The sequence below is a fragment of the Paenibacillus sp. 1001270B_150601_E10 genome, from assembly GCF_015558675.1.
Taxonomy (GTDB): domain Bacteria; phylum Bacillota; class Bacilli; order Paenibacillales; family Paenibacillaceae; genus Paenibacillus_B.
In genome coordinates this window covers 1-57,671 of sequence record NZ_JADMOL010000006.1, presented here as the reverse complement: position 1 = coordinate 57,671, position 57,671 = coordinate 1, and the positions used below count along the sequence as shown (strand labels likewise).

The window sequence follows — 57,671 nt, the reverse complement described above, 5'->3', positions numbered from 1 at the left end:
AAATGTACTTTCGCACCCTTAATTCCTGTAACTTGAAGCTCATTTAAGAACGATTGACTAGGTTGATAAACAGGATCAAGATAGGAGGCCACTGCCTGTGAGCTATCCCGATGTTTTGGTGCTTTATATGAAAATTGTCTATTAATCGTGCTAGATGTTGAACCAGATGTAGCACCATTAGAGCCATAAGTAAAAACAGGGACAATTGCAGTTGTGTCACCTGAAACTTCATTAGTTACAAAAGATAAAACTTGAGTATTGTCATTCTTTGATTTTACCTTAACATACATATAATCAATAGATTGATATTGATTTGTTTGATAGGTGACTTTAACGTTGCTAACCGTTGTAGTAGCATTGAAATTGGCATCACTAATAAAAGACTTTAATGCGTCATAAAATGATATTGCAATACTTACTCCATTAGATACGGTTGATGCCCCTGCTTTACATACAGTAAATATTAATTTTTCGACTGCTACTCCAAAAGAGCTACTTGTTTGTACAACGGCAGTGGATGTTCCTTTTAATGATGAGGGTTGACTGTTAGATTGTGCAGTTAGATGTTGCACTTCATATGTAACGCCATTCTTAACCATATCCGCTCGAAAACTAGTCCAAACAATATTTTTCTTTTCAGGAGGATTAACGTAAGGAGAAATTGAGTTCAATTCATTGACATTAGTTGCATTTAAAAGCGCTGCTACTGGAGCATCATCACCGAATCTTTGCTGAACCTCATTAGTAGAAAGAAACTCCACGCCTAGACCCTCTAATTTCATTTGATTTTCAGCAAGTTTTTCTCCATTGTCGTCTGATTGTATTAACCTAGTTCTCTCATCATACAATTTTTCAATTTCATCAGTTCTTTCAGGATTAACTTCGATAATCTCATCGTTGTTAACATCGGACAAATTCGTGGCGTAAGAAGCAGCACTTGCAGGAATTGCAACAGACAACGTCAGTAGAGCCGTCAGGATGTAAATAGCAAGTTTCTTTTTCAATATATAACCTCCTAATATTTGGTAGTAGATTACAATATAAATGATAATATATAAGATTTGGTTTAGTCAACAATATTAATCAGATCTTGTTAATCCCTGGTAATGAACATGGCGTGAAGACCAAGTTGGTAGAGGATGGTTGAGGCCTTGATGAAGGAAACGATTCTAGAAATCTTCTATTGCAATCGCGTATGGGCAGCGTGATCCGTTATGGACGCGCTGCTTTTTGTGACATGAGGCAAGATTGTGAAATTGACGGAATATTCATGATATCGAAATATTTGTTGTGATCGTACGCACTAGGGGGTGCTTACCCATTTAGTATGTTGGTCATATAAAACCATTTTGACAGGGGGAAACCCAAATGTTCTGTTATCAATGCGAGCAGACGCCGACGGGCGGCTGCAAGGTTGTCGGAGTGTGCGGCAAGGATGAGACAATTGCCAGTCTACAAGATACGATCGTATTTGCGTTAAAAGGCATCGCGGCGTATGCGACGCATGCGCGGCAGTTGGGCTATGTCGATGAAGAGGTTGACGCGATTACGCATGAAGCGCTTTATATGACGTTGACTAACTCTAATTTCAACGTACAGGAGCATCTGGACATGGCGATGAAGGTAGGAGGAGCGGCGATCCGCATTATGGATGTGCTGGATCGGGCACATACGGAGCATTTCGGCGTTCCGGTGCCGGTTACCGTTTCGCAGAACAAAATTGAGGGCAAGTCTATCGTCGTAACAGGGCATAACTTGTATGCGCTGGAGGAATTGCTGAAGCAGACGGAAGGCAAGGGTATCAGCATTTACACTCATTCCGAGATGCTTCCAGCGCACGGTTACCCGGCTTTGAAGAAATATACGCATTTGAAAGGCAATATCGGCAAAGCCTGGTACGACCAGCGCCGTCTGTTTGAGCAATATCCTGGCGCTATCCTGGCGACGACGAACTGCGTCATGCCGATTAAGGGGACCTATGCCGATCGGTTCTTCTCCTATGACGTGGCTGGGCTCGAGGGCGTGACCAAGATCGTGAACGATGATTTCTCGCCGCTGATTGATCGTGCACTGGCGCTGCCTGCAGCGGATGTGGAGAGCGAGCAGACATTGACAACGGGATATCACCACGAGACGGTGCTTGGGCTGGCGCCGGAAATTATTCGGGCCGTTAAGGATGGTAAAATCAAGCACTTCTTCGTCATTGCGGGCTGCGATGCTCCAGGCAAGGGCGGTGAGTATTACCGGGAGCTCGCGACATCACTGCCGAACGATACTGTTATTTTGACGACCTCATGCGGGAAGTTCCGCTTCAATGATGTCGATTACGGTACGGTGGCAGATACGGGCATTCCGCGTTATATCGATCTAGGGCAGTGCAATAATTCCGGCTCCACGGTCAAGATCGCGGCTGCACTTGCGGACGCCTTCGGCTGCAGTGTCAACGAACTGCCGGTGTCGATCGTGCTCTCGTGGTTCGAGCAGAAGGCGGTTGCGATTCTGCTTGGCTTGTTCAGTTTGGGGATCCGTGATATTCGCATCGGTCCTAAGCCGCCGGAATTCATCTCGGAAGGCGTGATGAACGTGCTGACTGATATGTTCGGCTTGAAGCTTATCGGAGATGCGCAGGAAGATATGAAGGCGATGCTCCGTCTTGTCTAGATAGGGAATGGGGTTCCGCGGTGTTTAAACAAAATTCGAGGTGGCCTGGTATGGAACCAATCACCTGGGTTTGTAATGAAAAATAAGTAACCGGTACATGTTGTAATCAGACTACTCTGACAACAATATGTACCGGTTATTTTTGTCTACTTATTATATCTTTGCAGGAATGCTGTAACCTTTTCTCGTGCAAACTGCGTGCTTAAAGTGCCTGGATTTACATCAAATCCATGATCAACTTCTGGCAGAAGATAGAATTCGCTTACTACACCTTTTTCTTTCAGCTTTTCATCTAATACTTCACCTTGCTCTACCGGGACAATACGGTCGCCGGTTCCTAATAGTGTAATGGTAGGCGGTGAGTGTTCTTCAATGTAATGGATTGGCGAAAGAATCTGATATCGGTCTGAGAATTTTGAAGGAGAACCACCGATGTACTTCTTCATTACATCTTGAACATAATGGATACTGCGGCTGTTTTTGTAGAATAAAGACATATCTGCTGGTCCATACATATTTACGACTGCGTTGACATGCACTTCTGGAACGTGAGTAGAAGCTGGCAGCATTGCATCCCCCATACTATATGCAGCTAACATCGCAAGATTTCCTCCCGCAGACTCTCCCATTAGATTGATCCTTTTGGGATCAATCTGATAGGTGTCTGCATTCTGCAGCACCCATCCAAGCGCCGATTTTATATCTCCAACTTCATCTTTCCATTCTGCTAGAGGAGACAGACGATATTGTACATCAAATACAGTATATCCTAAGTCATTCAGCCATTGATTCCAGTGTGGAGCTCCTCCTTTATCACCTGATACCCATCCGCCTCCATGTACGAGTACTACTGCAGGTTTTAATTTAGAAGTATCCTTGGCTGGCCAAATATCAAGCTTTAATTCAATACCATCCATTGTCTTCCCGTACACAACATTCTCTATTGGTTTTGTGGAAAGATCTTGACTGTAAGTAAAATGAGAACGAAGTGAAACAGCAGTATGTTGACTCTTTGCATAGTTCAGCATACTAGCAATTGGTTGTACTGTTAGAAAGATTAATAATAATGAGAGAGGTACTAAAATCAATTGTGCGATCCTGGCTTTTTTCCAAACAGATAAAATGGTAATAACTATGAAGAACAATGTTATGATTAACAGCAATAAAGGAAATGAGGATGTAGACCATGCTAGCAAACTCATTAATTTATTCATATCACTTGGGATTAAGATGTAGTAGGATATCATTCCGATGATAGGAAGCGCCACAAATGTCATGATCGTCAGGAACCACTCGATGAGACCCCTAGGTCGCCATGATGTTGATAATTTCATGTTTCAATGAAACCTCCGCTTGAACAAGATTTTATAAAGGTCGAGAATATTAATAATAAATCCAAGTGACAATTTAAGAAAAATTTAATATTCACCTCACTTTTATTTTAAAAGTTTTTCCTATCCTATTAACAAGTTACAACATGGAGGAGACAAAAAAAGTTATGAACAAAATGATAATACCGCTATTAAAACTACCCAAAAGTTTGATCATGGGAATCTACTCTTGTTCAACAATGAACATCCTGTTCCCCAAAAGAGTATAAAATCAGATGTCAGAAAATAAAAGCTGGTGCTGAAAAAGATGGGGTTTGTCACTTTTTAATGAATATCATAGATTAAAATGTAAAGTTTGGAGATTCTATATGCATACAGGAGTTTTGATTAGTTATTTATATACTTATTTTTTCACTATTATTTTTTGTATTATGTTTCAAATTGGATTCTATTTTAAAGCGCAAAAAAAGATATCTATTCGGCACTTTCTATGGGTGTATGTTTTTCTGTTCTACCTTTCGCTAGTGTATAAGATGACACAGATAGCGACTGTATGGGATATAAGGAGATATGAAACATTGATTCGTGCAAGTGAAATCAACTTGATTCCATTTGCTTCTGAAGGTATAACTACGTATGTTTTGAACATATTACTGTTTATGCCGTTAGGTTTTTTATTGCCGACGATATGGCCGCAGTTTAGAACAATAAAAAAAACGGTATGTACGGGGTTCCTTTTTTCATTAGCCATTGAGTTAGGTCAATTGCTAAATCATAGAATTACAGATATTGACGATTTATTAATGAACACCCTGGGGGCGATTCTTGGGTATTTATTATATAGAGCTTTATTTAAAATGATAGATAAAAGAAATGATATAAAGCATGATAATAACTCTTCTCTAGGAATAAAATACGAGGCTATTTTTTATTTAGTATGCTCGTTTGTAGGTATGATGTTAATTTATTATCCAGCTTTATTTCGAAGAATGATCTAAATGAACATTATGATCGTCTGTATATATTATATAAAGATTGATAACTATTCATGCCGGTATGCGACTTGATAGCCGTTACTGATGATTGGACTGCTTCGCTAAGTAGTACTCCTTCAACTAGTTATGTTTTATATACATCCAGTGTAAGAAGTTCTAACGGCAACATGGGTAATATGATCCTTGAAATACACAATTCCTGAATGTTACATTTTGATTGGGCAGTATAGTCACTAATTAAAATGGAAAGAAGGATGGCTACATGGGAATGCGTGGATATTACTTTGCTTTGGATGACAACCTGGTTAAGCAGATCACAGCAGGCGACATTGCATTGAAGAGTTTGAAAATAGCCGATTATCCCGGACTGAACATTGATAGATCCTGGGAGGCGATTCACTACTTGCTTTGTGGAGATATTTCTGATGGAGAGCCACCTCTTGGCTATGTTGTTCCGCTGACGTCAGACAAAGGCATCGATTTTGGCTCATTCGGGGCGTTTTCTTTACACGCCAAGCAAGTTGCAGAAGCGCTTCAGGCTATGTCTGAACTAGATGAAGCGCAACTCCGCTTGCGGTATGATTTTTCGGCCATGGTCAAGGACGAGGTATATCCTCTCGAGCCTGACATTGTTTCAGAAGAGACTGAGGACGAGTTCTTTGCCTACCTGCTTCAGAATTTCAACGAAATCCGGCGTTTCTTTAACCAAGCTGTAGCTGAGGGCAAAGGTCTCATTTTCTATATTTTCTGATTCCAATAACTTATTTTGAATAAGACAACTTAAAGCACCTTCTAGAATGCTTCATTGCGTATGGCATGGAGACAAGCTTGAAGGTGTATTTGTGTTGAACGATGATTTTAGAGAAATGATACATTGAAAGTAACATAGGCGTTATAATATGTGCCACATCTTAGTACGAAGTCTTTTATTCTTGAATATTCGAGTGACCATGTGCTTATTTTTCCAACGGGCTCAGTCCCAATAAATAAATAGTTGATTATATAAGTGACTGATTATATAATAAACATGAAATTCAGGAGGTGTATCGATACATGATCTCAATAGAGGAAATGGCGGAACAGTTCAAGTTGTTGGGAGATAAAACTCGACTTAAGATTGTCTCTCTAGTAGCTCAACAGCAAATGTGCGTATGTCATTTAGTCGAGATATTGCAAACGACTCAACCGAATATAAGCCAGCATCTCCGAAAATTAAAAGATGCAGGCTTAGTAGTAGAAGAACGAAGAGGACAATGGATTTATTATTCACTTTCAATTGAAGATAAACCTCATTTAAAAGACGTGCTAGAGTATTTGCCGGAAATAGGGGAAGAAGAGCAGAAAAAAATGAATGAAATGGTATGTGAATAAGGAGTGTAGATGAAATGAGTCATGGAAATACGAAGAGACTCTCCTTTCTGGATCGTTATCTCACCTTTTGGATCTTTGGAGCAATGGCCATTGGATTAGGGTTAGGATATCTGGTGCCTAATTTCTCCGAAGTGCTTTCTAGTATGCAAATTGGAACAACTTCAGTACCACTTGCTATAGGTCTGATTGTGATGATGTATCCGCCGCTTGCAAAAGTGAAGTATGAAAAGCTTGGACGGGTGTTTAAGGATTGGAAGGTACTCCTACTGTCCTTAGTGCAGAACTGGATTATTGGTCCGATTCTGATGTTCTTCTTAGCTATTTTGTTTCTTAGTGATATGCCGGAGTACATGATCGGACTGATTATGATTGGGCTTGCAAGATGTATTGCCATGGTCTTGATATGGAGTGATCTGGCTAAGGGAGATCCTGAATATACAGCAGGTCTTGTCGCATTCAACTCTATCTTTCAGATCCTGTTCTATTCCGTCTTTACGTATGTCTTTATAACGGTGCTACCCGGCTGGTTTGGGGTTGAAGGTGCTGTTGTTGATGTCTCGATGGTACAGATTGCAGAAAGCGTATTGATCTATTTAGGCATTCCGTTTGCAGCAGGGTTACTGACACGTGTGATTGGAATCAAGCTTAAGGGTCAACCGTGGTATGAACAAGTGTTGATTCCGAAGATAAGTCCTCTTGCCCTTATTGCACTATTATTTACGATCATCTTGATGTTCACGCTTAAAGCAGAATTGATTGTCGAATTACCACTTGATGTAGTGCGTATTGCGATTCCTATGATCATCTACTTTGTGGTGATGTTCTTCGTATCTTTCTTCTTATCAAAAAAGTCAGGAACATCCTATCCAGTGGCTTCATCTTTATCTTTCACGGCTGCAAGCAATAACTTTGAACTCGCAATAGCCGTAGCGATTGGAGTGTTTGGTCTAGATTCAGGAGTGGCATTTGCCGCGGTAATTGGACCGCTCGTAGAAGTACCCGTGTTGATTGGGCTGGTAAATGTGTCGCTTTGGATAAAGCGGAAGTATTTCGAGCCCGCTACAAATCATTGATGAAAAGGAATGATGACTCAAGATGAAAAAACCATTGATATATTTTTTATGTACAGGAAACTCTTGTCGGAGCCAAATGGCTGACGGATGGCTTAAAGCGTTGGGAGGCGACCGTTATGAGGTTAAAAGTGCAGGATTAGAGGCGCATGGGTTGAATCCAAGAGCGGTTCAAGTAATGGGCAAAGCAGGAGTTGATATATCGAACCATACTTCTGATGTGATCAATCCTGAGATCCTCAATCATGCTGACTATGTTATAACCCTTTGTGGTCATGCAGATGAGCATTGTCCCGTGATCTCAAATCCACGTGTAGTAAAGTGGCATTGGGGATTTGATGACCCCGCGAAAGCCGTTGGAACCGAAGAGGAGATCATGGCTCATTTCTGTGAGGTGCGCGATGCAATCAAAGCCAGAATCGAATATTTCCTAACAGAAGGAAAATAATCAGTGCTTTGAACCGACCCTTTGTGGTCGGTTTTTACTTAGGATATGAAGGAGTACAGCATGAAAGGCACAACTGATTTAACCAAAGGTAAGATTATGCCGGCTTTGATGAAACTATCCCTCCCGATCATAGCAACCAACTTCATCTCCACGACTTATGGACTTGTTGATATGATGTGGGTTGGCCGGCTTGGAAGTGGTCCTGTTACAGCAATCGGGACAGCGAGCTTCTTTATAAATCTAGCGATCGCTTTGGCCACGATGATTACAATCGGAACGGGAATAAAGGTATCCCATTGTATGGGAGCAGGCGAGGGTGAAAAAGCAAAGACCTATATCAAAAATGGATTCGTCCTGTCTGTCTTGCTTGGTCTTCTTTATATGGCATTCGTCTTTTTGACAAAGGATCAGCTTATCGGTTTCTTTGATTTAGGAAGTGATGAAGTTGAGTTGATGGCGAAGCAGTTCTTATTGATCTCCATCTTGGGCACGATCTTTTCGGTCGTAAATACGTTGTACGCGACGATATTGAATGCGATGGGAAACAGCAAGCAGCCCTTTCATATCTTCACGGTTGGTCTTGTTTTCAATATCATTCTCGATCCCTTCCTGATTTTTGGTGTAGGACGTTTTGAAGGCTGGGGTGTTGCAGGAGCCGCCATTGCAACTTTAACGGCAAACCTTCTTGTGACAGTGTTATTTATCATTCAAACAAGACATTCTGAGTTGATTACCAAGTCATCCGAATGGAATAGCCGCCTCATGAAAGAAGTAATTCAAATGGGGCTGCCAATCACGATACAACGGGTGACCTTCACATTGATTTCCATCATCATAGCAAAGATCATTGTGCGATTTGGTTCAGATGCCATTGCGGTTCAAAAAGTCGGTATTCAGATTGAATCAATCTCTTACATGACCATTGGTGGGCTGCAAGGCGCTATCGCTGCTTTCTTCGGACAAAATTATGGAGCGCGTCGATTAGATCGTATCCAGCAGGGATACCAACAAGCCTTACTGCTGACGTCGGGATTCGGTATCTTTATCTCGATCATCTTTATTCTCTTCCCAGGGCAGCTCTTTTCCGTATTTTTATCTGATGAGGCGAGTTTAGCGTTGGGGACGGATTATATGCGAATCATTGGTTATTCCCAACTGTTTATGTGCATGGAGCTCATGACAGTAGGTGCCTTTAACGGAATAGGGAAAACCCATATCCCACCGATTTTCAGTATTACCTTTACAGCATTACGAATACCACTAGCTCTGATTCTATCCGAACCATTCGGCTTGAACGGGGTGTGGATGTCTATTGCATTCAGCAGTGTGTTCAAGGGAATCGTTTTAGTCCTCTGGTTTAGTAGAACACTACGCAAATTGAAAGTTCCACAAATTTCGTCTTAACCTAAGTATGAAGGAAGGTTCAACATGTGATTATGTTACATCGTGAAATCATACAAAAAATCATCGATAAATCGTTAAATAAGGACTTGTTTCGAGGCCAATTTGGCTTAGAGAAAGAGAATGTTAGGGTAGATCAAGAAGGTAAATTGGCGCTGACCCCACATCCTAAATCGTTTGGGACTAAGACGGAGAATCCCTACATCCAAACCGACTTTTCAGAGAGTCAGATTGAGATGATTACCCCATCTTTCAACACGATTGAAGAGACATATCGGTTCATGGAAGCCCTGCAGGATATTGTGTCATTGGAACTTGATGGGGAGTACTTGTGGCCAAGCAGTAATCCTCCTATCTTACCTGATGAAGAAGAGATTCCGATTGCGAAGATGAATGATCCTGTTGCGGATGAATACCGACATGAATTAGCAGATAAGTATGGTCGCAAAAGGCAACTGCTAAGTGGAATCCATTATAACTTTTCATTTGATGAACGGTTCTTACAAAAGTTGTATGAGACGCTAAGGCAAGGTGAGACCTACAAGGACTTCAAGGATGCCATTTACTTTAAGATTGCACGCAACCTGCTTCGGTATCGTTGGTTGCTCATCTATTTAACAGGAGCAAGTCCAGTCTTTGATAGGACCTATATCGACAAGTGTGTGTCATTAGGCCATTCAGATGATAACAAGAGCTACTACTTCCCGAATATGAATTCACTGCGGAATAGTGTCTGTGGCTATCGGAACGAAAAACCGTTCTATGTATCCTTTGATTCAACACAAGATTACGTACAGGATTTGAATACGTTAATTCAACAGGGCGAATTGCTAAGTGCAAAGGAATTTTATTGTCCCGTTCGCTTAAAAACAGCCAAAGGGTTGAATCCCTTAAAAGAACTTGTGGAAGACGGAGTAGCTTACTTGGAGCTGCGCTTGATTGATCTCAATCCACTACACAAGATTGGGATCAGTAAAGATACGATGTATGTTATCCATCTTTTCATTCTCTTTATGCTGCTCAAAGAAGATGAGCCTTTCGGAATGGAAGACGGGAAGATGGCGGATCTCAATCATGATCAGGTGATCATGAGCGGTATTGAAGGGAATTTACATGATTCTAGAGGCTCCCGTTACACGATGAAGGAGATAGCACTTGCTTGCATCCGTGAGATGCAAGAGATGGTGCAACTCTTGGATCCTCATCGGGGAGAGTTGATCCAAATCCTTGATGGTGAGATGCAAAAGGTCCTTTATCCCGAGTCGTGCTTTGCCTACAGGATTAAGTTGGAAATACAGAAATCCACGTACTTGAAATATCATCTGGCTAAAGCCAAAGCGTATGCCAAAGAGAGCGAGAAGAGTGGGTACCGCTTTGTTGGATATGAAGATTTAGAATTATCAACTCAATTGCTTCTAAAGGCAGCCGTGAAACGTGGGATTACGTTCAAATTCATTGATCGAGACGAGAACTTCGTTCTGCTTACGAAAGGAGATCACAAGGAATATGTAAAGCAGGCAACCAAGACGTCGCTAGATTCCTACAGTACGGTATTGATCATGGAAAATAAAATTGTGACGAAAGAAGTTCTTAAAGAGCGTGGTATTCGAGTTCCACATGGGGATGTCTTCCGTAGCCAGGAAGCGGCATTGGCTGCCTATGAGACGTACTGTGACAAAGCTATCGTCATTAAACCGAAGTCCACCAACTTTGGTTTAGGTATCACGATCTTTAATCGTGAGTTCTCAAAAGAGGACTATCAAAAAGCATTTGAGATGGCATTTAGGCACGATCAGACCGTTCTACTTGAAGCATTCATGACAGGCAAGGAGTATCGATTCCTGGTCATGGGCGATGAGGTTGTAGGGGTACTGCATCGTGTACCGGCGAATGTCGTTGGTGATGGAGTGCACACGATTGAGCAGCTCGTCCATGAAAAGAATAAAGATCCTCTACGTGGTCACGGTTATAAAACACCTTTAGAGAAGATCCAACTAGGTGAAGCAGAAACTATGTTTTTGAAGAATCATAACCATCAATGGAGTGATATCCCTTCCTTAGGTCAAGTTGTCTATTTACGGGAAAACTCCAATATCAGTACAGGTGGAGATAGTCTTGACTTTACCGATGAAATTCCTGAAAGCTATAAGCGATTAGCCATTGAATCAGCAAAAGCTGCGGGTGCTACTTTCTGTGGAGTGGACATGATGATTGATGATATTACAGTTGAAGCATCCGATTCCAATTACAGTATTATTGAGATCAACTTTAACCCAGCCATTCATATTCACTGCTATCCATACAAGGGGGAGAACCGTAAGGCGGATGAGAAAATTCTCGACTTGCTGTTTGGAGAAGTAGCAAAATAATTGCGAATGGCCGATCTACGGCGAAAGCAACGCAGGACATGTAATAGTCACCGGTTCATTATGAAAAAAGTCTAGGGTTCATATTTCGCAACAACGTAAAGTTCAATTGTTAGTCGAGAGCGTTTGTTTGGCACTTAATAAAGTTGTTGCATTAGCATAGCCCTATTTAAAGCCGCTAGGTTAAGCGGCTTTTTTTGTTTTGTAGGACCAAGTTCTTGTCCTGAGCTGAAGAAAAGACTTGATCCGATTACCTGACGGACGCTATTTGATTCCAACCAAGGAAGTTCCTTCGTTTAATGGTGCACCTTAAAAAATGTTGAAATTTAATATTAACCCTTTACATACTATAGGGGGGTAGGGTATATTATCTGTAAAATTAAGGAGGTGAGGCAATATAGATATTTCAGAAGGCCTAAATGAACATTGTTGTAACCACATCTATGCTGTTCATAAGACGGGGCAAGAAGAAGCCGCCATTCAGATAAAGTAAAGAATAACTTAACGATTAGTTCAGAAGATATTAAACCCTATTTTGAAAGGAATGAAAAATCATGAGTTTAGAAGCTTTAAATGAACAAGTAAAAAGGGATCTTTCTTATCTTGCATTTGGGGGAGAGGACTGGGTATGCCGGACCCAGCATCCTGAGGGGCATGTCTACGATGCCGTGATTGTAGGAGGGGGCCAGTGTGGCTTAGGTGTGGCCTTTGGTCTATTACGTGAAAGAATATCTAATATCCTTGTCATCGACGAAAACGTTGAAGGATATGAAGGGCCATGGATAACTTACGCTCGCATGATGACATTGCGTACGGCTAAACATTTGATATCCATTGATCTTGGCATTCCTTCTCTGACATTTCGCTCCTGGTGGGAAGCGCAATTTGGACAACAAAGTTGGGAGGACATCGATAAGATTCCACGGAACGATTGGATGAACTATTTACGTTGGTATCGAAAGATCCTTAACTTACCTGTTGTTAATGAGGTAAAGGTGAAGCTTATTGAGCCTGCAGAGGAAAATGTTTATCGATTGCATGTGGAAGGAGCAGGAGCATCTTCTCAACCATTACTGTCCCGCAAGGTTATCTTAGCTACTGGTATTCAAGGCGGAGGGGAATGGCACGTGCCATCTATGATTTCCGAGACAATGCCTCGTCACCTCTACGCACACACCTCAGAAAACATTAACTTTAAGGCCCTAAAAGGTAAGAAGATAGCCATTTTAGGCGGTGGGGCCTCAGCTTTTGATAATGCCAATTATGCATTATCTGAAGGAGTAGGTTCTGCTGACGTATTTGTTCGCCGAACGGAGATGCCACGCATTAACCCAATGCGACAAATGGTGGCGTCAGGTATAATTGAACGTTTTCATGTTCTATCTGATGCTGATAAATATTCCGTTATGGACCATTACTTTAAGCATCAACCTCCAACAAATGACACATTTGAACGTGCAGCCTCACATTCAGGCTTTGCATTACATTTAGGTGCACCATGGCTTGACGTACAGCATGAAGCTGAGAAGGCTGTTGTCACTACTCCACAAGGTAATTTCACTTTTGACTTTCTAATCATCTCCACTGGTCTTGTGACTGATCATTCTTTACGTCCAGAGCTAAAGCTTTTCGAACGCCATATTGCACGTTGGGACGACTATTATCATGCACCTTCCGAGATCGCCAACCATAGGCTTGATGCGTATCCTTACCTTGGCCCTGACTTTACTTTCACATGCCGGGACAAAAAGGATGAAAAGCTTCTTCATGGACTTTTTGTTTTTAACTATTCAGCTTTAGTTAGCTGTGGGATCACAGCCTCTTCACTCCCTGGAATGAGATATGGGATACCTAGACTCGTTTCAGCTGTAGCAGACCAGCTGTTCTATGATCATCGCGAGGAGATTCTGAAGAACTTCTTTTCTTATAATGAAGCTGAATTTGTTGGAGAATGGGCAAATACTTAGTTACCTACTTAGCTAGGAAGGGAGGATAGACAATTGGGGAAGGTCTTTACAAAATCGACGTGTGCCTTACTATTATTAGTCTTTATTTGGGGTGGAAGTTGGCCAATCTATAAAATGGCTGTGCCTTATACGCCCCCGTTATTATTTGCAGGTATGCGTACCGTAATTGGGGGCCTTATCCTTGCAGCTCTCATATATAAAATGAGGAACAGGATCAAATGGCGTGAAAATTGGTCGAAATATTGTATTTCTGCATTCCTTAATACGATTCTCTTTTTTGGGTTACAGACAGTAGGGCTTAGTTATTTGCCAGGAGGATTGTTTTCCGTGCTTGTCTATTTTCAGCCCGTTCTACTTGGATTGTTTGCTTGGATTTGGCTTGGGGAGTACATGTCGCTGTTAAAAATTATGGGCATGATTATCGGCTTTATTGGAATTGTAGTTGTCAGTGTAGACGGATTGACCGTTCATGTATCGACCATAGGTGTTGTCTTAGGGTTGCTTATGGCATTAAGCTGGGCACTTGGTGTGGTTTATGTGAAAAAGGTGAGCAGCGAAGTAGATGCTTTCTGGATGGTGTCTTTGCAGTTTATCATTGGTGGAGTTATTCTGATAGGTACTGGAACCATTGTGGAAAGCTGGTCAGCCATTGAATGGAATGGCAAGTACCTTTTTGGACTCGGATACGGTTCCACTTTCGGCATTCCACTGGCCTATATCATTTACTACAAACTTATTAATGCAGGAGAGGCGAGCAAAGTCGGGACATTCACGTTCCTTGTACCGATCATTGCCGTAATCATCAGTACGTTGTTTTTAGATGAACCGGTAACTTACCGCCTTGTCATAGGTCTGTTATTAGTAGGTGTAAGTATTTATATCGTGAATTATCGCAGTAAAAAGGTGAAGGCTTCATTATACAATAGTGCGTAGGAAAAATTTGAATATAGAATATGAGGCAGCCTTGGAACGACTTTATTGTATTATCCAAGCTGCAGAAGAACCGGAAGTATGTTAGCTAGCTTGAACAAGATATCATCGCAATTGTAGGTGGCGTTGGAGTGAAGGATGCCTATTTCAATACATGATTGGCCAAGTTAGTGGAGCAAGGTTACTTAACACGAGAGTGGGACGATCCTAGTTCGTGCCGGCATTAATTCTATGAGATTACGGGAAGCGGATATGAATTATTTTAAGTTCCTGGTGCAAGAGTTCCACCACGAGTAAAAACTCCTCAGATAGTTTACAAGCGGTTTGAGGACTATTCCAATAATTATGGGCAGATGTCATTGAATCCGTTAAATTCATAAAAAGATAACCAATAGTCTGACTTTAAGCAGTTGTACTGCTGATTTACTCTCAAGCGCCAAGCTTAAAGCTTGACGCTGGTTGGATCCTTTGAAGGGTAACGAAGATCTTTATAAAAGAAAAAAGTAATCAACTTTAAATTGATTACTTTTTAGAGATTTACAGTAGAGGAGAAATAAGACGCATAAGTGATTCAAGTATGCGTTTTTTTATACTTCGCTTTTGAAATGAATCCCAGCTAATTTCTATGGAATCTGTGAAATCTTGTTCAAAATCACTTTTTATATCTAGAACTGTTTTCGATTCATATAGAACTGCGATGAGTTCATAATTAAGCTCAAAACTACGAATATCCATATTTGCAGTACCAATTGTTGCAATTTCATCATCAACAAGGACAATCTTAGCGTGCATAAATCCATCCTTATAACGATAAATAGAGACTCCCGCTTGTAGAAGTGGTGTAAAGTATGACTGGGATGCTTGATCACTAATGATGCTGTCACTAATTCCAGGATATAAAATACGGACATCTACTCCGGAAAGTGCACTCAAACGCAGCAATGATAATGTTTCTTGATCAGGAATGAAGTATGGAGTGGCAATCCAAATTGACTTTTTCGCAGAGCCCATCACTTTTAATAAAGCATTCCGAATAACTGTATCATCTGAGCTAGGTCCACTTGCAACGATTTGTACGGCACCTTCTGCCTGATGAATTCCTTGACCTGTAAAGTATACTTTATTCATAAATTGGTCCCAAGAATAAGTATTTAATCCACTAGTCGCATAGAGTAAGTCTTCAAGGAAAATGGCTTGTAGTTTATATAATGCTTTTCCTTCTATTTTTAAATGACTATCACGCCAAATAGGAAACTTCTTTGAATTACCAAGATATTCATCCCCAACATTGAGCCCGCCTGTAAATCCAATGATCCCATCAACAATAACAATCTTACGGTGGTTACGATAATTTACAGTTTCTAATAGCCAAGGAGACAGAATAGAATCAAATTCGATTACTTCAATCCCTGCGTCTTTCATTGGTTGCAAAAAACGCCTCCGTAATTTTTTACTTCCGAGACCATCGTAAAGAAATCGTACGATAACGCCGGATTGTGCTTTTTTGATTAAGGCATCTCGAATTTTTGTACCGATTTCATCTGATCGGTAAATATAGTACTGAATGTGGATATGATGTGCAGCATTTTCAATAGCTTGTATGATTTCATTAAAGGTTTCATCACCGTTTGTTAAGAGTTTTGTTGTGGTTTCATCAGCAACAGGACCACCGCCAAATTTTTGTATCACCTGTGTCAAATAGGTAGATCGTTCATTTAAAGGAGAAGAGATATCAAAATTAAAACTTCTGTTTGCTAAAATCTCACGGAATAATTTTCTTTGTTCTTCTGAACGGTGCAAATGTTTCTTTCTTCTCCAACGGCTTCTTCCGAAAAGCAAGTAAAAAATCACACCTATAACAGGGAGAATCGCTAATACTAAAAACCAAGCCAATGTGCTTTGCGGAGATCGATTTTCAATAAAAATAACGAAGGAAATCCCTATAATTGAGGTAAACCATATTACGCCGATTAAGGTATATAAGGATATAATGGAGTTATTTAAAAGGATGAGCACAATTGCTGCAATAATAAATACAAATAGTAATTGAACAACACGATTTTTCATATGTATGCATTTCACCTATACTTTCAATAAATAAATCTTCTATGAGGAAGTTGTACTTTTATGATAAATCGTTTTCTTTACAAAGTACATCCATTTAATCACTATTTATATCATAGCTTATTTTAAGAAAATAAGGGCATTACTCCCTTGACATATAACCATTCCAGAGTAACAAAATCCGTTAGCCGCCCATGTCACGTACAATCAACATCACACCCCACAGAAAATGAAAGTTTATTACGTTCTTTCATGGGAGTTTAAGTACACTATCCCACAAGATAAACATCCATTTTAACATAAGTATCCATTGAAAAATCACCACAAAGAACAACTAAAAAGGTGACTTTTATCAAGCTTTATTATGGTTTGATGACCTTTACATTATTTAATCATCCCTACTTCATGAGCAATACGTTCAAATTCTGGATCATGTGTACTTTGCTTGATTACCCCTCGAGCAAAGCATAAGACTTGCATCTTTCCACTATTACGTTTAGCATCATGTGACTGCCGCTGATTCGTTTGAGAGTTTAGGTTAGCAGCAAGCCCACACTTGGATTCAAGAAAACGTACATGTGAATGAGGTATGGGGGGGGAAATGCTAAATATCCTTGACCATCGATAGTGATGTCATTATTATATTTATAGTGACTGTTTATATTATAAATAGTCATTAAAGGAGCGATTCCTATGCCAAAGATCATCAGCGAACAGGAAAAAGAGCACATCAAGAATGCCATGTACGTCAAAGGTATAGAGCTTATTCGTAAGAAAGGCATGAAACGAGTAACGGTCGACGATATTGCAGCAGCAGTGCAAATAGCCAAAGGTTCCTTCTATGCCTATTATTCTTCCAAGGAAGAGTTTCTCTACCACACCATTAAGCATAATGAGCAAGCCCTGCTTGACCGAATTCTTGAACTCGAAGCCAGTTCGTACAATTTCAAAGATAAGATTATACATGCTCTGCATGCCTTATACTTGGCGTCAGACAGCCTTGCATTGTATGTTCAAACATCAGACTTAGAATATCTGATGCGTAAGCTGCCAGATTCTATTCACAGCATGGAACAGGAGAAATCCCAGAATAATTTTCAACGTACGATGATTGCCCTGGGAATAGAGGATACGCAGTGTGATTATAGCGTGATAGCGAATCTAATGGATGGCTTGCACTTTGTCGCGTCCAATCCAAATTCATACAGTGAACGAGGAAGAGCACAAGCGCTGAATATTCTTGTAGAAGCAATTGCGGATTATCTAAGCAAGTTCAAGCAGAATCCAACGGAGAACCGCTAGGGAGGTATTCATTATGAATCTATCTTTATTAGCTGCTGTTGCTTGCATCAGCATCGTGTTGTATGGGTTATTCGGGACCAAGAAGCGTGCAGCAGGCTGTCACATCAATACGCCTAATGGAATAGATGAGGGCGAATATGTGACGATCGGCGGAATCCAACAGTATATCCATCATCGTGGTCAAGATAAGGAGCATCCCGTTCTCTTATTCTTACATGGCGGTCCTGGAAGTCCGATGCTTCCCTTTGCCCATGACTTTCAATTGCCATGGGAAGATCAAGTCACTGTTGTTCATTGGGAACAGCGAAACAGCGGTAAAACCTTCTTCGCCAATGATCCCAAGAAAGTCACTCCGACAACTACAATGGAGCAAGCCTTGCAGGATACTTATGAGGTTGTGAGATACTTGCAGAAGAAATATAACAAAGAGCGAATTCTTCTACTCGGCCACTCATGGGGTTCTGTCTTAGGAAGTCTATTCACCTTGCAATATCCGCATATGGTTCAAGCCTATGTAGGGGTTGGACAAGTTGTGAATATGTTTGAGAATGAGCGCATTGGCTACGAGAAAGCATTGGAGTGCAGCAGACAAGCAAGCAATCAGAAGGATATGGACGCTTTGCAGGCTCTAAGCCCTTATCCCGATCACCGATGCAGTGATGCCATGATCAATAAGCTGATGAAACTTCGTAAGCTACAGGGTAAATATAAGCTCGCGATGCAACCATCACCACGCTTAATCATGAGTGTAATATGCTCTCCCTTCTATTCGTTTAAAGATAAGAGATACTTGCTAATGAGCAATGTGCTGAACATATATCAGCGTTCTATACTAGATTCTCTGTTTGAATCCTATGATCTCCATACTGAATCTTCAGACTATCAAGTTCCCGTATTCTATATCCATGGGGAGGAGGACTGGCAGACTCCTTATCCGCTCGCCCGTACATACTTTGATCAACTCAATGCGCCAACCAAGCAATTTTACTCCATACCACATGCAGGACACGCGCCGATGATTGACCGGAAAGAACGATTTAACGAAGCATTATTCGATATAATCAATCAAATCAAACTTTAGGCAAGTGGGTATCATCGCATCCCAAACTACGGGAAATATATCTATTTTGAAGAATGTGTTTGCTTTCGAAAAGCTCCTTTTCTAAATGCCGCGCAATGCGCGGCATGCAAAACGGCAGCCTTTGATTAAATTAACGATATCAACCTTGATATGAGAACAAATCTAAAGAGCATGTATTGAAAAAAGATTGAACAAAACATTTGAGATCGTGCGAACTACCATCCGCAGCCTCGGCGATGTCGACCTGTAATCAGGGAGCAAAGACCTCTGGATTATCGTCTCGCCATGCGCCTATGCAGCCAATTAGACAGACCGTGTAGCTTCTCATCACGCTATCGATTTCACTGTCCGCATATTCAATTGCGATATTTATGCCCGGCTTGCGCCATGCCACAATTCGACCGAAAAACCCAGACCACCTACATTCTTCATCCATTTCAGGTTGACCATATGCCTTTATCGTCTGATCTGGTGTTGAGCTCATCGTGATTCCCTTGGGAAGCTTTCCAGAAAAGGGAGCTTTAATTCTGTCATCCGACCCGGGCGCAAGAAAATGTATGGCGCCAATGATCCATTCATCTTGATTTGTATATTTGAGTTCAGTCAGATCATTTATTTTGGGTGCGCGATAAATATCAATGCGTATTGATGTTTTCACAGACCAAATAATATCGTCTTTGAAATAGCTATTCGGGGGGTGGCATTCGCTTGACACCGAATGATTGCAGCAAAGTTTGAACATTCCTGGGATTATACGGATGGCCAAGCATTTTAATGAGTAGTTCAGATGGTTCTTTCATGCGTGTATACACTCCTTTCGCTTCGCTCAAGGGACACAACGTGATGAAATCGTAGCGCCCCTTGAGCGAACTTTTTCTGATAATACCATCCCCATCTCGATGTGCTGAGGTAAAACCGTTGGCTCTGTATTAATCCTTATATGCTACATTGCTTACAATTTCCCTTTCTTCTACTATACAGCCCATTCATATCAAGGTTCGTAGTCTACAACCTTATTCTCTCTTCACACATAAACAGTTGCAAGGTAAGGCCATTGAAGCACAAAAAAAAGGGACTGAGTCCCTCTTTATCAATAAGTATATTAGATTTTTACTGTACCCGTTTGTCTGTCTGATGCAATAAATAATGGATTGCCCGTTTCAGTATGTTTCACACCTGCATCTGAAGTAAAGATGATACCAATAGAAATCATCAAAAATAATAGTAAGGCACTTAACAATAAGCTTGTGGAAAAAGATTGGGAGTTTGAATTTTTCAAAAGCCACCACACCCTTTACATGGAAATACTTACTGATTTTATGATATAGTCCATTGTTAATTTGTGTCAAGGAATAAAAAAGAAATCAGGGATTTGGGCGATCCTTATTTCATTGGATTGGAAAGAGACATTCGATCATCACCGTTTGAAACGGAGAAAGTTTTGTCATGACGAAGATGATATTTGCTCCGCTATATATTAGTTACATTTATAAGTGAAAATGTAGATGTCAGTCCGGCATAGTCACCAGCTAAGCTTGCCAATGGCTTCCATTCATCCACTGCTGTTTTATAATTTCCCGCATAAGAAGCGGGATCCATTTGCACATGCTCAATGATTCCAAGAACCAGATGATCTCCACCGACGGGTATAATTCGATCGAGTTTTAGCTCGAAAGCGATCGGTGCTTCAAGTACCGCTGGTACATTGACGCATTTACAGGGCTTAGGTGTGACTCCTGCAAGTTCAAACTCATTCTTTAACGGCCCGACATTAGCGGACGAACGCTGCATCGCTTCGCCTAGAGGCTCGGAAACCATATTAATAACATACTCTCCGAGCTCACGAATATTGGTCAGCGTATCCTTGACTGTACCGTCTCGTTCGCCTACGCCAGGACCAATGGAAATCTGCAGTGTTGGTGGGTTACGGGAAGCCACAGTAAAAAAACTAAAGGGAGCCAAATTGAATACGCCTTCCTTACTTTTGGACGAAACCCACGCAATGGGTCTCGGTACAACGGAACCGATCATCAATTTATACATTTCATGCTCACTTATATCGCTCGTATTAAACTCGATTGCATCATAACTTGGCATAATGATTATCCTTTCATTACTTTCTCCGGCGGCAGTTTCGGTTTAAACTGTTAACCAGAGAGACATTAACTGCTTGCACTTGGAACTCATACTAACACATATCCTCAAAAAAATAGTATGCACTTTATAGTGTGTACTTACTTTAAGGGAAGGGAACTCGATGAAAAAACAGACCGAATCTACGGAAAAACAGAATAGCCTGACTCCGTTTGACTATACTTTAACTGTGATTGGCAGCAAATGGAAAATGAAAATCATGTATCAATTAATCCAACAAGAGGTTATACGCTACGGCGAGCTCAAGCGGCGCATTCCAAACATTACTCACAAGGTCCTGAGCTCCCAGCTGAAGGAGCTAGAAGAAAGCAATATTGTAAACCGGAAAGAATACCGACAAACACCTCCAAAGGTGGAGTATTCGTTAACTTCAAGGGGCAGAACCTTGATGCCGATTCTGGAGGCTATGTGCAAATGGGGGATGCACAATCTACCTAGTCATTTAAGTATTGAGCCTGCAGAAAATAGCAGCTACGGAACCAGATAGTAAAATGGAGGTAATTTACAACGATGTTATGGTTGAGCTGGATGTAGGGGATCGTATTATTAGCGCTGAGTTTGATTCTTAAGCCATTATCGGCGATTGTGGGGCTGGATGAAAGGTTGTTCGGATTGCACTTCCAAGGTGAAACTGTGTTTTCATTGAGTCCATTCTTAGTTCAAATTATTCTATTCGTAATTGGGATTATCATGCTTGTCATCGGCGGTATGCAAGTTGCAAAGCAGAGGAATACATAGTTGAAAGGATAGAGAGCACAACAGTTGATCTGTCTACTAGTAAACATAATTTAGAGAGTGGGATGTCACTTGAAAAGAAACGTATTATATATTGAAGATAATGAGAAAATAGGCAGTTGGGTAAAAGAAGAATTGGAACAGCGAGGATTTTCGGTTCAGTGGCTGCTTTCGGGTGAAGGAGCCGAAAGAGAAGTAAATCAGCATGAAGTCGTTATTTTGGATATCATGTTACCCGGGTTAGACGGATTTACGGTGGGAAAACGATTAAAGAAAGCAGCTCCTGCTGTTCCTATTTTGCTGTTATCTGCTCGAACATCGATAGATGACAAGGTAGATGGTTTACAATTTGCTGATGACTATTTAACGAAACCATTCCATACGGATGAATTGGTTGCAAGATTAGAAGTACTAATCCGTCGAAGAGGTGGAACACATTCCGAACGCATTTCATTAGGGGATCATATTGAAGTAGATCCGGAAGTCCAAATGGTATATGACAAACGCACAGGAGAAGAAATTATATTGACTGGGAAGCAACATCAAATTTTAATGTACTTCTTACGCCACCCCAATCAAGTTCTACCAAAAGAACAAATCTATGAAGCCATTTGGCAAGAAACTTATATCACGGGTGATAAAACCATAATGGTACATATCCATCGACTGCGTCAAAAGCTGGAACGTCATCCCGATTCTCCAGAGATTATTGAAACGTTGAAGGGAATAGGCTATCGGGTGAAACTATGAAACAGAATAGATCATTATTTCGTCGTTTTCTAAAAGCACATTTTATATTTATCTTTCTACCTCCCATTGCGCTTATTTTCTTTAGTGCGTTTGTTGGGTTTTCTGATATCCATGAAAAAGATCTAAATACGTTAAATCTATTTTACGTTACTGTGCTATTGTTTGGTTTTATTATTGTCGCATTTGTTATATTATCTTGGGTATTCTTCTTGAAACTTCAAAAACGTCTCGCCCGCTTACAGGAAGTCATGTCATCTTCTGCTAAAAATAACTCATTTCCTAAACCCATATCTGTTCAAGCGGATCGTATGGATGAGATAGACCAGTTAGGAAGTTCTTTTAATTGGATGATTCAGCAGCTTGAAGACAGTCGTAAACGAGCATATGAAGAGGAATTGTTACGGCATCGACTCATTGCGAATTTATCTCACGACTTACGAACGCCTCTTACCATTTTGAGAGGACATGTCACCAAATTAAATAAAGAATCCATGAGTTTAGAAGGACAAAACTCATTAACAGAAATCAACCATACGATTACAAGAGTCGGAGATCTAATGGATGATTTACTTACCTATACATTGCTTACCTCAGGAAAACATCCTTTTGGGCCCGTTTCAACTGATATTGGGCGTTTAGTAAGGGCATCTGTTGCTGCGTGGTATCCTGTATTTGAGGAAAAAGAAATTCAGCTCGATGTTGATTTACCGGCAGACGAAACATTTTATTGGGAAGCAGATCCTACATGGATGACACGGGTTCTGGATAATTTATTTCAGAATATTATTCGCCATGCAGCAGAGGGGAAATATGCAAACATTGTGGTTGATGTAGAAAAAGAACAGATCATTGTTGCAGACAGAGGCCCAGGTATGGATAACTCTTCCTATGAGCGTGGGGCGGGGATTGGTTTATCGACTTCAAACTATATGTTGAAAAAAATGAAGCTGACGGCTGACTTTACATCAAATGAAAATGGCACAAGAGTAGCTATTGGTAGAGCGTAACTTAAAGTTAACCCAGAAGTAAACAGCATGATAACCGAGATGTAACTTTGCTTCTTTATAATGAGAACCATAACAGAAAGGGAGTGTTATGGTTGCTTACCATTAATAACTTGGTGAAACATCGCGGAACTCAAGAAATCCTGTCAGGTATCAGTTTTAAAGCTAGACCAGGCAGAGTAACTGGTTTTTTAGGTCCAAATGGGGCAGGGAAAAGTTCTACACTTCGCATCCTGCTTGGATTAGATCGTGCCACCTCAGGGAGTGCACTCATTCATGGCAAGCCATTCGCAGAATTACATAATCCTCTAACCACAGTAGGTGCCGCACTTGATGGATTTGGTGCCCATCGTATGCGAACAGGACGGGCACATTTGCGTTGGATTGCTCGTGCCGCAGGATTGTCTCGCTCACGTGTCGAGGAAGTTCTGGAAATCGTAGGTCTTACTCATGCAGCTGGGAAAAGGATTGGGAGTTATTCCCTTGGTATGGGGAGAAGACTTGGAATGGCAGCTGCACTTCTTGGTGATCCCGAAATATTGGTCTTAGATGAACCCGTAAACGGGCTCGACCCACAAGGAATTCGCTGGATTCGGACATTTTTACGTGAACGTGCTGCGTCTGGTAACACGGTATTGCTATCCAGTCATCTCATGGGAGAGCTTGCAGAGACCGTTGATGATGTGGTGATTATTAATCATGGAAAAATCGTTGCAGATGGAACATTGGAAGAAATAATAGGTAACCATTCTTCGCTGGAGGGAGCCTTTTTTGCCCTGACATCTGAACAAGCAGGTGATGTTAGATGAGAGCATTCAACGCAGAATTATCTAAATTGTTCTCCCTGCCGAGCATTTGGCTTGCCTTTCTTATTGGAGCATTTGCCCCAGCGGTCATTGCTGCCTTGGACAGTATCGCACAAAAAGAGGAGATAATAGCTGGAGTTAGCACACGGCTATCAGAAGTTGGTTATATTGGATTAGGTTTTGGAGTACAAGGAGTCATCATCCTTGGTGTGCTTGCTGTTAGCAGTGAGTATTTGACAGAGAGCAGTGAGTCGGGTGGAGGACAACAGATTACAACAAGTTTAACGGTTGTTTCATCACGGCTTCATTTTTTGCTGGCAAAAGCATGCGCTGTGACAGTGATCAGCATATTTCTTTGTATGGTTGCTATGATGACAACTGTATCAGCAACGCATTTTATACTTGGTGAATATGCCCCTGCATTTGAATGGTCTAGACTGATCGGTGCAGTTTGTTACTGGACATTCACTGCTCTTTTAGCATTTGGGATTACTTTGCTAACTAAGAATGGCATTATCCCGCTTGCTGTGCTCATCATAAATTCATCCGTTGTATCGTTTAGTGTCCTGCTTTCTAAGATTACAAAGTTGGCGTTCTACTTACCAGATCGGGCCGGCCTTGAAATGTTTATGTTTACGAGCGACAATTTTCACACTCCGTCTACAGGCAGTTTATTCGATAGATTTCACACCCCGTTCACAGGCGGTTTAGTCATGTTTGCCTGGGTAGCCTTTTTTTTCATTATTGCAGCTATTGTATTCCATAGGAGGGACGTTGCAGCATGAGTGTCTCTTCTGGTAGAAAGATAACACAAATCCTTGGTGCTGAACTGGACAAATTAGTAACATTGCCATTGATAGGGTTCACTCTTATTGGTACATTCATTCTAAATATAATTTTAGCCGCAGCTTTTACTTCTATTGGTCTACAAGGGGCAGCAGGGACGCAAAGTATACTGAATATAGGACTTGCTTCTATGGGATATCTTCAAGCAGGGTTCATTATTCTTGGTATCTTAGCTGCTTGTTCGGAGTATACTGGTGGACAGATTCGAACTACTTTAACTACGATACCTTGGCGCGGGTTTCAATTATCCATGAAGCATTTGGCATTGGCAATTGTAACCATTCCCGTGGCGTTTATTATTACTGCATCAGGTGTGCTATATACTTTTATTATGATGAGAGACACAGCAGTAGGGTTTGAAATAGACACCATGATCAAAACAGTAATAGGTGCAACAGGTTATCTAACATTAACCACACTCCTCAGTGCAGCTATTGGTGGTTTACTGAGACGAACCGTTCCTGCTTTAGTGATACTGCTTGGTTATTACTTCATTGTCAGTCCATTAACGAAAGTTTTTCTACCTAGTATTAAAAATTATTTAAATTATTTACCGGATACGGCAGGATATTATATGTATATGCCGCCTTCCTCTGATGAACTAAATGTCCTTACACCAATGCAAGGGACAGGTATTTCAATGTTATGGACACTGATCTTTATTGCATTAGCTATTCTAGCTTTCCGTAAACGAGACGCCTAAGTTTAGGTTTCACCATTTGACAAAAAAACTCCTACATAATCGTTATTTGATACAAAGTTACCTACATATTGTTGCGGATCGTGATTTAGATGAAGAAACTCGCGAGAAACGTCTACGTGAAAGAAATTGGCCAGAGGAAGATATACAGAACCAACAAAGACTTTACAAAACGATTGCTTGAAATTGCTGATGAGGTCTATAACCCACCTATGCCTACTATTGATACAACGGATACTGATGTAACCGAAGCTGCCTCTCAGATAAAAGAATGGGTTCTCTTATACGCTTCAACTAACGGGGAACGCTAGTTAAATAGATTAAAACCTTCTATAAGAAGCAAAACTAGATGTAATAGTTCTTATGGGAGGTTTTATTTATGATTTTAAGTGAGTTATGGCGACTGTACGAGGCTGATAAACGTATCCAGAGCTTTCGTACAAGTACATTGAAAGCTTACTCCCTTCAGCTCAAGATGCTACTAAGAGAACTAGGGGACCTGGATACAACCGAGTGTAAAGTGTGGTTTAAGAAGTATCTCGAGAGCCGTGAAGATACTTGTAAAGTCTTATACTTATGCGTGTCAGCTGCTTGATAATGGAGTGCCATTAGATTTCATTCAAGGTATGCTGGGGCATGAAAAAGCATCACCCCGTCAATTTTATATCCAGCTGCGTGGGGAACGCCGACGAGAACTCTACCGTCGTTTTTTAGCTTTTCCGTAATATTACGAGATGAACTGTTCCTAAGTAAAACGTTACTCAACTAAAGGGCAGTTTAGTATGGCGATCTGAACACATAATATAGAGTAATATAATAATAGTTCGAATTAGAAATTAGGCGTGGTTGACCGTTATCGAAGGGAATACGTATTTATCTGATGCAAATAGTGACACTGGATGCTGGGCACTGATTCCAGTGTGTTTTATGTGATACAATAAGGCAAAGGGAAGAAGATGGAAATTCGGAACGGAGGGAAAGCTTGCTTAAGTGGAATAGCGATGTATGGGGAAAGCTGACAGGACCGTACAGTTCTGCAGAAAACGTATCTGTGTTATTGCAGCAGCTAATTGAGGTTCTTAGGGGTATAGATGACCTTTATGCATATCTTCCTTAGTGCTTCTTTCCAAGAAAGAAGCACTAAGGAGTTAATGATAATGAGATTGTCCTTTAGTTGGACATTAATCCAATCATAATTCTACCTAAGCTTGATGTTCCATAGTTTTTTACCATTCTTTTGGCTCATAATTTAATTCTCGAAATAATTGAGTTTGCTCTTTCTTGGATAAATCTCTCCATTGTCCAAGAGGAAGGTTACCTAAATGAATATTCATGATTCGGGTTCTTTGCAATCGACGGACGTTGTATCCTAATGCAGCGCACATGCGGCGAATTTGACGATTAAGCCCCTGTGTCAAAATGATTTGAAAATCAAATTTTGATAATTGAACTACTTTACAAGGAAGTGTTTTTGTACCTAATATTTTGACACCCTCTGACATCTTCTTCAAGAATTCAGGAGTAACAGGCTTGTCTACTGTAACAATATATTCCTTTTCGTGCTTGTTTTCAGCACGTAGAATTTCGTTAACAATGTCGCCATCGTTCGTAAGAAGGATTAAGCCCTCGGAATCTTTATCCAGGCGCCCAATATGAAATATTCTTAATGGATGGTTGACGAAATCAACAATATTCCCCTTTACACCTTTTTCTGTTGTACTAGTAATGCCTACAGGTTTATTTAAGGCAATATAGACATTATGCTTTGCTACTTTGATAGGGATTGGTTTTCCATCTACTCGAACGTCATCCCCAGCTTCAACTTGGCTGCCTATAGTTGCAGGTTTACCATTAATAGTAACTCTTCCATCGGTAATTAATTTATCGGCACCTCGTCTAGATGCTTTTCCAGATTCACTTATATATTTATTAATACGCATGCTGACACATCCTTAATGAGAGGATTATTTAATTAGATACTAACTATACTTTATTTTAGGGATGAATCACATACTATTATTCAGATAACACGGATAAAAGTTTGTTTGTATTTATAAAGAAAGTATACACTAGGAAAAGAAGGGATCGATAATTACCCTATTATAGGTATTTTTCTGCGGATTTCCTTGCGGGGCATGGATTTGTATAAATGCGTGCAGTTATGGAAATAGCGGACATGTAAATACTGTAATAATACAATAGAGATGATTTTGTCATCCGACACTTATTGTTGTTTGCTAAGAACATTGTTACATATCCCATATGATTTCATCGACGGCGTCTAATAAAGATGATTAGACACCCTTTAATTAAACTACAGGGCAGTTAAGGCTAAATAACTGAAGGAATTTCGGTAAATATGGGGAATTCTATTTTTACCCCTATGGGAGATATCAGTAAAGTGAGGAAGATACAGTGAGTCAAACCGCAAATAAATTAGATAAAGAAATCACAAAAAGAGTGCGGATGAAATACCTCTTACATTTGCCAGATCATTATAAAAAAAGAATCCTCAATTAAGTGGCCATTAATCTTATTTCTTCATGGAGCAGGTGAACGTGGAGATGATCTCGAGTTAGTAAAAACACATGGAATTCCTATGATAGCAGAACACGATCCTTCTTTTCCATTCGTTACAATTTCCCCTCAATGTCCGGAGGATTCTTTTTGGAATGCTGAACAAGACGGATTGATGGCATTAGTAGATGAAATCATTGCAAACTACAACGTAGATCCAGATCGGTTATACTTATCGGGGCTAAGCATGGGTGGTTATGGGACATGGCACTTAGCAGCGGAATATCCAGGAAGGTTCGCGGCTATCGCTCCAATATGTGGAGGAGGTAACCCCAACCGGACACATGAACTAATAGGAACACCCACCTGGGCATTCCATGGCGCGAAGGATAATATCGTTCCTCTTGTTGAATCAAAAAAAATGGTAGACGCACTTCGCGAGAAGGGTGGAGATGTCTCTTTCACAATTTATCCTGAGTCTGATCACAACTCCTGGACAGAAACATACAATAATCCGGAATTATATAGCTGGTTTCTAGGTCATTCTTTAAATAGAAGCAATTTGAGGAATCCTCCAAGCAAATATTAGATGAAGCGAGCAGCAAGAAACGTTATGCATTAGATCAATATGAACCTGAGCAGCTGCTGCAGACGATGATCTTCGATCAATACTCGAAGCTGGTTGATGGCGCTGCGCTCAAAGCCAATTTTGATTCACCGCAAGCAGTTGATCAATAGCGTAAGCCGATTCATCCCTTCATATGATAAAGTCGTATCCATTGCAAAAGAAGAGTCTGTCTCTTTCTTCCGCGGACAGAAGTCAGCAGAGGAAGCGGCAAAGCTAATACAGAACAGAATATCTACATACTTGAATGAGTAGTGTTGTACATCAGATGTCATGCATTGACATTATAAATCAAATGAAAAGACGCCCGGAGTAGCTACTGCTTTAGCAGTACCTTCTCCAGGGCGTCTTCCTTTGCGGAGACTATCAAGGCAGAACTACCCGAGGAAGCCATTCTGGCTGACGGATATCGCTAGGGATCGGGTTGAGTCCACAAGTAGGTTGTTGTTATATTTCTGAAGGCGATAGAATCACCGATTGGCGCCTGACTAAAGGGCTTTTTTCAAAGAGCGGATGACCTTGCACGGATTGCCGACAGCCAAACTATCTGGCGGAATGTCCTTCGTAACGACACTGCCGGCCCCAATCACGCTGTTCGCTCCGATCGTCACGCCTGGCAGGACTATAGCGCCTGCACAGATCCATACATTATCACCGATATTGACTGGATGTGTGTATTCCAATCCCGCTAACCGTTGCTCTACATCCATAGCATGTTCTTCCGTTATAATGCAGACGTTGGGTGCAATAAATACGTTGTTACCAATTGTAATTTTCCCGCTGTCCATGAGTTTGCAGTTCACATTGAGAAAAACATTATCTCCTACCGTGGTATTATACCCATAAGTACAGAAAAGCGGCTGCTCTACAACGCAATTATCTCCGGTCTTTCCCAGCAGCCCGCGAATGGCGATCTGTCGTGCTTCGCGGTCCAGCGGGTGTATATTATTGTATTCGTATAGCTTTTTCACAGTATTTGCACGGTCTGCGACAAGCTCAGGATCGCCAGGTTGGTATAACATACCAGCATGCGATTTTTCTTTTTCGTTCATAACATCAACTCCTATATTCATAACAGCAAAGGCATTATAATATAAGGGATGTTTAGATTCAACTATATAATTGCGCCATTGCATCATAGAATCGTGAGATAGAGATGGCTGGATGTCGCGCCGATATATGCTTCTACTTTGTAGCGAAGAGTGCGTGAAGACGTTGGATAACCTCGCCCTCAATGGACAACTGGTACTGATCCAGGTGGAGATCGGCAACAATAGGAAATCAATTAAGCAAAAAAGGCACCTTAATCGGGTAATTTTTGATTTCGCTCTATATAGTTTAACGAAGAAGCCGAGAGAAGACGCTGGCTTATCGAGCAAAGACGAAGGTTTAAAATCTAAGGTGTCTTAATCGAAGTTAGTTGCAATGAAATATCGGGTATGTTATTATTTCGCTAACACTTACGATAGGAGTGAAGAGGGTAATGTAAAATTTCTTGCTACCAGTTGAAGAATAAAACAAGTTTTATTTGTTATGTTTTATTCTTGATTAGCAAGAAAGTTACCTTATTCTTTTCACTCAAAATATATATTCTTATCTGACTCTGCCTAGGGTTGGATTTGTTTTATTTTTTTGAGCTGTAAGAAAGGTCAACTTTCTTGCAGCTCTTTTTTATTTGTGAACCAAGGAGGTTTCTGGAATGTCATTGATCAAGGTAACGAATCTGACATTTGCCTATGACGGCAGCTACGAAAACATTTTTGAGCATGTAAGTTTACAAATCGATACCAACTGGAAATTGGGCTTTACAGGGAGGAACGGCCGGGGTAAGACTACGTTTCTCAATCTGCTGCTCGGCAAGTTTGAGTACAGCGGAACGATTTCCTCTAACGTCAGTTTCGAGTATTTCCCGTTCCACGTCGAACACAAGGAAAATTATACATTCGATGTGGTCGCCGATATCTATCCGGACTATGAGCACTGGCAGCTCATGCGCGAGTTTTCACTGCTAAAGTTGTCTGAGGATGTGTTGTATCGACCGTTTGACTCGTTGTCCAACGGCGAACAGACGAAGGTCATGCTGGCAGTCTTGTTTTTGAAGGAAAACAGCTTTTTGCTTATCGACGAGCCGACAAATCATCTGGATCTGCATGCTCGGAAGCTGGTAAGTGATTATTTGAACGACAAGAACGGGTTTATATTGGTGTCACACGATCGAGCGTTTCTCGACAACTGTGTGGATCACATTATTTCGATCAATAAGACCAATATCGAAATCCAGAACGGAACATTTTCAGATTGGTGGGAGAATAAACAAAGACAGGACAATTTCGAGCTGGCTGAGAACGAAAAGCTAAAGAAGGACATTAAAAGGTTGTCCGAAGGAGCCAAGCGAACGAGCAATTGGTCGCACGAAGTAGAAAAAACAAAAAACGGCACCCGCAACTCCGGCTCCAAGGTTGACAAAGGATATATCGGCCACAAGGCAGCCAAAATGATGAAGCGATCCAAATCGATCGAGCAAAGACAGCACTCCGCGATTGAGGAAAGATCCCAGCTTCTAAGAAACGTCGATAGCTCGGAAAGTCTGAAAATATCGCAGATGACTTATCATAAACATCAATTGGTTGAGCTCGACCGTGTTTCGATTCATTATGGTGAAAAGAACGTTTGCGGCGGCATCAGCTTTACTATTGAGCAAGGAGATCGCATTGTACTCTCTGGTCCGAACGGCTCAGGTAAATCCAGTTTACTCAAACTGATTTGCGGCGAGGAGATTTCTTATTCCGGTGCGTTTCGAAAAGGGAGTCAGTTGAAAATTTCCTACGTTTCACAAGATACCTCGCAGTTGCAGGGCAATTTGTCGGAATTCGCCAGATCTAGCGATATTGACGAAAGCTTATTCAAAGCGATTTTAAGAAAACTCGATTTTTCGCGCTTGCAATTCGAAAAGGACATCGCTTCTTATAGCGGCGGTCAGAAGAAGAAGGTTCTGATTGCGAAAAGCCTCTGCGAACGCGCTCATTTGCATGTTTGGGACGAACCGCTTAATTTTATCGACGTCATTTCCAGGATGCAAATTGAAGAACTGCTGCTGGAGCATTCGCCAACGATTCTTTTTGTGGAACACGACAGCGAGTTTTGCAAACATATCGCAAATAAAATTGTGGAACTGAACGTTTAACACACTCTAGGAGGATGAAAACGATGAACATTGAGGTTGAGGTTGTAGATGATTATGTGAACCGGTTCCTATCGATTGTCCCGGTTCACAAAAAAATAAAACAGTTGCCGGAGGTATACCAATCTATCGACAGATGCACGTAGCGATGTTGTCCAAAACGCATCGTGTTTTTTCCTGCGTAGTTGGTGAATGACGCATAATAGCACCGAATGACGTTTGCTTTTATGCATTTTCTCCGGCGGTAAGGAGAAAATATGAAACCAACCTCCAAATATGAAAGGATTGGGCAAATCCTGTCCGACTTCAAGCAGCCCGCGTACCGGTATGGGCAAATTATAGACGCTATTTTCAAACAAAAAATTGCTGAATATGAACGGATCACCATACTGCCGAAATTTTTACGAAAAGAGTTAGCCCGTACACTTGGTTCAGACGTCTCCAGCGTTATTCCAGTAAAGGAACTCACATCTCAGCAGGTCAGCAAGATACTGTTTGCCATCGCTGGTGATGAACGCGTAGAGACCGTAAGACTGTCCTATAAACAGGGATGGAAATCGTATTGTATTTCTACGCAGTGTGGTTGCGGGTTCGGGTGCCGTTTTTGCGCTACAGGTACCATTGGTCTGAAACGAAATCTGACCGCCGACGAAATTACCGACCAATTGCTTCACTTTCACTTGAACGGCCATGCCTTGGACAGCGTGTCCTTTATGGGGATGGGAGAGGCGCTTGCTAATCCGCACCTTTTCGATGCGCTGGCAATCTTGACCAACCCGCATCTCTTCGGGTTAGGACATCGAAGAATTACGATTTCCACCATCGGCCTGCTGCCAGGAATCGATAGGTTGACGCGTGAGTTTCCACAGGTCAATCTAACCTTCTCGATGCATTCGCCGTTCGACGATCAACGGAGCGAACTGATGCCGATCAATAAGCGGTTCCCGCTCCACGACGTGCTGAATGCATTGGATAGCCATATTCGACATTCGGGAAGAAAGGTATATATCGCGTATATTCTGCTTCGAGGGTTCAACGACTCGGTGGAGCATGCGAAAGCGGTTGCCGCGTTGTTGAGGGGAAGAGGAGCTTGGGAACATCTCTACCACGTGAACCTCATTCCCTACAATGCGACAGAAGTAACGCCTCAAAGCTACTTGTCATCTGACCCTGAAAGGATCAAGATGTTCGTTCAGACGTTAAAAAGATATGGTGTGAACGTTACGGTTCGTACTCAATTCGGATCGGACATTAATGCGGCCTGTGGTCAGTTATACCGAGCTGAATAGTTGACGATTGAAATGTATCATACAATTTCTGCCGCAATGCATTTGCGACAGATAAGAGAAGCGGTTGCCGTTAAGAAGACAACCGCTTTAGAACTAGTTGAGTTCATTATAAGTAGAATATTGGGTTAATCGGTATGCATTGTTGACAATCGACAACACAAGATGTCAGTTGACAAGAACAACGAGACATTACATGCCGCATAAATTACGGCTTTTTCATATTATTAGGTCAACCGGAATTTCTGGTTGGCCTATTTTTGTAGGTGATGGCAGTAGCGGGAGAACGTTCGGTTTTAGAGTCAATCCTCCAGAATAAAACTGTCCAAAGAAATTAAAGTACTTAAAGATAAAATAAAGGACCACTACACTTCAAGCGGTTTCTCCTTGAATACCTCTGAAAGAAACCCACAACTTACATTGTGAGTTTTTATTATCTAAAGAAGAATAAAGATGGTATTGATGCAATAGAGATAAACGGTGTAATTTTGCTAATGGTAAATAATGGAGTGGTGCCGTGTCATATTTGTAAGAATTTTTTTCATACATACCAGATGGATATGCAAGCATTTAAATGCTTGCTATGCATAAATTCAATTTATTTTAGGAGGATTTGATGAGAAACCTACTTAAGAAGTCACTTCAGGTTTTATCTCTAATGTTAGTAACTGCAGTTGTTGTAACTGTCTCACCATCTGGGGTATTAGCCCAAGATTCAGAGGCGGCCACCACTACACAGCAAAGAAATCTTGTTGTTCAGCGAAATTTTGAAGTAAAAGCCCTTGGTAATATATGGGCGGAAGGTGCGCGAGAGCGTAGAGCTGCGGGATATGCAGATGCTCGAAAAATATATCAGCCAACAGGTCTATATGCAGCAGCTAATGAACAAATTGTGATTGATGTCTCAGGTGACAAACCAATTTCAGCGATTATTGGAACACATCGTCATGATAACGAGTGGGCGATTAGTTATCCATTACAACCAGGTATAAACACAATTTCCTCACCCAATGGCGGTTTGTTGTCTTTTGATAACAGCAACAATGAAGGTAGTATTAATGTAAATGTAGTGAGTGGGGGAAGTCCTGTTCCATTCTTTGTATTAGGCAAAAATACAAAAGCGGATTGGCAGGCAATGATGACTGCTTATCCTAATGCACCTTCTGTTGTTCTTCAATCAGAAAAAGCACTCTTAGTCTTCACATATGCTTCTGCTCAAAATCATATCTTGAATCAAGACCCCGTTCCTGTATTACAGACTTATGATACGTTTATTGGAGCACAGGATGAAATTTCTGGACTATCAAATTCTGATCCTGATCCTAGGCATCGGTTAGATAAGCATTTGATTGGCTTTATTGAACAACCAACATACACAGGCGGAGCGTATGCATATGCAAGTTGGGATGGGGCAATTATGCCTACAAGTACTGGAGCAAATGCCGATGCTTTAGATCTTACAAGAATGGGTTGGGGGCAGTATCATGAGGCAGGTCATTTGAGACAACAAGGGCCTTGGACTTGGAGTGAGATGACTGAGGTGACAGTAAATCTATATTCTCTAGCTGCTAAGAAGGTTCTTAAACCTACTGAGCCTGCAAGATCACAAGGCGAGTACTTAGCTGCTTTTACGTTTGTAGATCAGCCAACCAAGAATTTTTCAGACTCTAATTCAAAATTAGAAATGTTGTGGCAACTTAATCTTGCTTTTGGGGATAACTTCTACCCAGAGTTACATCGATTATATCGTGAGATGGCAAATAATGATCTGCCAACTACGGATGATCAGAAAAAACAGGCATTTATTCTAAACACTTCAAAAGTAGCTCAATATGACTTGACGCCTTTCTTTGATAAATGGGGTTTGTCTGCAACAACTGAAACACGAAACAAGATTAATTCATTGAATATACCTCTTCTAACTGCGCCAATTTGGTATGGGTCAGATTATAACATCATTAAACCGACTGATGGAATGGATAAGGTAAAAGGTATCATTGGGGTAACAGCAAATAGCCAAGAGACTTCAAGCGCTTATGATGCCGCAGTAAATGCGTTTGATGGGAATACAAATAGTATCTGGCACAGTGAATGGAATAAGCAAAATCAGTTCCCATATAATATTACAGCAAAATACGCAAATCCATCTACATTCTCCAAACTAACCTATCTACCACGACAAACTGGTGGAGATAATGGTATTATTACAAATTATAAAATCCTAACTAGTCTTGATGGGGTTACATTCACTGAGATTGCAACAGGCACTTGGGTAAAGGACAACACAGAAAAGACCGTAACGTTCACACCTACTCTTGCTAAATATGTTCGACTTGAAGTACCTCAAGGTGGTGGAACAAATGGTTATGCGTCTGCAAGTGAGATTAATATCTTTGAAGCACCACAACCTGTTACAACGTATCTCAGCGATATAGATTGGTTGTCTGCCACAACAGGTTGGGGAACAATCCATAAAGATCTTAGTGTAGAAGGAAATACACTTACATTAAATAACAAGACCTATACCAAAGGTTTGGGCACACATGCTAACAGTGAAATTGTCTACCAACTTAATGGGCAATACACATCATTTGCCGCGCTAGTTGGGGTAGATAATGAGGTAGGTACTATAGGTTCTGTGGAGTTCCAAGTTGTTGTAGACAATCAAGTTGTATTCTCTAGTGGTGTTATGCATAATGATGTAGAGCCAAAAGAGGTAAACGTTAATCTTTCTGGAAAGAATGAGCTAAAACTTATTGTAACTGATGGTGGGGATGGTATTAACAGTGACCATGCCGATTGGGTAAATGCTCGTCTTATCAAATAGTATTATAAGGTTAAAGCGCATCAAAAAGAGAGGGGTCAATCCCTCTCTTTCGTTTTAGGATTGTTGAAAGACAATAAGTAACTTCATAGTAAGCGTCAGATGGCCCACATCATTTCATCAACTTAAGGGCTATTTTGTTTTTTATCGGCCAGAAACACCCCACATGTTAGTAAAACTTCGCCGCACAGCTGGCCGCTGCTGGTATGCCGATTTAGATATCGAATGACAAGAACCTAGTGATATTACCGTTTTTGACAAGAATATTAGGATATTTCCGATTTGCATTGTTAAAAATAAGCGTTTTGATAACACAAAGATGTTACATCAAGGTGAGTATAGATGAGAAAGACGGTCGTTTTGAACGATGATTATGCGATATATGGTCTTAGTTTAGGTTCATTACTTACGTTTGAAACGTATTACAAGTTAAAACGTATTAAAAGTCAATCGAGAACGGTGTTCATAAACCGAAACATATCGAGCAATCTATTAACGAATTTAGGGACTCGATTCGGAACCGGGTATTGGCATCGTGGAGTTCTATGTCCATTATCTTCGGAAACAAATCGTAAGTGGTTTGGCTAAATCACAAATAAAGGGGATATAAGCTATGAACCTTTTACCACAGGTATCTAAGAAAAATCGTCTGGCCTTCTTATTGGTTGTGGGACTTCTCGTATTGCTGATGGCAGGCGCTTTGTTATGGCAGACCCAACATCAATCAGAGAGTTTTGACGCATTGATTCAGAAGATGGCGTTTGATACGCTTAAGGATGACCCTGAGAAACAGCTTTATTTTGGCTTGGAAAATGTGGAGGGAATTCGATGGGAACCCACTAAGCTTACGGACCTGTCGGATGTCGATTACGAACAATTAAACGATAGGAGAAATGGTTATCTTAAAAAATTGAATGACTATGATGCTGCCAAACTTTCCCCGGAAGACAAACTCACCTACGATATCCTCAAATGGAACCTAAGCGCGGAGCAGCAAGTATATAAATATTCGGATCTGGACACGAATGATTACCTTTCCCTATCCACTTTTCCGGCGTTTTTCGCGAACAACTATCCGATTCGCAATCAAACAGATGCAAAGAATTATATCGTTGCGCTGAACGGGTTTTCGGATAAAGTCGCGCATGTCATAGATAGAATTCAAGACAGACGGGAGAAAGGTATTGTCCCTGCTTCTGAATTTCTTAAGGAAATGCTAACGAGTTACAGCAATTTGCGGAATACGAAACCGGAAGAAACGATTTTGTACAGTTTATATACAGAGAAATTAACCGAGTTAAAACTTGATTCCTCCGAAGAGGAGAAGCTGAAAAAAGCATTAGCGCAAACCCTAACCGATCATGTTCTGGCTTCTTACGGCAAACTTGCCGATGTGATCAAGAACGATCTTATGCAGCAAGCACCTGTGAGCCAAGGAATCTGGAGTCAGCCGGGCGGCAGTGAGTATTATTCTGCTAGGCTCAAACTTACTACGGGTACGGATCTCAGTCCTCAAGAAATGCACGAGATCGCTAAACGCAAGGCAGAAGAGATCGTGAAGGAGCTAAGAAGCGGGGCTTCGGGTCAAGCACAGACTACATCTGCAACCAGATTCCTAACCGGAGATGAATTGCTGCAAGCAATAAATAGCAGTCTGTCGGATGCCACGCCCTACTTGTCTGATTGGTTTGAACAGGAGCTTATCCAGGACCATCCCGTGGACGTGCGGCCGTATTCGGCTCTTATGGCAACGGCAGGTGGAATGTATTTACCCTTATCTATAGATGGTGATAGGAGCGGGAGATTTGTCATTCCGCTCGAATACCCTACCCCCGAAGAACTGGTTAAAATGCTTGCGTTGCATGAGGGGATTCCGGGACATCACTTTCAATTTTCGATTCAATATGATCAACCAACCATTCCATTAATCCGCAAAATAACGATGACGCATGGATACGTAGAGGGATGGGCGGTCTATATGGAAAGCTTATCCGCGGAGAAGGGCTTGCTTGATCAGAACACGGTACTAATCCGTTTGGCGGACCTTTGCATAGGTACAGTGTTAGATACGGGTATCCATGGGCTGAAGTGGACAAGAGAACAAGCTAATGAGTATCTGGTGAGTATCATCGGAACGGGGAGCGATGCTTTTATCGACAGTGTCATTGCCTATCCAGGACAAAAAGGAAACTACGCGATCGGATCGGAGCAATTCCAATCCCTTCGAGAGAAGGCGGTAAGCGAACTCGGGGATCGCTTCGATATCAAGGCATTTCATTCCGTTCTTCTCCAAAACGGTAATATGCCATTTCCGATATTGGAGCAGCAAGTGAATCAATACATCAAATCCGCTAAATAAAAGGAGAGCAGACCCCCGGTATGATTAAACGCACGCTAGTACGAATGACGATATGGAACAGCACAGTCGTATTTTGCTTGCTCGTCATACTGGGGGATCGTTTACGGGTTGGCGCATTATCGGATCTATTCCGACATTGACCGTCAGCTTGGTAGAAATAGAGGGGATTATAGAACGGATCTAGGGCAAATGAAACAAACTTAACTTTAAGGTTCCAATCAGTCATGACGTCAGGAAAAAGGTAGTGAAGGTATTGAAAGGGCCAGAAGAGGATGCTTCTGATCTTACAGTCATTGAACCTATTGGTGAATATCAAACGTTTAAAGGTAGAGAGCGAATGGCGTATGAAGGCTGGTAAATTCAATCTCGATGGAACTGATCCAGAAGATTTTACAGGAAGCACAGTTAAAAAAGGCATCTACACGGAAATTAAAGAGAGATATTCGAGGGACATATTCATGAATTTTCAATCATGATAAATCAATATACGTAAAGACGATCAACCAGACCTGTTAGTTAAACTAAGAGGTGTTAGAAATGGATGGATCTGCAGGGTGGGCCGTTTTTATAGGCTGGATGGTCGCAATATGTGTTTGGTTTTGCATCATATTAGGAGGTGTTATTGGCGTAACAACGCTCCTAATTGTTGGTATTATGCAAAAAAATAAGTGGTTGTATTTGATAGGACCGATTTTCACAGTCATTGGAACATGTCTCCTACTCGTTGTATCCTATTTTGCATTGGATTATTTCTTTAATATCAGCTTGCTTGGAAGAATAGCGAATTAGTATATAGGAGTAGAACGAGTGGAGGAGGACGTTGATTATATGAGATTACGGTAGCGGGCATGAATTATTTTAAGTTCCTAGTACAAGACATTCCTCCACGAGTAAAAACAGCTCAGGAGGTTTATAAGCGGTTTAAGGAGTATTTAAATAACTATGGGCAGATGCTTCTTACTTAACTAGTTAATAATCATAGGAGAAAACAGTTAATTACCTACAGGCTGCATCGGGAATTGCCTTGCATCCCATATCTTGGTGTCATCATCAAGTCGAGTCTACAGTTAATATAGATGAGCTTATGGACGCCTGAGCTTGACTTTCTCTCTTGGTAATATCCACGCCAACTACTGGATTCATTGTATGCATCACCTTCGTAAGCAATGGGGAAATCTTGATCAATTCAAAAAAAGTGAGTTAATAAAAGGAGCTACCGATGAGTAGCTCCTTTTATTATGTACTTATTAGACATTGCAGTAGCCTCACATAGTTTTAATTGTAAAGGGAATACTGAAAAGTAAAAAAACAGGAGAGATATTCTTGATACGATTCACAAGTAGATTTAGGAAACAGAAGACAGAAAATAAGGCTATCAGCAACTCAGATCATTCCGGTTCCTCGAATCAAAGTGAATTATTCTCACAAGATCTTGGAGAAAACCTGAAATTTGTTATGGATTCTTTAGGAAATAGCACGGATCTCATTACGAGAAAATTTATTTTGGGAGCACAAGGGTCTGAGCAGTGTGCAGCGGTTCTGTTTATCGATGGATTAGCAGATACGACGATGATACAAGACTTTATTATTCGCACACTGACAAGTACGGATTTAATCGATAATAATCAAGTGGACTATGATGCTAAAGGTCTCTACATGACAATAAAAAATCAAGCAGTTTCTATTGCAGAAATTAATGAACTGACTTCGTTTAAGGATCTTCTGTCTTCACTCTTAAAGGGAGATACGGTCATACTTATCGATCATTGCAACCTTGGAATTGCTGCTGGGACTGTTGGTTGGGAAGGGCGAGGTGTAGAGGCACCGGAAGATCAAGCCGTTGTACGCGGACCTCGTGATGCATTTACAGAAAATTTAAGAACCAATACAGCGCTTATTAGGCGAAAGATTAAAAACCCAAATTTGTGGCTGCTTACCAAGACTATAGGAACAGTTTCGCAGACCAACGTATCCATTATGTATATTAATGGGATCGCTGAAGAGCAGGTTGTAGATGAAGTTAACCGAAGATTGGATGATATCCAAATTAACGGTATTTTGGAGAGCGGTAATATAGAGGAGTTGATCGAGGACAGAACCCTTACTCCTTTTCCGACGATGTACAATACCGAGAGGCCAGATGTCATTGCCGCTGGACTTATGGAAGGGCGGGTGGCAATTCTGGTTGATGGTACTCCGTTTGTATTGCTAGCTCCAGCACTGTTTATTCATTATTTTCAGGCAGCGGAGGACTACTACCAACGCGCTGACTTCGGCTTGCTTCGATTGCTCCGAGCTCTGTGCTTTACTATAGCTTTAACTGGGCCATCGATTTATATCGCAATCACTACCTTTCATCAAGAAATGCTTCCTGCACCGTTAATCTTCAGCATAGCAGCGGGTAGAGAAGGAGTTCCCTTCCCAGCTTTTATTGAAGCGCTGATTATGGAAACGACATTTGAGATCTTGAGGGAAGCAGGAGTGCGAATGCCTAGAGCAATTGGACAGACGGTTTCAATTGTCGGTGCACTTGTTATTGGACAAGCGGCAGTGGAAGCTGGACTTATATCCCCAGGCATGGTCATCGTTGTGGCAATTACAGCTATTTCTTCTTTTGCATTGCCATCCTATAGTTTTGGCATCGCAGTAAGAATACTAAGGTTCCCTTTAATGGCACTTGCCGCAGCTGTAGGTCTATACGGGATCTTTATCGGAATTGGATTGATTCTCATCCATTTGTGTAGTCTTAAATCGTTCGGTATGCCGTATATGTCGCCTTTCGCCCCCTTCAACTTAGAAGATCAGAAAGATAGTTTATTTCGATTACCTAAGGTCGGACTTAGGATGCAATCTGAATCAATTGGCAAAAAATTTAAAAGGAGATAAGGAGACAGGTTGGTGGCTAAAAGTATCCAGAGTATCCTCATGTCCATTTGTGTGCTTCTTGTCTTGACCGGCTGTTGGAACAGGAGGGAAATGAACGATTTACTTATCGCCGCGGGAATGGGGGTTGATAAGGTTGATGGAGGGTACCTTGTTTCGGTACAAGTCGTTGATCCCAGTGAAATTACTGAGAAAAAAGGAGGTGGCTATCCCCCGGTAACGGTGTATTCTGAAACCGGTGAGACTGTATTCGAAGCTGTACGAAAAATGACTAAGGTAGCAGCTCGAAAAATTTATTTTTCGCATTTAAGATTATTCGTTATTGGAGAAGAGACCGCTAAAACAGATGGCATTGCAAACGCAGCTGAATTTCTATTCCGTGATCATGAATTACGTGTGGATTATTATATTGCCATTGCCAGAAACAGTACGGCGAAGGAAATACTGAGCGGGCTGTCAACAATCGAAAAAATTCCTGCTGAAAAGCTCTTCACGTCACTTGAGATGTCAAGTCGTTCTTATGCAGCAACGGAAACGTATACAATTGATGATTTGGTATCGGATCTAGTTACAGAAGGGAAGTCCCCTGCAATTACTGGTATTATGTTTATCGGAGATAAGGAATTAGCGGGAAAGAAGGAGAATTTAGAAACCACGGATCCCTATACAAAGTTGAAATATGAGGGGATAGCCGTTTTTCATGGAGACAAGATGGTTGGATGGCTAAATGATGATGAGAGTAAAGGTTATAACTACTTAACAGGAAGATCAAGAGCTACGGTTATAGCAGTTCCATGCCCTGAGGAAGATGGTGAGCTGTCAATTGAGCTTATTCGAACAAAAAGTCATGTTCAAGTAAATCATAAGGATCAGTCTCTTCAATTAAACATTAAAGTTGAAGCAGAAGGAAATGTTGGTGAAGTTCAGTGCCGTCGTGTTGATTTAACCAACCTAAGGACGATAAACCAATTGCAGACTCTCACTGCTGAGGCTATCGAAGATAAAGTAGAGAAGACACTTCAAAAAGTTATCCAATTAAACACCGATTTTGTCGGATTTGGAATGTACATTAACCGAGCCAGCCCAAATACTTGGGAGAAATACAAGGACAATTGGGGGGAAAGATTGGGTTCGATCCCCGTAACGGTCAAAGCTTCGGTAAAGTTGCGTAATACCGGTAAAACGGATGGATCATTCCTTCAAAAAATAAAAGAATGAGGCGTACACGATGACGAGCAAAGTGATTGGCATTTTAGTCGTGGCGGTTATTCTATATTGGATAGATATGCCCACTCTAAGAAAACAAAGGAATAAAAAAGATATCGCAATGTTTTTGATACTACTGACCATAGCTATTGTGTTGGGACTAGCAAAGATTTTTAAGCTTTATACTTCTACCCCGTTATATATGATTAGCTGGTTGTTCAAACCACTCAGTGATATTATACGCATGCTCCAATAACATGATATCCAAGAAATGGAGTGAATTTCCGAATGCTACAACCTACCCAAATCAGTGTACGCCAATTCCAAATTTTAGTTACTTTGTATACTGTAGGTACATCTATTTTGATCATGCCGGCGGCTTTAGCTGCCAATTTAAAGCAGGATGCATGGCTTGCGCCACTGATTGCCATTGGACCCGGGTTACTACTAGTGCTACTGTATAATCGAATAAACTCGGCTGCACCAGGAGCTACCATATTTGAGTTATGCGAATCGATATTAGGAAATTGGATAGGTAGAATGGTATCACTTCTTATTGTTGTCTTTTTCTTTCTTGAGTCAGCCATGGTGTTGTACGATGTGGGGAATTTTATTACTACGGTAATTATGCCGGAAACACCCATTTCATTTCTCAATTTTTTGTTTGCTATCCTTGTCATTACCGCAATCCGAAGCGGCTTTAATACATTTGCACGCATGGTGGAGTTGCTATTTCCGTTGTTTATTTTGTTCTTTCTTATGATCGTTATGTTTTTGTCACCTCAGATTGATTTTTATAAAGCTCAGCCTTTCTTGGTACTCGAGACGAATAATTTGATCTATTCGATACTAATGGTAATGAGTTTCTCTTTTATGCCGTTGGTAGTCTTTCTAGTAGTTATTCCTAAAACGTTAAAGCATCCTACATCGGGGAGCATAGGGTTTTATAAAGCTGTGCTCATTGGTGGGGGGATCTCTGTCATCGTTATCACCTTAACGATACTGGTTCTAGGATCTAACATAGCTTCTCTAAAACAGTTCCCAGTGTACTATCTTGCTCGAAAAATTAGCGTTGGGAGATTTCTTGAACGGGTAGAAGCAATGGTGGCCATCATGTGGTTAATTACCACTTTTGTGAAATTGTCGTTATATTTCTTCGCTTCAGTATCTGGACTTGTACATATCGCTAGATTGAAAAGTGAACGTTCTGTGCTGATGCCTATGGGATTCATCCTCGTTATCCTTTCTGTAGACATTTTTCCAAATTCAGTATATGAGGCTAAATTCAATTCTGCGGATTGGATCGTATCCATTTCATGTGTGGGAGTGATTCTTCCGCTATTTCTGTTGATCGTAAAACTATGGAAGGATCGAAATAAAAAAAAGAGTGATAACTCTGCATAACATAACGTTACCATCTCTATAAGGAATTTTCGTTTCATTCTGCAACAATAGAGAGGAGACGTAACGATGGATGCGAGTACAACCACACGATGGATGCGAGTACAACCAAATATGGATCGATTGTTTTCCCGCTGTTTTTATTGCTCTGATAGTGTGTTTGGCAGCTTGAAACGTGCAATTCAAAAATGCTTAAATCCAACTTAATGGTGTAGGGGCACTATTTGCTTGTTGTTTAGCATGTTCTAATTCTTCGGCTATGATGCTAATGCCTTCTTCAATATTATGCTCTTCAGTACGCATTATGCTGAGACGCAGAAGGTTTTTTAAGGAAATGGGGGAGGAATTGTGCATCTGTCGAGAAGACATCAACTCCACGATTCGCTAATCGATAAATCAGTTCCCTTGTATTGATCTCTGGAAGAGTAATTATCTCATGGGCGTTGATCATATCGCTCCCTGTAATGTTGTTACTCTCATTTCTTTACATGCCCCACTCTTGGGGAGATATCCACGTTTCTTCGTTCATAAGTCTTGCTTACATTTCGCTTTTTAGTATGTATATTGGCTTCGTATTTTGGTATCGTGGCCTTACGCAAGGGGGGGAATAGCAGGAGTTGGACAGTTGCAACTTCCCCAGCCATTCTTTGGCTTGTTATTCTCAGCTCTTATTCTACATGAGTCAGTTGGATGGCCCATCTTTGTTGTAAACATTGGTGTCGTATTGTGTGTAATGTTCGCTAAAAGGTTTGCATCCAAATAGCGCTAGGATTATAACGGTCAGATCATCAGATTAAGCTAACCAGGAACGTTAGTCCAATGGAATATCCACAGTCATGGTAAATACAAAATTAATCACAAGAAAGGAGAGTTGGAACCCATTCAATGGATCCGGCTCTCCTTATCCCTTTTATGCCAAGTTATGATCTTGGGAACGTAATTAGACTTAGGAGTGCTTCCCAATTTGTCGTGCTGTTCGCTCACCTAGATCAGGCGAAGCATTGTAAAGATAACGCAGCACGATCGCTCTCGTTTCATCTGAAATTCCTGCAAGATCGACAGCAAGGTTATCTACCAGATGTTCTTGCTGGATAGGAGACAGCGAGCGGTAGAACTGGCCGGCTTGTGAAAAATCGTCCGGTTTAGACAAATCCGTACGCTCAAGATGTCCCTCCACAAATCTTCCATTGCCACTGGTAACAAGCGAAGCGGGTGTCCAATCCTGTTGCTGATTGATCGGCACCTTCCGAAAATCCGGCCCAATGCGCCGACGCTGGGAATCCCAGTAAACATTAGCCCGCCCCTGGAGCATCTTATCGTCTGATAATTCAGCGCCCTCCAATAAGTTAGAAGGGGAGAAGGCAATCTTCTCTACCTGCTCCATATAATGATCAGGATTGCGATTCAGCACCATTCTTCCTACAGGCTGCATCGGGTATTGCCTTGCATCCCATATCTTAGTGTCATCAAGCGGATCGAAAGGAAGCTTCTGTTCATCCTCAGGATTCATCAACTGCACATAAAGCCCATATCCTACTGTATTTCCTGCAGCAAGGGTATCATACAAATCTTTTCCTGCATAATCGGGATTCTCACATGATAGCCGCGCAGACTCGTGTCGATCAATATATTGCAGTCCTGCCTCTGGCATCCAATGGTATTTCACATAGCGGCGAACACCCTGGGCATTTCTCCATACATACGTATTAACGCTGTGCCCTGGAATGTGGCGGAGACTTTTAACTGTGCCTTCATCCGAGTAAAGCCTGACCACAAAGTGTGTGGATTCGGGGGCTCTTGCAACAAAGCTCCAAAAGCGTTCTGGGTCCAATAGATTATTGACAGGAGAGGGAAGGAAGGCCTTGATGGATTCAGGAAAGCGGATTGCATCACGAACGGAAAATACGGGGATATGATTGCATATTAGGTCAAATATGCCATTCTCCGTATAGAACTTCGTGGCAAAACCTCTCACATTGCGGGACGTATCCGGTGTCCCTCGGTTGCTGACAGCAAGTGAGAATCTTACCGCAACGGGGACCTGTTGCCCTGGATGCTGCAAAAAAGAAAGCTTTGTGTAAGGCGTCATGGAATGCAAAGTTTGAAATGTTCCAAACGCGCCGAACCCTTTTACGTGCACTGGTCTTTCCACGATTTTTTCATGGATAAATGTTTGAAGCGTTTCATGCAAAAGGCTGTCCTGCTCCAATACCGGACCTCTGTCACCCACCGTCTGAGAATGATAGGCTGCAGGTCTATCCGATGACCACGGTGACGAGCCATTGTCCTTATGATTTGTCATCCGATTACTTGAATGCGTATCAAGCCTTGGTTGATTGTCTCTATCTTGTTCAGACCCTCTGTCGTTCTCCTTCATAAAGCCCCTCCTAAGTTCACAAGTCCAACGCCAATATCCTATTTTTATGCTGATCTGAGACGCAATTATGACTAGAGGGATATACTCCAAGGAAGGGAGCTGATCTTGAACCGTAATAAAGATATTCTCATCTACTTATCAAATTTAATAGGGTACATTTTCTTGTCAATCATTTTTCATCAAAATACCCCATACATATAAAAAAAGAGGTGATTACGTGAAAAAGGGTCAAAATCCAGAGGATAATGCAAAACTAGAACAGATGAAGCCATTTATCAGGGATAACATGGATCAACCAATGACCTCGGGGGAAGGGGTTACGATTGCGAATGCGGATAATTCCTTAAAGGCAGGTGTGCGTGGTCCTACCTTAATCGAAGATTTCTTAATGCGGGAGAAGCTCGCGCATTTTGATCGGGAACGGATTCCCGAACGGGTTGTGCATGCTAGAGGTTGCGGGGCGCATGGAGTATTTAAGCTGTATCAATCGCTTTCCGGCTTAACGATGGCAAAGTTTTTACAGGATCCAGCAGTGGAAACTCCATTGTTTATTCGTTTTTCTGAAGTAGCAGGCTCTAAAGGAGCCAATGAAACGAACCGTGATGTTCGTGGCTTTGCGATCAAATTCTATACAGAGGATGGGAATTATGATTTGGTTGGGGTCAACATTCCGATCTTTTTCATCCAAGATGCGATTAAATTTCCCGATTTAATACATGCGTTGAAGCCAGAACCAGATAAAGATTTTCCACAAGGGCAAACTGCTCATGATACGTTCTGGGATTTTATTGCGAATAACCAAGAAGCGGCTGCAATGGCGATGTGGATTATGTCTGATCGTGCTATCCCACGGAGTTTTCGGATGATGGAGGGATTTGGAGTACATACATTCAGGTTTGTTAACCAGCAGATGAAATCCCGATTCGTGAAATTTGTGGTGAAACCGGTTTTAGGCGTACACTCCTTAATTTGGGATGAAGCGCAAAAATTAGGCGGTATCGATCCGGACTACCATCGCCGAGATTTGTGGAATAATATTGAGGCAGGGAATTATCCGGAGTTTGAACTTGGTATTCAGGTTATCGAGGAAGAGGATGAGTTCAAGTTCGATTTTGATATATTAGATCCGACGAAACTTTGGCCAGAAGAGGATGTACCTGTACGACTAATCGGTAAAATTACGTTAAATCATAATGTAACGAACGCTTTTGCGGAAACAGAGCAAATTGCATTACATCCAGGGAATATTGTGCGAGGCATCGATTTTTCCAATGATCCATTATTACAGGGACGACTTTTTTCCTATACAGATACACAGCTTGCACGTGTAGGTGTCAATTATCAAGAGCTTCCGATCAATCGTCCACTTTGTCCTGTGCACAATAACCAACGTGATGGCGCCTCTCGTATTGTTATTAATAAAGGACAGGTTGCTTATCATCAAAATTCCTTGGCAGGTAATACGCCATATACGGTACCTGGTCCACAGGGTGGGTTTGTAACGTATCCTTCCACCGTTGAGGGCGTGAAAATTCGTAAGACATCCCCAAGCTTTGATGATCATTTTTCCCAAGCAAGATTATTTTGGAACAGTATGACACCTGTAGAGAAAAGTCACATCATTCAAGCCTTTAGCTTTGAGCTTGGTAAGGTTCAGCGTGTGTCTGTCAGACAGCAGGTGGTGAATATGCTGGGGCATATTAGCACGTTGCTCGCAACCGCGGTGGCCAATGAGCTAGGGGTAGAGGTTCCTCATATCGAGGAATCGAAGGTCACCAAATCTTCGCCCGCACTGAGTATGATGAATACCGTTTTTACTCCATATACGCTGCGTGTGGGGATTCTTTTGGGAAGGGATTTTAATGGAGAAGAACTGGAATATGTGGTTCAGAGATTTGTACATGTCGGATTGCAGCCTGTCATTGTATATCAAAGGTTAGGCAGTGTGAGAGGTAGTACTGGCCCAGAATGGAAGGTTGATGACAGCTTTTTAACAGGATCGTCACTATTGTATGATGGGTTATATGTGGTAGCAGGGACGTCTGAATCGGAATATATTGTTCGTAAAATGCAGACTTTTGCCGTGGAAGCGTACAATCATTATAAACCTATTGGTGCTACACGTGAGGGTGCAGCTTTGCTACAGCCATTTGGTATTTTAGGTAAACCGGGTGTCATTGTTGAGCATGATCCAACGGGATTTGCTGATGCTTTTATTGCTGCGATGTCCAAGCAACGTTTCTGGAACCGGTGATGATTATGTCACAGACAAGAGAATGAAGGACTTTTACAATAATTCAGTTTCATATTTTCGTTTTTAATAGCGCGTGATACATCCAACAACTCATATAGGTACCCTGTCATTTTATTGAACGGTTTATCGGCTTTTTTATATATGTTATTAAGCGGCTGTGTAATTGCTTGATTCATTTAACGTACTAAATGGTCCACGTCATAAGCGACAACGTATTGTTGTCTCATATTATCGACTTAACCATCTCGTGTGGCTCTTCACGGCACATTGGTACTGAGGGTCAGAATTCCTGCAAAGATTGGAATGTTATGGGATTCATCTGCAGCAATACCTTTGTTCTCGCTCTCAAATACGACAGTTTCAGTCAGCGTGATAATATATTGTAAATATTAGGATTAATGATATATTTATACATGGAAATATATTCATATTAATCTTGACGGGAGATGAATCAATGAATGTACCAGCATGGACTAAATCCTCGTTTAAAAAATATCGTATAGGCGGATATCAGTCAGGGACTGCTACATGGGATAAATACGTAAAGGGCACGAATAACTATATCGGAAACTATTACACTACTGAATCTGGATGGGCTCCAGGGGAGACGACTAATATTGTATATACTGAGACTGCGATACCTCATTAAGATGAAGAAATTTCAACTATACTCCTTAGTCATTATTCTGTTGCTCGTATTGTCTGCTTGTACTAATAATCATGAATCAACTACAAAGAGCCCAGCTGAGAGTTTTACGTATGAGGAATATAATGATTTGTTTTCCAAAATGAATAAATCACTGCACCTCCCGGGGTATCAATTGGTTGAAAGTACGAGTAATAAAAAAAGTATGATCGCCATTGATAATGAACTTTCATTTGGAAAACGTGAAATTTTAACGGTAGATGGAAACCAGAATAGCAATCTTACACAAGAAAGGTTAATTTATAAGTCAGACGATTCTTCTAGATACACACTACTAGATATTATCTTTAACGATGAGTATATAGGTAAAGATTTGTTACTTTGGCCGCAACAAACAGATACAACGACAAGTATAGGTTATTTAAAGAGGTATGATACCGCTTTGCTCGCCTATGAGAATGTGTTAGTTCAGATTATGAGCTTGTCTGAAAATAAATCGGTAAATCCGCAAGAAATGGAGCCACTTATAAAAGCGGTTACTAGCTTTTTGAAAGATCAATAGAAGATTGAAGAGGTAACCTGGTTGAGACTATATCAATAAAATAAGTAACCTTTAACCTTATAGTGAAATATAACAATAGTCAAAGACAATATTAATTAAAAGTTGCGTAATCGAGTAGGAGGCTACACACTAACTGAGTATCCTATCTCTAACACCACCGTATACGGCGGTCCAATTGCATTTGTGCAATTTACGTAGATGCTCGTACTGTGCCGGGAAGTCATAATATCCCGCCTGTACGAGCTTTTCGTTTATCATGGAAACGAGACAGTACTGGGCTTCCGTGGTTGGCACTTCATAACAGCTTCGCAGGAACTCCCCTAGAGGCTTGGACGGATCATTCTATCTGCAATAATTAGATTTGACTCGGTTAGCGCATCAAGAATACCTGAATAAATCCATGATACGTAATACGCATTGGCCAGAGCGATTCGTCTTCGGTAAACATGGCGAACTGCGGGAACGTTCGCTGCAAGATCAGCTCCAGCGGGAAAGTGCATTGAACATTAACATCAATGCAATTAGCATTTGGTATACCGTCTATCTCGAGCAGGCAACTAAACACTGTCTTTAATTGAGATGAAGAACACGATGTGTTTTTCGTTTTTATTACCGCCTCACTATTGGAGGGAAGGGCATGAATGATTTCTTTTAAGTAGGGCTCTCATTCAATTTTGAGACTGACATGTACCCACGTTCCAATAAACTCAATGTAATCAAAGAACATAATGCATAATAAGCTGCCGGTCTTACAGGTCGAGTGAATGTTGTGCACGATTAACTGTAATAAACAATAAGAGATGACGCATCAAATTATCATGATTTAGTGAATGTGTCACATCTCGTAAATCGATCAACAGTTAACCAGGTTGTTGATGATTAAATCTTCAGAGTCATATCAAATTTTATCTAAGTGCATGTAATGCATACGGGCATTTTCTATTACTAGGAATCTATTTGCAGAAAAATCGGAAGTATGTAGCCACCGCAGACTCTGCCTTCTTTGAATACAAGACGCATCGAGCCATGACAGAGGAACGCGTCATAACTGCAGCGGTGATCACGACTGGCGAGAAGACGGCAATCAAGAAGACATTCACCCAATATATAGGCAAAGATGTCTTCTTTTGGATTGAATTTTACCGATCATATAAAAAGCGCAAGTTCTTCAGTGGTCTCAAGAAATTATCCACTCTTTATTGTTCAAATTAATTGTTGGTAAAAATCTATTCCAGGCAATTAAGGTTAATTAAAGGTTGTGTTGTTAAGATAGAAAAGAACAAGGAGGTATCTGCGTGAGAATACTTATCGTTGAAGATGAAATACATCTGGCCGAAGCTGTGGCACAGGTTCTTAAGAAGAACCATTATACCGTCGATTTAGCTCATGACGGTGAATATGGGTTAGATTGTGCAATATCTGCGATTTACGACTTCATCATTCTAGATATTATGCTCCCTAAAATAGACGGTATAACGATACTTAAAGAAGTCAGAAAACAGGGCATTTCCGCTCCTGTCGTTCTTCTAACGGCGAAGGGTGAGACGGAGGATACCGTAAACGGGTTAGATAGCGGGGCGGATGATTATATTGCCAAACCATTTAAATCCGAGGAGCTGCTTGCCCGCCTCCGTGCGCTTAGCCGTCGTAAGGGAGAGCTATTACAGGATGGTACATTGTCTTACGGAGACATTGACATGAATCCCAATTCGCTCAAATTAATTTGCGGTAGCAAATCCTACAAGCTCACATTGAAAGAATTCCAGCTGTTAGAGCTGCTAATTCACATGAGAGGCATGATTGTATCCAAGAACACCATTATTGAAAAGCTGTGGGGATTTGACGGTGAAGCTGAAGATAATAACGTGGAGGTTTATATTTCATTTTTGCGAAAAAAATTAAGTAATATTCAATCTGAGACCTCGATCCAAACGATGCGCGGTGTCGGCTATGTTCTCAGATCACAAGGTGATAAGCATGTTTAAGAGATTACGGAACAAATTTATGATCCTAAATATGACAATCATTACGGTTGTCATGATCTCTGCCTTCGCTTCCATTTACATCATAACCTACAGTAATATACAGAATGAAAACCAAATCAAGCTGAACAATATCGCCATGTCCCCGATTAAGATGAATTCGCTGATTAAATCAGATGAGAACAATAACACCGGCAGGGTATTTGTCGGGAGAATACCAAATGATTATGCTTCCACTTTTAGTGTATTAGTTGGTAAGAACAACACATTGCTAAATGTTCACTCCTATTTGGATTTATCAGAAGAAACCTATGCACAAGCAACCAAGCTTGCCACCTCTTCGAATAAAGAAAGTGCTGTAATCTCGATTGATGGCCAGCGTTGGCTTTTTAAAATCAATTCCATGAATGCAAATCTTATTATCAAGGAAAAGAGCGGTGTTACCCAAGCGGCCGCGCTTGAACAGATTTATTTTATGGATGTGACGGAGTCGTACAACATACTTTCGCAGCTTTTGCTCACATTCGGCGTCATCACCATCGTGATGCTATTTGTGATTTTCGGTATAAGCCTGTTTTTTGCCCGGCGTGCCATTACACCTGTAGAAATTGCCTATGAGAAACAAAAGCAGTTTATCGCAGACGCTTCGCACGAACTGAAGACACCGATCGCAGTCATTCATGCCAATGCTGAGGCTTTATACGCCAATAAAACCGAAACGATTGAAAGCCAGAAGAAATGGCTGCATTATATTACCGCAGAGACTGATCGAATGGGAAGGCTCGTCAGCGACCTATTGTATCTGGCTAAAACCGACAGCGAAGCTGTAAGCAACGAGCTTACCCCTTTCAATATCAGCAATGTTGTTACCGATGTGTTACTTGCGATGGAAGCTGTTGTTTTTGAAAAAGGGATAACCCTCTCCCAGCACATTGAGCCAGATCTTATAGCAAACGGAGTTAGCGATAAAATCAAGCAAGTCGTCATCATACTGCTTGATAATGCTGTAAAGTATGTGAACGAAAACGGCAATATTGATGTTACGCTGCAGAAATCCCGTAACCATGTATTCTTTTCTGTGAAAAATACAGGAAACGGCATTCCGAAAGAATATCTGCCGAAGCTATTTGATCGCTTTTATCGTATAGACGATTCAAGAGCCCATAACGGAGGTTATGGGCTTGGCCTATCCATCGCTAGAGCAATTATAGAAAATGCAGGTGGGAAAATTTATGCCACGAGCGTTGAAGGAGATAGCACGACCTTTGTTTTTGAATTAGGTTAGAGGAGAATAATACATGATGTCCAGCCTTCGGAACGTGATCCGAGGGCTTTTTGTTGTCTTGCATTTTTTAATTTAAGGTTGGTTAAAGGTTCTTCCTTTTAAATATCGATATGAATTCTATGAGGAGGAAAAATGATAGTGAAAAAAAATCTTACAAGCATCATTATCTTCATGCTATCCGGCATTATTCTTGCTCTGGGCATATGGCAGCTCATTCTGTATATCCCTCCACAGCTTGAAATGCTAGACAATGCCGTTACACAGGGCGCGACATTGGAACAAACAACCGATTACTACTGGCATGAGATTATCCCACAAGTTCTGACCTATATCATTACTTTTCTTGGCTTTACAGCGGTGTTGTTTACTGTCGGCATGCTTCACTTCAGACTTGCTGCTAATCAACCAACCGACAATCGTAATATGGCTCGGCTATTCCCATCTAAAGCTTCAGATGACGACGAGTTGAATGATTTCTTTGATGAGTTTGAAGTTGTAAATGTGGAGCCTGAAAAATAACAAGTGCAAAAGGAGTTTGTTAAGCATGTATATCTTACAAAATGCACTTAAAAATTTAGTGCGAAACAAAGGTAGAAACCTGATGATCGGCGCGATTATTTTCGTCATCATACTGACTACCGTTGTGTCATTAATCATTAACAATACCTCTTCGGCAGTAATTGAGGATTACAAGGAGCGCTTTGCCTCGGAAGTGTATATCACGCCCGATATGCAGAAGGTCATGGAAGAGGCACAAAAGAACTCTACAGACGGTAGAGTGATGATCAAAAAGCCTGAGATTCCTTCGGAACAGCTTTTGCAGTTTGCTCATTCGGAATATCTCAAACAAAGTATTGCAACAGGTACAATTTCAGCGAATAACCCGGATATTCAGGCGATTGATCAAGATGACAATGATACATCTTCGTCAGGGGCAGGCATCACATCTATCGGCGGTCAGGGCGGCATGATGAAAGACCCTGGAATGAACGGAAATTACAAGCTAATGGGTGATAGCTGGGAAGACTTTAACGAAGGACTCCGAAGCCTTGAAAGCGGCAGATTGCCAGAAGCAGACGGCGAAAGTGTGATTAGCGACGAGCTTCGTGATCTAAACAACATTAGCCTCGGCGATGTAATCACTTTTACAGCTAATATGAGCGTTGATGCCCCCTCCGATGTGAATTCCGACAATGTTCAAGAAGGCGATAAAGTAACCGTAGATGGTATCGAATACACGGCGTCCATAAGTGGACTGGGAACTGTTCGCTTACAACGAGAGGTTACGTATCCATTAACCGTTGTCGGTGTTTATAATGATTTGACCGATGAATATGCAAATGACAATATGCCTAAATCCGCAGGATTTAATAGGCGCAACGAGGTCCTGACCACACTTAATACATTAATTGCCCAACGGAAGGCCGATGAAACAGGAGTTAATGTAAATGTAACCTATTATCTTAAAAGCCCAGAAATGCTAGCGCCATTTGAAGCTGAGGTTAGAGCGAAAGGGCTTTCTGATCTCTTCAATGTGAATACTGACACAGCCTCGTATGAAAAAATAGTAAGGCCTGTTGAGGGATTAAAGAGCATTTCCATCACATTTATGGTCGTTGTCATCATTCTCGGCTCGATTATTTTACTATTGCTTGCTTCGATCTCGATCAGAGAGCGCAAGTATGAAATTGGTGTTCTTCGGGCAATGGGGATGAAAAAAGCGAAGGTAGCACTAGGTCTCTGTTTTGAAATTCTTATCATTACCTGTTTTTGTCTTGTGATCGGATTAGGTGTGGGTACTGTTGCTGCACAGCCTGTATCCGACATGTTGCTGCAGAATCAAGCTGATGCAGCACAGTCAAGCACATCGCAAGGTGCTGATGGAGGAAATATGATGATGGGCAGCAGGGGAATGCAATTAGGCGGTGCACAGCTTGGTGGAACACAGACTAATGCAAAGCCGTTGTCCGAAATGGAAATTGCACTTGACCTTGTTACAATATTGCAGATAATAGCCATTTCCATTCTACTGGCTTCATTTGCCGGCTTAGTCTCTATCAGCAATATCACAAAATATGAGCCAATCAAGATCCTCATGGAAAGGAATTAGGTGATATCGATGAGCGTACTTACAGTTAATAATGTATTTTACAGATATGAAGGTACGAAAAAGAATGTTCTCAAAGGAGTTAATGCCTCCTTTGAGCTTGGGAAAGTCCATACGATCGTTGGCAAGTCCGGATCCGGCAAGTCAACTTTTCTTTCGCTAATTTCCGGGCTTGATGTATGCACCGATGGAGCTATTATGTATAACGATCAAGACTTGAAAAAGCTCGACCGTGACGATTACAGGGCTAAAGGAATTGGAGTTGTCTTTCAGAGCTTCAATCTCCTTACCAATGCAACCGCCATTGAGAATATTGTGCTCTCCATGAACATTAGCGGGAGCCCCGAGAAGGATAAAAAATCCTATGTTTATGCTTTACTAGAAAAGGTCGGCATCGATAGAGAAACAGCGGACAGAAAAATATTGAGACTATCCGGCGGTGAACAGCAGCGTGTTGGAATCGCACGAGCGATCTCGCACAATCCCGATATTATCATCGCCGACGAACCGACAGGCAACCTCGATAGTGCAACTGAGGAAGCCATATTAGATATCTTCACTTTGCTCGCCCATCAGGAAGGCAAATGCGTTATCATCGTTACCCATTCCAAAAAAGTTACAACCATTGCGGATATCATCTATGGTATGAGCGATGGAAAACTTGCGCAGATGAAGCAAAAATAAAGCTCAAGAGGGACACTTTGAAAAGGGTCTCTCTCTAAAATGTGGTATCTAGGATATATTACGAAAAATATTCTATTTATTCTAAGATCGATATTTAATTCGATTTCCGGTAGAAAAAATAAAAGCCGATGCTTTTGCAAAAACAGTTTCTTGATGGTTGTATTGTTCATTAAAAGAAAGGTACATGATTCGCGACGTTAATATTTCGATTACGAGTTTCGATACATGTTCTTTTCTGTGCCGAGCGTAATTAATTTCGTAAAAGAATAGTTTAACGTGGAAGCCGAGAGAAGACGCCGGCTTATCGAGCAAAGACGAAGGCTTAAAATCTATGGTGTCTTAATTAAAGTTAGTTGCAATGAAATATCGGGAATGTTAATATTGCGCAAACACTTACGATAGGAGTGAAGAGGGTAATGTCAAATTTCTTGCTACCATTTGAAGAATAAAACAAGTTTTCTTAGAAAATTCGATCAAACTGCCTTGAGCAGAATGAATACATTATATGAGAGATTTCTGGATCATAAAGCTGATTACTTAATGATAGTAGGACCTAATATAGACAGTGGGCCAGTAATAACTAACATCAATTCAAACGGCAAGGAAATCGTATGGATAATTGATATGTCAAGGGATGTATACACGAATGGAGCGATAGAAGTTTATAAATGTAAAAAATTGAACAGAGAAGAGGATAACGAAAGAACAGTTTTTTCAGCTTCAAATTGTGAGGGGTATTTAGAAGACGATTTAAAGGGATCGATAGCATTTCCAAATAAATAGGAGCTGATAAATCATTGAGCTAACGGGACCCGTTAGTTGAATGACAACAGCGGCAGCATATGACTTTATTTTTCAAGTCATTGTATTGATTGGTATATATACAACAACTAAACTCGGATTGGCCAAGCGAGTAACTCCCGAATTAGAGATAATGTTGGGAAGACAACCGATTACCATCACACAGTTTATCCGCGATTACAGGAGTTTCTTGTTCAAAAGTAAAAAATTTTAGTGGAAAGCTAGGAGAATAAGTGATTGAGATCGAGCTGCTGTGAAAACGGCAGCTCAAATTATTTGAAATGGGATTAAATATAATAATTCATGTTCACCATCTGATCGCAAACTTCAGAAATGTCAGTGAAATATGCAAGTAATTATCAAAAAGGAAGGTAATAACAAAGGATTATCCTCAGATATTAAAAGCCATCTTTTGTTATATGATGAATTAGGGGCACGCAAGTTCAAAGGGCAAACATATAAGTTCTTGTCTATCGACAAAAGTTAACTCAAAGCATGCAAAAATCTAGAGGGCACTTTTAGTAAAAGGATAAGTAATGGAGAATTTTTTTGAATTAGGGATTAGGAAAGTTCGCTCTTGTCATCCGGAAGCAAACCAATATGTTCTTGGCCTGCCACAGCGATCCATAACAATACAGGGGTCATTTTTTTATTTGACGGATTGTCAAGCTAAGTGCGACAGTTCATCCATGAAAGCTTCGTGAGCAGA

The 57,671-nt window shown here is 41.1% G+C and carries 45 protein-coding genes and 2 pseudogenes (1 of these 47 running past the window's edge); 39 read left to right on the top strand and 8 right to left on the bottom strand.

Features of this window, described 5'->3' with window-relative positions; translation table 11 throughout:
* A protein-coding gene (locus I2H74_RS14915; RefSeq protein ID WP_195574981.1) for a hypothetical protein crosses the window boundary here: on the bottom strand, nucleotides 1–1,004 show its 5' portion. Its footprint begins 43 nt before the window's first position; 1,004 of the gene's 1,047 nt are visible here — the first part of the coding sequence; the start codon lies at nucleotides 1,002–1,004; its stop codon lies beyond the left edge, outside the window.
* Nucleotides 1,005–1,368: 364 nt separating this feature from the next.
* On the opposite strand from I2H74_RS14915, the gene hcp reads away from it, so the two are divergent.
* On the top strand, nucleotides 1,369–2,661 hold the full coding sequence (gene hcp, locus I2H74_RS14910) for a hydroxylamine reductase (RefSeq protein ID WP_195574979.1): 1,293 nt from the start codon (nucleotides 1,369–1,371) through the stop codon (nucleotides 2,659–2,661).
* A gap of 146 nt (nucleotides 2,662–2,807) precedes the next feature.
* On the opposite strand, the gene I2H74_RS14905 is transcribed toward hcp, so the two are convergent.
* Entirely contained in the window at nucleotides 2,808–3,995 is a 1,188-nt protein-coding gene (locus tag I2H74_RS14905) for an alpha/beta hydrolase (protein ID WP_195574977.1), read from the bottom strand.
* Nucleotides 3,996–4,360: 365 nt separating this feature from the next.
* Here I2H74_RS14905 and I2H74_RS14900 point away from each other — a divergent pair, with 365 nt between their 5' ends.
* The 9 genes from I2H74_RS14900 to I2H74_RS14860 all read left to right on the top strand — a co-directional run bounded on the left by I2H74_RS14900 (nucleotide 4,361) and on the right by I2H74_RS14860 (nucleotide 14,543).
* Nucleotides 4,361–4,990, top strand: coding sequence for a VanZ family protein (locus I2H74_RS14900; protein WP_195574975.1), 630 nt, complete (start codon nucleotides 4,361–4,363; stop codon nucleotides 4,988–4,990).
* Between the two features lie 259 nt (nucleotides 4,991–5,249).
* Nucleotides 5,250–5,738 carry a YfbM family protein gene (locus I2H74_RS14895; RefSeq protein ID WP_195574974.1) on the top strand — a complete coding sequence of 163 codons (489 nt, stop codon included), beginning with the start codon at nucleotides 5,250–5,252 and terminating at the stop codon, nucleotides 5,736–5,738.
* A 302-nt stretch (nucleotides 5,739–6,040) separates the two neighbouring features.
* The gene (locus tag I2H74_RS14890; protein ID WP_195574972.1) at nucleotides 6,041–6,358 is read left to right on the top strand and encodes an ArsR/SmtB family transcription factor; all 318 of its coding nucleotides are present in this window, start codon (nucleotides 6,041–6,043) and stop codon (nucleotides 6,356–6,358) included.
* A 14-nt stretch (nucleotides 6,359–6,372) separates the two neighbouring features.
* Nucleotides 6,373–7,431, top strand: coding sequence for an ACR3 family arsenite efflux transporter (arsB, locus tag I2H74_RS14885; RefSeq protein WP_195574970.1), 1,059 nt, complete (start codon nucleotides 6,373–6,375; stop codon nucleotides 7,429–7,431).
* Between the two features lie 22 nt (nucleotides 7,432–7,453).
* Nucleotides 7,454–7,876: an arsenate reductase (thioredoxin) gene (gene arsC, locus I2H74_RS14880; protein ID WP_195574969.1), complete on the top strand. Its 423-nt coding sequence runs from the start codon at nucleotides 7,454–7,456 to the stop codon at nucleotides 7,874–7,876.
* Between the two features lie 60 nt (nucleotides 7,877–7,936).
* Nucleotides 7,937–9,280: an MATE family efflux transporter gene (locus I2H74_RS14875; RefSeq protein ID WP_195574967.1), complete on the top strand. Its 1,344-nt coding sequence runs from the start codon at nucleotides 7,937–7,939 to the stop codon at nucleotides 9,278–9,280.
* A 32-nt stretch (nucleotides 9,281–9,312) separates the two neighbouring features.
* Complete coding sequence (gene gshAB / locus I2H74_RS14870) at nucleotides 9,313–11,646, top strand: bifunctional glutamate--cysteine ligase GshA/glutathione synthetase GshB (RefSeq protein ID WP_229106738.1); 2,334 nt, start codon at nucleotides 9,313–9,315, stop codon at nucleotides 11,644–11,646.
* Nucleotides 11,647–12,197: 551 nt separating this feature from the next.
* Nucleotides 12,198–13,610 carry a flavin-containing monooxygenase gene (locus I2H74_RS14865; RefSeq protein ID WP_195574964.1) on the top strand — a complete coding sequence of 471 codons (1,413 nt, stop codon included), beginning with the start codon at nucleotides 12,198–12,200 and terminating at the stop codon, nucleotides 13,608–13,610.
* A gap of 33 nt (nucleotides 13,611–13,643) precedes the next feature.
* On the top strand, nucleotides 13,644–14,543 hold the full coding sequence (locus I2H74_RS14860; RefSeq protein ID WP_195574962.1) for a DMT family transporter: 900 nt from the start codon (nucleotides 13,644–13,646) through the stop codon (nucleotides 14,541–14,543).
* 534 nt (nucleotides 14,544–15,077) lie between these two features.
* Here I2H74_RS14860 and I2H74_RS14855 read toward each other — a convergent pair.
* On the bottom strand, nucleotides 15,078–16,607 hold the full coding sequence (locus I2H74_RS14855) for a cardiolipin synthase (RefSeq protein ID WP_195574960.1): 1,530 nt from the start codon (nucleotides 16,605–16,607) through the stop codon (nucleotides 15,078–15,080).
* A 690-nt stretch (nucleotides 16,608–17,297) separates the two neighbouring features.
* On the opposite strand from I2H74_RS14855, the gene I2H74_RS14850 reads away from it, so the two are divergent.
* Together I2H74_RS14850 and I2H74_RS14845 are read left to right on the top strand one after the other, a co-directional pair.
* On the top strand, nucleotides 17,298–17,906 hold the full coding sequence (locus tag I2H74_RS14850) for a TetR/AcrR family transcriptional regulator (RefSeq protein WP_195574958.1): 609 nt from the start codon (nucleotides 17,298–17,300) through the stop codon (nucleotides 17,904–17,906).
* A gap of 13 nt (nucleotides 17,907–17,919) precedes the next feature.
* Nucleotides 17,920–18,987 (top strand): alpha/beta fold hydrolase, encoded by a 1,068-nt coding sequence (locus tag I2H74_RS14845; RefSeq protein ID WP_195574957.1) that lies wholly within the window; start codon nucleotides 17,920–17,922, stop codon nucleotides 18,985–18,987.
* Between the two features lie 250 nt (nucleotides 18,988–19,237).
* On the opposite strand, the gene I2H74_RS24710 is transcribed toward I2H74_RS14845, so the two are convergent.
* Together I2H74_RS24710 and I2H74_RS14835 are read right to left on the bottom strand one after the other, a co-directional pair.
* The gene (locus I2H74_RS24710) at nucleotides 19,238–19,471 is read right to left on the bottom strand and encodes a hypothetical protein (protein WP_229106708.1); all 234 of its coding nucleotides are present in this window, start codon (nucleotides 19,469–19,471) and stop codon (nucleotides 19,238–19,240) included.
* Nucleotides 19,472–20,457: 986 nt separating this feature from the next.
* Complete coding sequence (locus tag I2H74_RS14835) at nucleotides 20,458–21,084, bottom strand: flavin reductase family protein (protein WP_195574956.1); 627 nt, start codon at nucleotides 21,082–21,084, stop codon at nucleotides 20,458–20,460.
* Between the two features lie 160 nt (nucleotides 21,085–21,244).
* On the opposite strand from I2H74_RS14835, the gene I2H74_RS14830 reads away from it, so the two are divergent.
* The 7 genes from I2H74_RS14830 (at nucleotide 21,245) to I2H74_RS14800 (ending at nucleotide 26,293) form a co-directional block, all read left to right on the top strand.
* A complete protein-coding gene (locus I2H74_RS14830; protein WP_195574954.1) occupies nucleotides 21,245–21,628 on the top strand; it encodes a winged helix-turn-helix transcriptional regulator in 384 nt (127 codons plus the stop codon).
* Between the two features lie 320 nt (nucleotides 21,629–21,948).
* Nucleotides 21,949–22,626 (top strand): response regulator transcription factor, encoded by a 678-nt coding sequence (locus I2H74_RS14825; RefSeq protein ID WP_195574952.1) that lies wholly within the window; start codon nucleotides 21,949–21,951, stop codon nucleotides 22,624–22,626.
* Nucleotides 22,623–23,633: a HAMP domain-containing sensor histidine kinase gene (locus I2H74_RS14820; RefSeq protein ID WP_195574950.1), complete on the top strand. Its 1,011-nt coding sequence runs from the start codon at nucleotides 22,623–22,625 to the stop codon at nucleotides 23,631–23,633. The genes I2H74_RS14825 and I2H74_RS14820 overlap by 4 nt, the downstream gene beginning before the upstream one ends.
* 92 nt (nucleotides 23,634–23,725) lie before the next feature.
* On the top strand, nucleotides 23,726–24,439 hold the full coding sequence (locus tag I2H74_RS14815; protein ID WP_195574948.1) for an ABC transporter ATP-binding protein: 714 nt from the start codon (nucleotides 23,726–23,728) through the stop codon (nucleotides 24,437–24,439).
* On the top strand, nucleotides 24,436–25,221 hold the full coding sequence (locus I2H74_RS14810; protein WP_195574946.1) for an ABC transporter permease: 786 nt from the start codon (nucleotides 24,436–24,438) through the stop codon (nucleotides 25,219–25,221). Before I2H74_RS14815 ends, I2H74_RS14810 begins: the two co-directional genes overlap by 4 nt.
* Nucleotides 25,218–25,985 (top strand): ABC transporter permease subunit, encoded by a 768-nt coding sequence (locus I2H74_RS14805; protein WP_195574944.1) that lies wholly within the window; start codon nucleotides 25,218–25,220, stop codon nucleotides 25,983–25,985. The genes I2H74_RS14810 and I2H74_RS14805 overlap by 4 nt, the downstream gene beginning before the upstream one ends.
* 89 nt (nucleotides 25,986–26,074) lie before the next feature.
* Nucleotides 26,075–26,293, top strand: a complete 219-nt coding sequence (locus tag I2H74_RS14800; RefSeq protein WP_229106707.1) for a hypothetical protein — start codon at nucleotides 26,075–26,077, stop codon at nucleotides 26,291–26,293.
* Between the two features lie 915 nt (nucleotides 26,294–27,208).
* Here the strand turns inward: I2H74_RS14800 and rluF are convergent.
* Nucleotides 27,209–27,922, bottom strand: coding sequence for a 23S rRNA pseudouridine(2604) synthase RluF (rluF, locus tag I2H74_RS14795; protein WP_195574940.1), 714 nt, complete (start codon nucleotides 27,920–27,922; stop codon nucleotides 27,209–27,211).
* A 659-nt stretch (nucleotides 27,923–28,581) separates the two neighbouring features.
* Between rluF and I2H74_RS14790 the strand changes: the two genes are divergently transcribed.
* Nucleotides 28,582–29,088: a prolyl oligopeptidase family serine peptidase gene (locus I2H74_RS14790; RefSeq protein WP_229106706.1), complete on the top strand. Its 507-nt coding sequence runs from the start codon at nucleotides 28,582–28,584 to the stop codon at nucleotides 29,086–29,088.
* Between the two features lie 96 nt (nucleotides 29,089–29,184).
* Nucleotides 29,185–29,379, top strand: a complete 195-nt coding sequence (locus I2H74_RS14785; RefSeq protein ID WP_195574938.1) for a hypothetical protein — start codon at nucleotides 29,185–29,187, stop codon at nucleotides 29,377–29,379.
* Between the two features lie 233 nt (nucleotides 29,380–29,612).
* Here I2H74_RS14785 and I2H74_RS14780 read toward each other — a convergent pair whose 3' ends face one another.
* Entirely contained in the window at nucleotides 29,613–30,176 is a 564-nt protein-coding gene (locus tag I2H74_RS14780) for a sugar O-acetyltransferase (RefSeq protein WP_195574936.1), read from the bottom strand.
* 647 nt (nucleotides 30,177–30,823) lie between these two features.
* Here I2H74_RS14780 and I2H74_RS14775 point away from each other — a divergent pair.
* The 9 genes and pseudogenes from I2H74_RS14775 to I2H74_RS25170 form a co-directional block, all read left to right on the top strand.
* Nucleotides 30,824–32,308: an Lsa family ABC-F type ribosomal protection protein gene (locus I2H74_RS14775; protein ID WP_195574934.1), complete on the top strand. Its 1,485-nt coding sequence runs from the start codon at nucleotides 30,824–30,826 to the stop codon at nucleotides 32,306–32,308.
* 254 nt (nucleotides 32,309–32,562) lie between these two features.
* Complete coding sequence (locus I2H74_RS14770) at nucleotides 32,563–33,594, top strand: Cfr family 23S rRNA (adenine(2503)-C(8))-methyltransferase (protein ID WP_195574932.1); 1,032 nt, start codon at nucleotides 32,563–32,565, stop codon at nucleotides 33,592–33,594.
* 613 nt (nucleotides 33,595–34,207) lie between these two features.
* Nucleotides 34,208–36,418 (top strand): NPCBM/NEW2 domain-containing protein, encoded by a 2,211-nt coding sequence (locus tag I2H74_RS14765; protein WP_195574930.1) that lies wholly within the window; start codon nucleotides 34,208–34,210, stop codon nucleotides 36,416–36,418.
* 610 nt (nucleotides 36,419–37,028) lie between these two features.
* Nucleotides 37,029–38,774, top strand: a complete 1,746-nt coding sequence (locus tag I2H74_RS14760) for a DUF885 domain-containing protein (protein WP_195574929.1) — start codon at nucleotides 37,029–37,031, stop codon at nucleotides 38,772–38,774.
* 1,326 nt (nucleotides 38,775–40,100) lie between these two features.
* Nucleotides 40,101–41,660, top strand: coding sequence for a spore germination protein (locus tag I2H74_RS14755; protein WP_420707451.1), 1,560 nt, complete (start codon nucleotides 40,101–40,103; stop codon nucleotides 41,658–41,660).
* A gap of 12 nt (nucleotides 41,661–41,672) precedes the next feature.
* On the top strand, nucleotides 41,673–42,875 hold the full coding sequence (locus I2H74_RS14750; RefSeq protein ID WP_324254081.1) for a Ger(x)C family spore germination protein: 1,203 nt from the start codon (nucleotides 41,673–41,675) through the stop codon (nucleotides 42,873–42,875).
* Nucleotides 42,876–42,885: 10 nt separating this feature from the next.
* Nucleotides 42,886–43,119: a hypothetical protein gene (locus tag I2H74_RS14745; protein ID WP_195574927.1), complete on the top strand. Its 234-nt coding sequence runs from the start codon at nucleotides 42,886–42,888 to the stop codon at nucleotides 43,117–43,119.
* A gap of 32 nt (nucleotides 43,120–43,151) precedes the next feature.
* Complete coding sequence (locus I2H74_RS14740) at nucleotides 43,152–44,267, top strand: GerAB/ArcD/ProY family transporter (protein WP_195574925.1); 1,116 nt, start codon at nucleotides 43,152–43,154, stop codon at nucleotides 44,265–44,267.
* A 425-nt stretch (nucleotides 44,268–44,692) separates the two neighbouring features.
* A pseudogene (locus I2H74_RS25170) lies at nucleotides 44,693–45,027 on the top strand (EamA family transporter); the annotation flags it as partial.
* 183 nt (nucleotides 45,028–45,210) lie between these two features.
* Here I2H74_RS25170 and I2H74_RS14735 read toward each other — a convergent pair.
* On the bottom strand, nucleotides 45,211–46,566 hold the full coding sequence (locus I2H74_RS14735; RefSeq protein WP_195575248.1) for a catalase: 1,356 nt from the start codon (nucleotides 46,564–46,566) through the stop codon (nucleotides 45,211–45,213).
* Between the two features lie 337 nt (nucleotides 46,567–46,903).
* Here I2H74_RS14735 and I2H74_RS14730 point away from each other — a divergent pair, with 337 nt between their 5' ends.
* The 9 genes and pseudogenes from I2H74_RS14730 (at nucleotide 46,904) to I2H74_RS14690 (ending at nucleotide 56,944) form a co-directional block, all read left to right on the top strand.
* Complete coding sequence (locus I2H74_RS14730) at nucleotides 46,904–48,895, top strand: catalase (RefSeq protein ID WP_195575247.1); 1,992 nt, start codon at nucleotides 46,904–46,906, stop codon at nucleotides 48,893–48,895.
* Nucleotides 48,896–49,545: 650 nt separating this feature from the next.
* Nucleotides 49,546–50,103, top strand: coding sequence for a hypothetical protein (locus I2H74_RS14725; protein WP_195574923.1), 558 nt, complete (start codon nucleotides 49,546–49,548; stop codon nucleotides 50,101–50,103).
* Between the two features lie 379 nt (nucleotides 50,104–50,482).
* Nucleotides 50,483–50,665, top strand: a pseudogene (locus I2H74_RS14720) (Tn3 family transposase); the annotation flags it as partial.
* Between the two features lie 733 nt (nucleotides 50,666–51,398).
* A complete protein-coding gene (locus I2H74_RS14715; RefSeq protein WP_195574922.1) occupies nucleotides 51,399–52,088 on the top strand; it encodes a response regulator transcription factor in 690 nt (229 codons plus the stop codon).
* Nucleotides 52,081–53,370, top strand: a complete 1,290-nt coding sequence (locus I2H74_RS14710) for a sensor histidine kinase (RefSeq protein ID WP_195574920.1) — start codon at nucleotides 52,081–52,083, stop codon at nucleotides 53,368–53,370. Before I2H74_RS14715 ends, I2H74_RS14710 begins: the two co-directional genes overlap by 8 nt.
* A gap of 138 nt (nucleotides 53,371–53,508) precedes the next feature.
* Nucleotides 53,509–53,889: a hypothetical protein gene (locus I2H74_RS14705; protein WP_195574918.1), complete on the top strand. Its 381-nt coding sequence runs from the start codon at nucleotides 53,509–53,511 to the stop codon at nucleotides 53,887–53,889.
* Between the two features lie 25 nt (nucleotides 53,890–53,914).
* Nucleotides 53,915–55,480, top strand: a complete 1,566-nt coding sequence (locus I2H74_RS14700) for an ABC transporter permease (RefSeq protein ID WP_195574917.1) — start codon at nucleotides 53,915–53,917, stop codon at nucleotides 55,478–55,480.
* Nucleotides 55,481–55,489: 9 nt separating this feature from the next.
* Nucleotides 55,490–56,161, top strand: coding sequence for an ABC transporter ATP-binding protein (locus I2H74_RS14695; RefSeq protein ID WP_195574915.1), 672 nt, complete (start codon nucleotides 55,490–55,492; stop codon nucleotides 56,159–56,161).
* A 540-nt stretch (nucleotides 56,162–56,701) separates the two neighbouring features.
* The gene (locus I2H74_RS14690; protein WP_324254080.1) at nucleotides 56,702–56,944 is read left to right on the top strand and encodes a hypothetical protein; all 243 of its coding nucleotides are present in this window, start codon (nucleotides 56,702–56,704) and stop codon (nucleotides 56,942–56,944) included.
* Nucleotides 56,945–57,671: the final 727 nt, after the last annotated feature.

Excerpts from the sequence above, each read along its gene's own strand:
- arsC (WP_195574969.1), top strand. The coding sequence starts at position 7,454 with ATGAAAAAACCATTGATATATTTTTTATGTACAGGAAACTCTTGTCGG.
- I2H74_RS14835 (WP_195574956.1), bottom strand. The coding sequence starts at position 21,084 with ATGCCAAGTTATGATGCAATCGAGTTTAATACGAGCGATATAAGTGAG.
- hcp (WP_195574979.1), top strand. The coding sequence starts at position 1,369 with ATGTTCTGTTATCAATGCGAGCAGACGCCGACGGGCGGCTGCAAGGTT.
- I2H74_RS14700 (WP_195574917.1), top strand. The coding sequence starts at position 53,915 with ATGTATATCTTACAAAATGCACTTAAAAATTTAGTGCGAAACAAAGGT.
- I2H74_RS14820 (WP_195574950.1), top strand. The coding sequence starts at position 22,623 with ATGAAACAGAATAGATCATTATTTCGTCGTTTTCTAAAAGCACATTTT.
- I2H74_RS14830 (WP_195574954.1), top strand. The coding sequence starts at position 21,245 with ATGAAAAAACAGACCGAATCTACGGAAAAACAGAATAGCCTGACTCCG.
- I2H74_RS14745 (WP_195574927.1), top strand. The coding sequence starts at position 42,886 with ATGACGAGCAAAGTGATTGGCATTTTAGTCGTGGCGGTTATTCTATAT.
- I2H74_RS14855 (WP_195574960.1), bottom strand. The coding sequence starts at position 16,607 with ATGAAAAATCGTGTTGTTCAATTACTATTTGTATTTATTATTGCAGCA.
- gshAB (WP_229106738.1), top strand. The coding sequence starts at position 9,313 with ATGTTACATCGTGAAATCATACAAAAAATCATCGATAAATCGTTAAAT.
- I2H74_RS14780 (WP_195574936.1), bottom strand. The coding sequence starts at position 30,176 with ATGAACGAAAAAGAAAAATCGCATGCTGGTATGTTATACCAACCTGGC.
- I2H74_RS14695 (WP_195574915.1), top strand. The coding sequence starts at position 55,490 with ATGAGCGTACTTACAGTTAATAATGTATTTTACAGATATGAAGGTACG.
- I2H74_RS14725 (WP_195574923.1), top strand. The coding sequence starts at position 49,546 with ATGAAGAAATTTCAACTATACTCCTTAGTCATTATTCTGTTGCTCGTA.
- I2H74_RS14800 (WP_229106707.1), top strand. The coding sequence starts at position 26,075 with ATGAAGAAACTCGCGAGAAACGTCTACGTGAAAGAAATTGGCCAGAGG.
- I2H74_RS14770 (WP_195574932.1), top strand. The coding sequence starts at position 32,563 with ATGAAACCAACCTCCAAATATGAAAGGATTGGGCAAATCCTGTCCGAC.
- I2H74_RS14900 (WP_195574975.1), top strand. The coding sequence starts at position 4,361 with ATGCATACAGGAGTTTTGATTAGTTATTTATATACTTATTTTTTCACT.
- I2H74_RS14895 (WP_195574974.1), top strand. The coding sequence starts at position 5,250 with ATGGGAATGCGTGGATATTACTTTGCTTTGGATGACAACCTGGTTAAG.
- I2H74_RS14890 (WP_195574972.1), top strand. The coding sequence starts at position 6,041 with ATGATCTCAATAGAGGAAATGGCGGAACAGTTCAAGTTGTTGGGAGAT.
- I2H74_RS14875 (WP_195574967.1), top strand. The coding sequence starts at position 7,937 with ATGAAAGGCACAACTGATTTAACCAAAGGTAAGATTATGCCGGCTTTG.
- I2H74_RS14810 (WP_195574946.1), top strand. The coding sequence starts at position 24,436 with ATGAGAGCATTCAACGCAGAATTATCTAAATTGTTCTCCCTGCCGAGC.
- rluF (WP_195574940.1), bottom strand. The coding sequence starts at position 27,922 with ATGCGTATTAATAAATATATAAGTGAATCTGGAAAAGCATCTAGACGA.
- I2H74_RS14690 (WP_324254080.1), top strand. The coding sequence starts at position 56,702 with ATGATAGTAGGACCTAATATAGACAGTGGGCCAGTAATAACTAACATC.
- I2H74_RS14740 (WP_195574925.1), top strand. The coding sequence starts at position 43,152 with ATGCTACAACCTACCCAAATCAGTGTACGCCAATTCCAAATTTTAGTT.
- I2H74_RS14775 (WP_195574934.1), top strand. The coding sequence starts at position 30,824 with ATGTCATTGATCAAGGTAACGAATCTGACATTTGCCTATGACGGCAGC.
- I2H74_RS14850 (WP_195574958.1), top strand. The coding sequence starts at position 17,298 with ATGCCAAAGATCATCAGCGAACAGGAAAAAGAGCACATCAAGAATGCC.
- I2H74_RS14805 (WP_195574944.1), top strand. The coding sequence starts at position 25,218 with ATGAGTGTCTCTTCTGGTAGAAAGATAACACAAATCCTTGGTGCTGAA.
- I2H74_RS14905 (WP_195574977.1), bottom strand. The coding sequence starts at position 3,995 with ATGAAATTATCAACATCATGGCGACCTAGGGGTCTCATCGAGTGGTTC.
- I2H74_RS14710 (WP_195574920.1), top strand. The coding sequence starts at position 52,081 with ATGTTTAAGAGATTACGGAACAAATTTATGATCCTAAATATGACAATC.
- I2H74_RS14730 (WP_195575247.1), top strand. The coding sequence starts at position 46,904 with ATGAAGCCATTTATCAGGGATAACATGGATCAACCAATGACCTCGGGG.
- arsB (WP_195574970.1), top strand. The coding sequence starts at position 6,373 with ATGAGTCATGGAAATACGAAGAGACTCTCCTTTCTGGATCGTTATCTC.
- I2H74_RS14765 (WP_195574930.1), top strand. The coding sequence starts at position 34,208 with ATGAGAAACCTACTTAAGAAGTCACTTCAGGTTTTATCTCTAATGTTA.
- I2H74_RS14735 (WP_195575248.1), bottom strand. The coding sequence starts at position 46,566 with ATGACAAATCATAAGGACAATGGCTCGTCACCGTGGTCATCGGATAGA.
- I2H74_RS24710 (WP_229106708.1), bottom strand. The coding sequence starts at position 19,471 with ATGAGCTCAACACCAGATCAGACGATAAAGGCATATGGTCAACCTGAA.
- I2H74_RS14785 (WP_195574938.1), top strand. The coding sequence starts at position 29,185 with ATGGCGCTGCGCTCAAAGCCAATTTTGATTCACCGCAAGCAGTTGATC.
- I2H74_RS14845 (WP_195574957.1), top strand. The coding sequence starts at position 17,920 with ATGAATCTATCTTTATTAGCTGCTGTTGCTTGCATCAGCATCGTGTTG.
- I2H74_RS14865 (WP_195574964.1), top strand. The coding sequence starts at position 12,198 with ATGAGTTTAGAAGCTTTAAATGAACAAGTAAAAAGGGATCTTTCTTAT.
- I2H74_RS14760 (WP_195574929.1), top strand. The coding sequence starts at position 37,029 with ATGAACCTTTTACCACAGGTATCTAAGAAAAATCGTCTGGCCTTCTTA.
- I2H74_RS14790 (WP_229106706.1), top strand. The coding sequence starts at position 28,582 with ATGATAGCAGAACACGATCCTTCTTTTCCATTCGTTACAATTTCCCCT.